Origin of the sequence: Rhodococcus sp. IEGM 1307 (genome assembly GCF_030056915.1) — a bacterium.
Lineage (GTDB): Bacteria > Actinomycetota > Actinomycetes > Mycobacteriales > Mycobacteriaceae > Rhodococcus_F > Rhodococcus_F opacus_D.
In genome coordinates, this window is sequence record NZ_JASHKW010000037.1 from 1 (window position 1) to 47,816 (window position 47,816).

Annotated in this window: 46 protein-coding genes; 26 read left to right on the forward strand and 20 right to left on the reverse strand. The window is 67.1% G+C overall.

Going from position 1 to position 47,816, the window contains the following annotated elements:
• The first annotated feature begins 176 nt into the window (after nt 1–176).
• The 10 genes from QM841_RS40820 to QM841_RS40865 all read left to right on the forward strand — a co-directional run bounded on the left by QM841_RS40820 (nt 177) and on the right by QM841_RS40865 (nt 10,199).
• Nucleotides 177–1,121, forward strand: coding sequence for an alpha/beta hydrolase (locus QM841_RS40820; RefSeq protein ID WP_283336475.1), 945 nt, complete (start codon nt 177–179; stop codon nt 1,119–1,121).
• Nucleotides 1,118–2,188 carry a quercetin 2,3-dioxygenase gene (locus tag QM841_RS40825; RefSeq protein WP_283336476.1) on the forward strand — a complete coding sequence of 357 codons (1,071 nt, stop codon included), beginning with the start codon at nt 1,118–1,120 and terminating at the stop codon, nt 2,186–2,188. Before QM841_RS40820 ends, QM841_RS40825 begins: the two co-directional genes overlap by 4 nt.
• Nucleotides 2,189–2,239: 51 nt before the next feature.
• Complete coding sequence (locus QM841_RS40830) at nt 2,240–2,917, forward strand: FadR/GntR family transcriptional regulator (RefSeq protein ID WP_005237792.1); 678 nt, start codon at nt 2,240–2,242, stop codon at nt 2,915–2,917.
• A gap of 136 nt (nt 2,918–3,053) precedes the next feature.
• Entirely contained in the window at nt 3,054–4,331 is a 1,278-nt protein-coding gene (locus QM841_RS40835; protein ID WP_283336477.1) for an MFS transporter, read from the forward strand.
• Between the two features lie 41 nt (nt 4,332–4,372).
• Nucleotides 4,373–5,218, forward strand: coding sequence for a fumarylacetoacetate hydrolase family protein (locus tag QM841_RS40840; RefSeq protein WP_283336478.1), 846 nt, complete (start codon nt 4,373–4,375; stop codon nt 5,216–5,218).
• A complete protein-coding gene (locus QM841_RS40845) occupies nt 5,215–6,849 on the forward strand; it encodes an FAD-dependent oxidoreductase (RefSeq protein ID WP_283336479.1) in 1,635 nt (544 codons plus the stop codon). The genes QM841_RS40840 and QM841_RS40845 overlap by 4 nt, the downstream gene beginning before the upstream one ends.
• A 54-nt stretch (nt 6,850–6,903) precedes the next feature.
• Nucleotides 6,904–8,037: a DUF3500 domain-containing protein gene (locus tag QM841_RS40850; protein ID WP_283336480.1), complete on the forward strand. Its 1,134-nt coding sequence runs from the start codon at nt 6,904–6,906 to the stop codon at nt 8,035–8,037.
• Nucleotides 8,038–8,196: 159 nt separating this feature from the next.
• Nucleotides 8,197–8,769, forward strand: coding sequence for an Rv1733c family protein (locus QM841_RS40855; RefSeq protein WP_283336508.1), 573 nt, complete (start codon nt 8,197–8,199; stop codon nt 8,767–8,769).
• 148 nt (nt 8,770–8,917) lie between these two features.
• Nucleotides 8,918–9,118 carry a hypothetical protein gene (locus QM841_RS40860; RefSeq protein ID WP_105423212.1) on the forward strand — a complete coding sequence of 67 codons (201 nt, stop codon included), beginning with the start codon at nt 8,918–8,920 and terminating at the stop codon, nt 9,116–9,118.
• A 142-nt stretch (nt 9,119–9,260) separates the two neighbouring features.
• On the forward strand, nt 9,261–10,199 hold the full coding sequence (locus QM841_RS40865; protein ID WP_283336481.1) for a dioxygenase family protein: 939 nt from the start codon (nt 9,261–9,263) through the stop codon (nt 10,197–10,199).
• A 26-nt stretch (nt 10,200–10,225) separates the two neighbouring features.
• On the opposite strand, the gene QM841_RS40870 is transcribed toward QM841_RS40865, so the two are convergent.
• Both QM841_RS40870 and QM841_RS40875 read right to left on the reverse strand, forming a co-directional pair.
• Nucleotides 10,226–10,831, reverse strand: a complete 606-nt coding sequence (locus QM841_RS40870; RefSeq protein WP_283336482.1) for an Rv1733c family protein — start codon at nt 10,829–10,831, stop codon at nt 10,226–10,228.
• Nucleotides 10,832–10,969: 138 nt separating this feature from the next.
• Nucleotides 10,970–11,872 carry a LysR family transcriptional regulator gene (locus tag QM841_RS40875; protein WP_105423218.1) on the reverse strand — a complete coding sequence of 301 codons (903 nt, stop codon included), beginning with the start codon at nt 11,870–11,872 and terminating at the stop codon, nt 10,970–10,972.
• 74 nt (nt 11,873–11,946) lie between these two features.
• Here QM841_RS40875 and QM841_RS40880 point away from each other — a divergent pair, with 74 nt between their 5' ends.
• Nucleotides 11,947–12,903: a DMT family transporter gene (locus tag QM841_RS40880; RefSeq protein WP_283336483.1), complete on the forward strand. Its 957-nt coding sequence runs from the start codon at nt 11,947–11,949 to the stop codon at nt 12,901–12,903.
• A gap of 28 nt (nt 12,904–12,931) precedes the next feature.
• Here QM841_RS40880 and QM841_RS40885 read toward each other — a convergent pair whose 3' ends face one another.
• The 3 genes from QM841_RS40885 to QM841_RS40895 all read right to left on the reverse strand — a co-directional run bounded on the left by QM841_RS40885 (nt 12,932) and on the right by QM841_RS40895 (nt 16,458).
• Nucleotides 12,932–13,978 (reverse strand): GGDEF domain-containing protein, encoded by a 1,047-nt coding sequence (locus QM841_RS40885; RefSeq protein WP_283336484.1) that lies wholly within the window; start codon nt 13,976–13,978, stop codon nt 12,932–12,934.
• 70 nt (nt 13,979–14,048) lie between these two features.
• Nucleotides 14,049–14,948, reverse strand: a complete 900-nt coding sequence (locus QM841_RS40890; protein ID WP_283336485.1) for a carbon-nitrogen hydrolase family protein — start codon at nt 14,946–14,948, stop codon at nt 14,049–14,051.
• Nucleotides 14,949–14,952: 4 nt separating this feature from the next.
• Nucleotides 14,953–16,458 carry an APC family permease gene (locus QM841_RS40895; protein ID WP_283336486.1) on the reverse strand — a complete coding sequence of 502 codons (1,506 nt, stop codon included), beginning with the start codon at nt 16,456–16,458 and terminating at the stop codon, nt 14,953–14,955.
• A 126-nt stretch (nt 16,459–16,584) separates the two neighbouring features.
• On the opposite strand from QM841_RS40895, the gene QM841_RS40900 reads away from it, so the two are divergent.
• Nucleotides 16,585–17,181: a TetR/AcrR family transcriptional regulator gene (locus QM841_RS40900; RefSeq protein ID WP_280784803.1), complete on the forward strand. Its 597-nt coding sequence runs from the start codon at nt 16,585–16,587 to the stop codon at nt 17,179–17,181.
• Between the two features lie 259 nt (nt 17,182–17,440).
• Nucleotides 17,441–20,698, forward strand: coding sequence for a protein kinase domain-containing protein (locus QM841_RS40905; protein WP_283336488.1), 3,258 nt, complete (start codon nt 17,441–17,443; stop codon nt 20,696–20,698).
• A 156-nt stretch (nt 20,699–20,854) separates the two neighbouring features.
• On the opposite strand, the gene QM841_RS40910 is transcribed toward QM841_RS40905, so the two are convergent.
• On the reverse strand, nt 20,855–21,709 hold the full coding sequence (locus QM841_RS40910) for a TauD/TfdA dioxygenase family protein (protein WP_280784801.1): 855 nt from the start codon (nt 21,707–21,709) through the stop codon (nt 20,855–20,857).
• 203 nt (nt 21,710–21,912) lie between these two features.
• Nucleotides 21,913–23,268, reverse strand: coding sequence for an MFS transporter (locus QM841_RS40915; protein WP_283336489.1), 1,356 nt, complete (start codon nt 23,266–23,268; stop codon nt 21,913–21,915).
• 447 nt (nt 23,269–23,715) lie between these two features.
• Here QM841_RS40915 and QM841_RS40920 point away from each other — a divergent pair, with 447 nt between their 5' ends.
• From QM841_RS40920 to QM841_RS43695, 3 genes are all read left to right on the forward strand, one after another.
• Complete coding sequence (locus QM841_RS40920) at nt 23,716–24,246, forward strand: transposase (RefSeq protein ID WP_283336491.1); 531 nt, start codon at nt 23,716–23,718, stop codon at nt 24,244–24,246.
• Nucleotides 24,247–24,387: 141 nt separating this feature from the next.
• Nucleotides 24,388–25,401: an Lrp/AsnC family transcriptional regulator gene (locus tag QM841_RS40925; RefSeq protein WP_280784798.1), complete on the forward strand. Its 1,014-nt coding sequence runs from the start codon at nt 24,388–24,390 to the stop codon at nt 25,399–25,401.
• Between the two features lie 477 nt (nt 25,402–25,878).
• Entirely contained in the window at nt 25,879–26,238 is a 360-nt protein-coding gene (locus QM841_RS43695; RefSeq protein ID WP_477953805.1) for a transposase, read from the forward strand.
• Here the strand turns inward: QM841_RS43695 and QM841_RS40930 are convergent.
• From QM841_RS40930 to QM841_RS40950, 5 genes are all read right to left on the reverse strand, one after another.
• Nucleotides 26,194–28,593 (reverse strand): xanthine dehydrogenase family protein molybdopterin-binding subunit, encoded by a 2,400-nt coding sequence (locus tag QM841_RS40930; RefSeq protein WP_009477005.1) that lies wholly within the window; start codon nt 28,591–28,593, stop codon nt 26,194–26,196. The two genes, QM841_RS43695 and QM841_RS40930, sit on opposite strands and share 45 nt — an antisense overlap.
• Nucleotides 28,590–29,135, reverse strand: coding sequence for a (2Fe-2S)-binding protein (locus QM841_RS40935; protein WP_280784797.1), 546 nt, complete (start codon nt 29,133–29,135; stop codon nt 28,590–28,592). Before QM841_RS40935 ends, QM841_RS40930 begins: the two co-directional genes overlap by 4 nt.
• Nucleotides 29,132–30,001, reverse strand: a complete 870-nt coding sequence (locus tag QM841_RS40940; protein WP_009477007.1) for an FAD binding domain-containing protein — start codon at nt 29,999–30,001, stop codon at nt 29,132–29,134. Before QM841_RS40940 ends, QM841_RS40935 begins: the two co-directional genes overlap by 4 nt.
• Complete coding sequence (locus QM841_RS40945; protein WP_283336494.1) at nt 30,001–30,387, reverse strand: hypothetical protein; 387 nt, start codon at nt 30,385–30,387, stop codon at nt 30,001–30,003. The genes QM841_RS40940 and QM841_RS40945 overlap by 1 nt, the downstream gene beginning before the upstream one ends.
• A gap of 311 nt (nt 30,388–30,698) precedes the next feature.
• Nucleotides 30,699–31,247 (reverse strand): MarR family winged helix-turn-helix transcriptional regulator, encoded by a 549-nt coding sequence (locus tag QM841_RS40950; RefSeq protein WP_283336495.1) that lies wholly within the window; start codon nt 31,245–31,247, stop codon nt 30,699–30,701.
• Nucleotides 31,248–31,430: 183 nt separating this feature from the next.
• On the opposite strand from QM841_RS40950, the gene QM841_RS40955 reads away from it, so the two are divergent.
• Nucleotides 31,431–32,408, forward strand: coding sequence for an XdhC family protein (locus QM841_RS40955; RefSeq protein ID WP_283336496.1), 978 nt, complete (start codon nt 31,431–31,433; stop codon nt 32,406–32,408).
• Between the two features lie 180 nt (nt 32,409–32,588).
• Nucleotides 32,589–32,966 (forward strand): hypothetical protein, encoded by a 378-nt coding sequence (locus QM841_RS40960; protein WP_280784793.1) that lies wholly within the window; start codon nt 32,589–32,591, stop codon nt 32,964–32,966.
• 28 nt (nt 32,967–32,994) lie between these two features.
• Here the strand turns inward: QM841_RS40960 and QM841_RS40965 are convergent, their stop codons facing one another.
• The 5 genes from QM841_RS40965 to QM841_RS40985 form a co-directional block, all read right to left on the reverse strand.
• A complete protein-coding gene (locus QM841_RS40965; protein WP_280784792.1) occupies nt 32,995–33,384 on the reverse strand; it encodes a hypothetical protein in 390 nt (129 codons plus the stop codon).
• Nucleotides 33,385–33,772: 388 nt separating this feature from the next.
• Nucleotides 33,773–34,846, reverse strand: coding sequence for an alkene reductase (locus QM841_RS40970; protein ID WP_283336498.1), 1,074 nt, complete (start codon nt 34,844–34,846; stop codon nt 33,773–33,775).
• 161 nt (nt 34,847–35,007) lie between these two features.
• Nucleotides 35,008–35,463 (reverse strand): hypothetical protein, encoded by a 456-nt coding sequence (locus QM841_RS40975; RefSeq protein WP_283336499.1) that lies wholly within the window; start codon nt 35,461–35,463, stop codon nt 35,008–35,010.
• A 73-nt stretch (nt 35,464–35,536) separates the two neighbouring features.
• The gene (locus QM841_RS40980) at nt 35,537–35,932 is read right to left on the reverse strand and encodes a universal stress protein (RefSeq protein WP_283336500.1); all 396 of its coding nucleotides are present in this window, start codon (nt 35,930–35,932) and stop codon (nt 35,537–35,539) included.
• Nucleotides 35,929–36,933 carry a 2-hydroxyacid dehydrogenase gene (locus QM841_RS40985; RefSeq protein WP_283336501.1) on the reverse strand — a complete coding sequence of 335 codons (1,005 nt, stop codon included), beginning with the start codon at nt 36,931–36,933 and terminating at the stop codon, nt 35,929–35,931. The genes QM841_RS40980 and QM841_RS40985 overlap by 4 nt, the downstream gene beginning before the upstream one ends.
• Nucleotides 36,934–37,285: 352 nt before the next feature.
• On the opposite strand from QM841_RS40985, the gene QM841_RS40990 reads away from it, so the two are divergent.
• From QM841_RS40990 to QM841_RS41025, 8 genes are all read left to right on the forward strand, one after another.
• Entirely contained in the window at nt 37,286–38,869 is a 1,584-nt protein-coding gene (locus QM841_RS40990) for an ABC transporter substrate-binding protein (protein ID WP_283336502.1), read from the forward strand.
• A gap of 67 nt (nt 38,870–38,936) precedes the next feature.
• Nucleotides 38,937–39,863, forward strand: a complete 927-nt coding sequence (locus tag QM841_RS40995) for an ABC transporter permease (protein ID WP_005256530.1) — start codon at nt 38,937–38,939, stop codon at nt 39,861–39,863.
• A 12-nt stretch (nt 39,864–39,875) separates the two neighbouring features.
• Nucleotides 39,876–40,904, forward strand: a complete 1,029-nt coding sequence (locus QM841_RS41000; protein WP_054246765.1) for an ABC transporter permease — start codon at nt 39,876–39,878, stop codon at nt 40,902–40,904.
• Nucleotides 40,901–41,929 (forward strand): ABC transporter ATP-binding protein, encoded by a 1,029-nt coding sequence (locus QM841_RS41005; protein ID WP_283336503.1) that lies wholly within the window; start codon nt 40,901–40,903, stop codon nt 41,927–41,929. The genes QM841_RS41000 and QM841_RS41005 overlap by 4 nt, the downstream gene beginning before the upstream one ends.
• Nucleotides 41,922–42,932 carry an ABC transporter ATP-binding protein gene (locus QM841_RS41010; RefSeq protein WP_283336504.1) on the forward strand — a complete coding sequence of 337 codons (1,011 nt, stop codon included), beginning with the start codon at nt 41,922–41,924 and terminating at the stop codon, nt 42,930–42,932. The genes QM841_RS41005 and QM841_RS41010 overlap by 8 nt, the downstream gene beginning before the upstream one ends.
• Nucleotides 42,929–43,645 (forward strand): sulfite exporter TauE/SafE family protein, encoded by a 717-nt coding sequence (locus tag QM841_RS41015; RefSeq protein ID WP_169695018.1) that lies wholly within the window; start codon nt 42,929–42,931, stop codon nt 43,643–43,645. The genes QM841_RS41010 and QM841_RS41015 overlap by 4 nt, the downstream gene beginning before the upstream one ends.
• A 121-nt stretch (nt 43,646–43,766) precedes the next feature.
• On the forward strand, nt 43,767–45,107 hold the full coding sequence (gudD, locus tag QM841_RS41020) for a glucarate dehydratase (RefSeq protein WP_016884543.1): 1,341 nt from the start codon (nt 43,767–43,769) through the stop codon (nt 45,105–45,107).
• Nucleotides 45,107–46,087, forward strand: coding sequence for a 2-hydroxyacid dehydrogenase (locus QM841_RS41025; protein ID WP_283336505.1), 981 nt, complete (start codon nt 45,107–45,109; stop codon nt 46,085–46,087). Before gudD ends, QM841_RS41025 begins: the two co-directional genes overlap by 1 nt.
• Nucleotides 46,088–46,093: 6 nt before the next feature.
• Here QM841_RS41025 and QM841_RS41030 read toward each other — a convergent pair whose 3' ends face one another.
• The 3 genes from QM841_RS41030 to QM841_RS41040 all read right to left on the reverse strand — a co-directional run bounded on the left by QM841_RS41030 (nt 46,094) and on the right by QM841_RS41040 (nt 47,287).
• Complete coding sequence (locus tag QM841_RS41030) at nt 46,094–46,474, reverse strand: hemophore-related protein (RefSeq protein ID WP_283336506.1); 381 nt, start codon at nt 46,472–46,474, stop codon at nt 46,094–46,096.
• Between the two features lie 133 nt (nt 46,475–46,607).
• Nucleotides 46,608–46,757, reverse strand: a complete 150-nt coding sequence (locus QM841_RS41035) for a hypothetical protein (RefSeq protein WP_283336507.1) — start codon at nt 46,755–46,757, stop codon at nt 46,608–46,610.
• A gap of 281 nt (nt 46,758–47,038) precedes the next feature.
• The gene (locus tag QM841_RS41040; RefSeq protein ID WP_005569242.1) at nt 47,039–47,287 is read right to left on the reverse strand and encodes an alpha/beta fold hydrolase; all 249 of its coding nucleotides are present in this window, start codon (nt 47,285–47,287) and stop codon (nt 47,039–47,041) included.
• Between the last annotated feature and the right edge of the window lie 529 nt (nt 47,288–47,816).

Below are 47,816 nucleotides of genomic sequence, written 5' to 3' on the forward strand. Positions count from 1 at the left end.
TCACGTGAGGCAACGAAGGGGCTTACGCGGGCATTTTGGATGAGTCAACGCGGGGTCTTCCGTTCGGGTCGCCGAAGCTGCTACTGTGCCCGACAGACAGTGACCTAAGGAAGGGCCTTACAACCGCGCAAGCGGCGACCCAGGCCCGGGTCCTGCATCCGAAGGAGTTCAGTCCCTTGGACACGGCTTCGACCGTCGTCCGCCGATCCACCGTCGAGTACGCGCCCGATCTGCTACTCGATCTCGTCCGTCCCGCCGAAGCAGAGCACCCCTTGCCTGCGATCGTGTGGGTGCACGGAGGTGGTTGGCGGCTTCAAGACCGCACTGCATGCCCAGATCTGGTGCAACACTTCGCACGGCACGGCTATGTCATGGCCAGCATCGACTACCGGCTCGCGCCCGAGACCTGCCACCCCGGCCAGCTCTTCGATGTCAGGCGGGCGGTGCGCTGGCTGCGCGCCAACGCCGCGGACCACGGCATAGACCCCGACCGGATCGGTGTGTGGGGCTCGTCCGCCGGTGGGCACCTCGCGGCATTGACCGGAGTGCATTCGGGCACAACACGATTGCCCGGGGAAGAACCCGCGACCGTCGACAGCTCGGTGCAGGCCGTCGTCGACGGTTACGGGCCCGCCGACCTGCCCGGCCTCGTCGACCTCTCCGCGGAACAGGCGCCGGGGGAGGACGATTCCCCGGAGGCATCGTTGCTCGGCGGCGCGATCCGCGACCGACTGGACGCCGCGAGATCCGCGAGCCCCGCACTGCAGGTGGCGCACGGAGCACCGCCGTTTCTGGTCATGCACGGTCTCGGCGACAACCTGGTGCCGTTCACGCAGAGCGTCGCGTTATACGACGCTCTCGTCGCGCACGGCAACGAGGCCATTCTCTATCTGATCGAGGGATTCGGGCACGGGTTCTTCAACCCGGGCCACGTCCTCGAACTCGGCCCCGACCAGACCCTCGACCAAGGCCATCTCGAACGAGATCCGCAGGCGCCCGCCTCGACTCGCGCGGTGACCGACTTCGGTCGCGCACTGACCGAGAGGTACCCCTCCGCCTCGTTCGCCGCGGTCGAGGCCTTCTTCGCGCACACACTGAAACCAGGAGCACCCACCCCATGACTACTTTCGACATTCCCGTCCTCGACGAGGTCCACGCTGCCGCTCCGCAACTCGACACCCTCCCCGGCCGCTGCGTGCCCTACGCCATGGCCGCCGGTGAAGGCGAGCGCCACGAACTCGGCGGGCAACTGATCACCGTCATCGCCCGGCCGGAGGACACCGGCGGGCAATTCGGTGCCGCATATGTCTACGGCAGCAAGGGAACCGAGACGCCGTTCCTCGCCCACGATCGCGAGCACCGCTTCCTGTACGTCACCGACGGGCGGCTGCAGATCTGGTTGCCGGGCGAATCGCACCTGCTCGTGCCCGGTGACTCGGTCACCGTCCCGGCCGGGACGCCGTACGCCTACCGCATGCTCGCGCACCGGACGCGGTTCCTGAGCTGGCTCACCGTCGGCGACGGGCACCGGTGGTCGCAAGCCACCGGTCAGGCCACCTCATCGCACGTCTTCGACGCCGAGGCGGCGCCGATGTCGGACGCGCGGCAATCCGAACTCGCGGACCGGTTCGGTGTCCGGGTCCACGATCTCGAGAAGACGGACCTGCCTGCGGTGACCGGCACGTCGTTGCCCGCCGCGGAGTCCCCCTACGTGCTGCAGGCGGGCGAAGGCGACCGCTGGGCGAGTCTCGACCAGCTGAACACCTACCTCGCACGACCGCGGAACACCGGCGGAACGTATTTCGCGATGCACACCATGGGCGGCAAGAGTGCGTACATTCCCCGTCACTTCCATCGCGAGCACACAGAGAACTTCTTCTGCATCGAGGGTCGAATTCTCCTGCACGCCAACGGCCGGGAGATCATGCTGACCAAGGGTGATTTTCTCCATGCGCCGGCCGGGACGATCCACAGTTTCGCGTTCGACAGCCATAACACGCAGATGCTCGGCCTGCTGACCACTGGCGTGTTCGAGAAGTTCTTCGAGTACATGAACGTCCCGACGGACGCGCACGTCCACACCGAGGGCGGCGACATGCAGTTCCCGGCCGAAGGGTTCGCGCGGGCGCGTGCGGAGCTGGACCTCGAGGTCGTCGGCCCGCCGCCGGCACGAGGCGACGGTCGCTGAGACCCGTCCGGCGCGCACACGTCCGGAGCGGCCGAGCTCTACACTCGTGCCATGGCGATCCAGAGCACCGTCACCCGGGCAGAGTCCCTGGTCGCCCACATCCAGGACCGGATCGCCGCGGGTGAACTCGCGCCCGGTGATCGGGTGGGTACCCGCAAGGAACTCCAGGCGGAGTCGGGGATGGCCCGCGGAACGGTCATCGAGGCCGTCCGGCTCCTGCAGGATCGGGGAGTCATCACCGTCCGGCCCGGGCCCGGCGGTGGCCTGTTCGTCGCCGAACCGTCCTCGGTGGTCCGGCTCGGCCGCACCCTGCTGACCGTCGAGGGCGACGCGGCGGGAGTCGCCGACGCCATCGCCGTCCGGGAAGAACTGGAACCCCTCGTGACGGAACTGGCCGCCCGTCACCGCACCGATGCCGACGTCGCCGACCTGCGGCAGGTGATGACCGTTCTCGAGGATTCGGCCGGCGACCCCGAGGCGTTCATCCGTGCCGTGTGGGATCTGCATCGCCGGATCGTGGCGATCGGCCCCAACCAGGTGTTGCGCGAAACCTATCTGAGCCTCGAAACCTACGTCGAGCAGCACGCGACGCGCGCGAGCCGCGAACGAAGCGCCACCAACAGCGAGTACTTCGCGCGACGGATCGACGTGCACCGCGCGCTGGTCGATGCCATCGAGTCCGGCGACCCGGCCCGAGCCCGCGCGGCCGCTCAGGCGCACGCTCACTGAGCAATCGCTTCTCGCAGCCCGTTCTCGGTTCCCGTGCTTGACAGTGGGCAGTGGTCTGTGGCTACCATCACACATAACGGTTATAACCGTTTATCGGAGGAGTTGATCCTCCCCCCACTGACCAGGAGTGTTCCGCATGAATTTCTCCACGTCCTCGCCCGGCGGCCGCGGCAGAGTGCTCGTGCCCGTCCTCTGCTGGGCTGCCCTCCTCAGCGACGGATACGACCTGTTCGTCTACGGCGCCACCCTGCCCGCCCTGATCGGCCACGCCCCCTGGTTCATCACCGCCGGGGCGGCAGGCACCGTGGGCAGCGCCGCCCTGGTCGGAGTCCTCATCGGCTCGCTGACCGCCGGCACGCTCACCGACATCCTGGGCCGCCGCCGCCTGTTCCTCGCGTGCCTGACGCTCTTCTCGACGGCAACCCTGGCCACCGCTATCGCCCCCACCTTCGAGATCTTCGCCGCCACCCGGCTGGTCGCCGGCCTGGGAATCGGCGGGTTGATGCCCACCGCCATCGCGATGGCGGCGGAGTTCGCGTCCCCGGCCTACCGGTCCCGGATCCTCGGCATGGTGCTCACCGGACCGGCGTTCGGCGGCGTCCTCGCATCGGCGGCGTCCCTGCTGCTGCTCGAGGAGTTCGGGTTCCGTCCGGTCTACGCACTCGGTGCGGTTCCGCTGATCACGTTGCTGCCGTTGGCGTTCGCGTTTCTGCCGGAGTCGCGGGCGTTCGTCGCCGAACGATCCTCCGAGGACCGGGCGTCGAAGTCGCCGGTCGCCAAACTCTTCGGTGACGGGATGGGGCGGGCCACGGTCGGTATCTGGTTCGTCGCGATCTGCAGCATGCTCACCATGTTCGGGGTGACCACCTGGCTGCCGCAGATCATGCGCAATGCCGGTTACCCGATCGGTTCGGCGGTGACGTTCCTGCTCGTCTACAGCGCCGGCGCCATCGTCGGAACGCTGCTCGCCTCCGTGCTGGCCGAACGGTTCGGTCCGAAGCCGCTGGTCCTGGCCGGGTTCTCCACGGCCGCAGTCTCTCTCGCGCTGCTGGGCACGCACCCGCCGACCGCCGTCCTGATGCTGCTGGTGGCGTTGGCCGGATTCGGCGGCCTCGGCACCCAGAACATGCTCAACGATCACATCGCGACGTTCTACCCGGCCCGGTTCAGGGCAACCGGGCTCGGATGGGCGCTCGGAATCGGCCGGGCGGGCGCGATCGCGGGCCCCACGTACGGCGCGTTCTTCGTCGCCGGTGGCGGTGCCGTCATCGTCAGCTCACTGGCATTCGCCGTGCCCGCGCTGATCGGCGGCGTCGTGATGGCCACCCTCCCTCGACGCCCCCGCGCCACCCCCGCCGCCGCGGACAACCACCTCGAAGCGGCCACCGCGCGCAGCACCGAAGTTTCCCGCTAGGACTCGCCACCGAACGGTGGCGGACGAAAAGGATGAAATAGATGAAGATTGTCGGCTACCGCAAGAAGGATCAGGACGCCGTGACCGTGGGTGTCCTCCGTGACGGCTTCGTTCGACCGCTCGCCTCACTCGAGGAATTCTGGAGCGACGCCGCCGGCTGGGTGGCACGAGCGGAACACCTCGAATCGCCCGAGATCGACGTCACGCTCGTCAGCGTGGTGCCGCCGGTGCCCGACTCCGCCCGCGTCATCTGCGTCGGCCTCAACTACAAGGCCCACGCCGCCGAGGGCGGCTTCACCCCGCCGCCCTACCCGACGTTGTTCGGGCGGTGGACCCCGTCGCTGAGCGTCGACGGAGCCCCGACGCCGGTGCCGGCCAACGAGGCGGGCCTGGACTGGGAGGGTGAGGTTGCCGCGTTCATCGGCACCCGGCTCGAAAGCGTCGACGCGGCCACCGGCCAGGCCGGGGTGCTCGGCTACGCCTGCTTCAACGACCTCACCGCCCGCAAGGCGCAGAAGCTGACCGCGCAATGGACGCTCGGCAAGAACGGCGACCGGTCCGGCCCCCTCGGCCCGCTGGTTCCCGCCGGTGAGGTCGGGGATCTGTCCGACGGTCTGCGGGTGCAGACCCGCGTCAACGGAACGGTCGTGCAGGACGGCAACACCCGGGACCTGATCTTCTCGGTCGGCGAGATCATCGCCCTCATCAGCGAGACGTTCACCCTGCACCCCGGCGACATCATCGCCACCGGCACCCCGGAGGGCGTCGGCTACGTGCGCAACCCACCGTGGCTGCTCGGGCCCGGCGATATCGTCGAGGTGGAGATCGACAAGCTCGGCGTCCTGCGGACCCCGATCGTCGATGCCAGCGGAAGGAAGGGCGCATGACCGACGTCGCGTCCGGTGTCGACCGGACACCGGTACTGATCGCCGGCGGCGGGCCGTCCGGGCTCGCGGCCGCGCTCGAACTGGCCCACCACGGGGTGGCAAGCCTGGTCGTCGAACCGAGGGTCGACGTCGACGCCGAACGCCCGCGCGCCAAGACCACCAACGCCCGCACCATGACGCACCTGCGGCGGTGGGGACTGGCCGACGAGGTGCGTGCCGCGTCGCCCCTTCCCGTCGAGTGGGCGCAGGACATCGTGTTCTGCTCGACTCTGCTAGGCCACGAGATCACCCGGTTCGAGAACGGCTTCCAGCTCGACGTCGCCACCCCGACGCTGGCGCCCGAACGCGGCCAGCAGGCACCACAACCTGTTGTGGAGACCGTGCTTCGGGAGGCGGTGCAGCGCAGCGAATTCGCCACCCTGCAGCTCGGGGCGCGGGTCACGTCGCTCGAGGAACTCCCCGACGGCACCGTCCGTGCCACGGTGGAGGGTCCGGGGCAGACCCGAACGGTCGTGGCGGACTACGTCCTCGGGTGCGACGGCGGCGCGAGCATCGTGCGCGAGTCCATCGGCGCCCGGTTCGAGGGCACGTCCGGCGAGCGCCCCAATCTCAGCATCCTGTTCCGTGCGCCGGGCCTGGCCGAGCGGGTGCCGTTCGACGGTGCCGTCCACCACTGGGTGATGGCGCCCGGGGCAGCGGGCATCGTGGGCCGGCTCGACCTGTCGGACACCTGGTGGGCGATCGTGCAGGGCGTCGACGTCCGGGACGAGGAGGTCGACGCCACCGCGCTCGTGCACCGCCTCATCGGCGAGCCGGTCCCGGTCGAGATCATCGCCACCGACCCGTGGGTGGCACGAATGTTGCTGTCCGACAGCTACCGCAAGGGCCGGGTGTTCCTCGTCGGCGACGCCGCGCATCTCAATCCGCCGTGGGGCGGGCACGGGTACAACACGTGCATCGGTGACGCCGTCAACGTCGCCTGGAAGATCGCGGCGACGCTGCGCGGCTGGGCCGGGCCGCAACTGCTCGACAGTTACGAAGCCGAACGCCGGCCCGTCGCCGCCCGCACCATCGCCGAAGCCGGAGCGCAGGAAAAGGCTCTCGCGCATCATTTCTCCACCGTCGAGATCGGTCAGGACGGTCCGGCAGCGGAGGAGGCGCGCCGCCGCACGGCAGAGGCGCTCGCCGTGAAGAAGAGCGAATTCCATTCACTCGGACTCGTTCTCGGCTACGCCTACACCGACTCGCCCGTCATCGTGCCCGATGGATCGGCGCCGCCGGCGGAAGATCCCGTCGAGTACGTGCCCACCGCGTGCCCCGGAGCGCTACTGCCGCACGCGTGGTTGGGAGACGGCCGTTCGCTCTACGACGTTCTCGGCCCGGAGTACACCCTCGTCGTGCTGGACGACGTGGGATCCTCGCGGCACACCGCCGAACTCGAACCGCTGACGGCGAAGGCCGAGGAACTCGGTGTCCCTGTGACGGTGCTGCGATTGTCCGACACCGGGGGATCTCTGGGCAGTCTCCTCGGCGCCCCCTTCGTCCTCGTCCGACCCGACCAGCACGTGGCGTGGCGGGGCGGCGACCTCGCGAGCGCCGAGAAGGCGATCGACATCGCGGCGGGATGGTGAGAACACCTCCCCTCGCCGGACGCTCCACCTCCACACTCGAGAAGGAAGATTCACGTGTCTGCTCTCCATGAGGCGCCTCAGACGGCGACCAAGCTGCTCGTGACCGCCATGGGTTTGATCGATACGTTCGACCCCCGGCAACGGGCGACCGCGATCATCGACGATTTCGACGACCCGCGGCGGTTGAACTGGGACATCATCCCCAAACCGGACCGCACCGGCATCCCGCTGCACCAGTTGGACCGTCACCAGAAGGTGCTGGTGTGGGATCTGATCCGGTTGGCCGTGCCGCTGCGCACCTTCACGAAGGTGCTCTCGATCCCCCAACTCGAGCACGTCCTCCGGGACTACGAGCAGGATTTCCTCGGACCGGCACTGCAGACCTGGCGCACCTCGGATTCGTACTTCCTGACCTTCTTCGGCCGCCCCGGCTTCGAGGACACCTGGACGCTGCGTTTCCTCGGTCACCACGTCTGCCTCAACCTGACGATCGTCGACGAGCGGTGGATCTCCGCCACCCCGGTCGCGTTGGGCGCGCAGCCCACCGAGTACGACGGGGTGCTCAAACCGCTCGCCGACGACGAGGGCCTGGCCTTCGACCTGCTGGCCTCCCTGGACGACGAGCAGCGCGGCCTCGCCGTCATCCACGACGTCGCACCGGCCGACTTCGTGACCCGGCAGGTGCCGCGGATCGGGGCCTACGAATACCCCGACCACTACGACCTCGGCATGCCCGGCTACACCATCACCGACGCCGACCGGGTCGCCCTGAAGTTCGTGCGCGATCGGCCGTCCGGGATCAGCGGCGCGAAGTTGTCCGGTGACCAGCAGCACACGCTGCTCGGGGTCGTGGACTGCTATCTCGAGCGACTGCCCGAGGAGGCCGGCGACCGCCACCGGCAGGCGCTGCGGGAGGGCGGCATCGACCGGGTGTTCTTCGCGTGGGCCGGTGCGCAGAAGCGCGGCGCACCGCACTACTTCCGCGTCCACACCGACCGGTACCTCATCGAGGCGGTCAACGCCGTCGGCGGTGGAAATCACCTGCACACCGTGCTGCGGGACTTCGACAACGACTTCGGACACGACCTGCTCGCACTCCACGCCGGGACCGACTCGAAGTGGGGCGGCGGGCACCTGAGCAGCCGGACGGTGTCCAGCGAACAGTCCGATCCGCACCTCGAAACCTGAGTGCCGCTCGGCCCCGCACAGCGCTGAGCGGGGCCGACTCCGGTCTGCCCGCGGAGTGTGAGACTCGTCAAGTTTGTCCATTTCGGTTTCCCTGTTGCCTGATCAGTGGCGACACTGGTGAAGCTGACATTTAACGTGGACGAAACAATGAGGTGGATTGTGTTGGGGCGCTCGAAGGCAACCGTGGTGTACTCGGTGTCGGGTCGACCGTCCAACCCGTTCGCGCGACCGGTCGATCGGTTCGCGGCCACCCTGAAATCCGTCATCGTCACCCTCGCGGGTGTCGCGATCGTGATCGGCACCTGGGAGTACCACCAGGAGAGTGCGCGGGCCGCGCAACAACGCGCCACCACGACCCTCGTCGAGGCCGTCACCAGCGCCGACGCCCCCATCACCCTGTCGCCGCGCGGCTCGGTCCGGACCACCCCGATGGTGAAGGCGACGTGGGCCTGGGGCTCCGAGTCTCGCACCGACAGCATCGAGGTCCCCTCGGGGACTCCGGCGGGCACCTCGAAGACCATCGCCGTCGGCGACGACGGAAGCTGGGCCGGCCCGCGGATCACGACCTCCGACGTCGTCAGCGCCGCGGTCGCGGCAGTGCTCATCACCCTCGGCGCGAGCGCGCTGCTCCTGGGTGCGGTGTGGGCGATGTTCTCCCGCGCGGTCGAACGCCGGCGCCAGCAGTACTGGGACGAGAGCATCCGCAGGCTGTTCGCGACCTACAGTCGCTGATCCTCCCGCAGGCCGGTTCGACAGGCCTCGTACCTCACCTCGGACGGATCCGAATCCACTTCGGACGACACCCGGTCGCGCTGTCCCGTGTCGGTTTCGGTGGCCTCACTCCGGGCTATTCAGGTGATGCCGAGGAAAGGTGGGAGCCATGTCCGACCGGGATGCTTCTATATTCGAAAGCGAACGCGAGCTCGACGAAGAGTCCGTCCGTAAGGCGCAGCGGACCGTCGCCCACCACTCGATCGATGCCGACGACTGCCGGATGCTGCTCGCTGCCCTCGGCATCCCCCTCGTGCGTGACCTCGAGAACGAATCATTCTCCGGCACGGCCGGCGCCGAATCTCTCTGACCGACGCGTCTCGCGAGACGGCCCCAGGCGACCGCTGCTGGGCGACAGGCGTTCACAGCGACTCCACAGCGAAGCTCGAGGGTGCCCGCACCGGCGACCGCTTGTATGGGATGTAACCGGAACAGCCCATGGAGAGGTCCTCATGACGAAGAGCCCGCGTCACCACGCCGACGAAGTGCACGAGCACGATCGCGGCCTCAGCCACGACCTGAAATCGATGTTGTCGCGTCGCCGCGCACTGTTCGTGTTCGGCGCGGCGGGTGCGACCGCGCTCGCGGCGTGCTCGTCGGCGGGATCGACGGCGACGTCGTCCTCGTCGTCGACAGGGGCCGCCGCGACCACGGCGGAGACGGTGAGCGACGGCACGTGCGTGGCGGCGGCGCCGCAGGAAACGGCCGGCCCGTATCCCGGCGACGGGTCCAACGGCCCGAACGTGCTGGTCGAGTCGGGGATCGTCCGGCAGGACATTCGCAGCAGCTTCGGCGCGTACTCCGGGACGGCGGAGGGTGTCGCGACGACCATCGAACTGAACCTGCAGGATCTGACGAAGGACTGCGCGGCCGGCGCGGGAATGGCCGTCTACCTGTGGCACTGCGACCGGGACGGCGAGTACTCGCTCTACGGTCAGGGCATCACCGAGCAGAACTACCTGCGCGGCGTTCAGGTGGCGGACTCCGCCGGCACGGTGTCGTTCACGTCGATCTTCCCGGCCTGCTACTCGGGACGCTGGCCGCACATTCACTTCGAGGTGTTCGACTCACTGGAATCTGCGGTGGCGGGCGAGGGCGCCCGGTTGACGTCGCAGATCGCAGTGCCGCAGGACGCGTGCACCACCGTCTTCGCCTACGACAGCGGGTACGCGAACAGTGTCGGCAACCTGTCGAAGGTCTCCCTGGACTCGGACAACGTGTTCGGGGACGGCTGGGATGCCGAGTTGGCCACCGTGTCGGGACAACCCGCCACCGGTATGACGATCTCGATCACGATCGGTGTCGCCGAGAAGTCGGCGAACACGCAGTCCGCGCCGAGCGGTCCCGGTGAGGGTGGCGGGCAGCCGCCGAACGGGGCACCCGGCCGGTAGCCGTCGCGGCTCGGTTCCGTCGTCCGTCAGCTGACGTGCCACCCGGGTGGTCGGTCGAGTTCGTTCCATTCGCGGGTCAGCTGAGCCTGCTGGCGGCGGGACGCGACCCAGTGGACGACGAGGAAGAGGAGGCAGTACCCGCCGGTCGCGGTCACCCAGATCCCGCACGCGACGCTCACCGCCGTGGCGGCGTTCTGCGAACCGGTCTCCGGCGCCGGGACGAGATCGCCGTTCGGGTCGAGCCAGACGCTGACGGTCTGGCCGGCCTTCGCGCCCGATTCGGTGGGAACGTCGGCGGTGTGAGTCTGCCCGTTCGCCGACCACTGCACCCGTGCGTGGGCTTGATACTGGGGTGCGGCCGGCAGGGGTTCTCCCGTGGTCCCGGTGCGGGAATCCTCGACGAGCCTGGCGGGTGTCGGGTGCTGGGTGGCGAGTTCGGCCTGCGTCTGCTGGTCGAGCCGTGAGTACGTCTCGGTTCCGTAGGCCGCGGCCAGTGGAATCATCATGAGCACGAAGAACACCCCGATGAGGACCATCGCGGAGCGGAGCCGGTCGCACCCCCGCATGAGCGGGTTGCGGCTCCATGGACCCAGACGCCACAGCCGTGTCGGCGCTGCACACGTTTCGCTCATCGCGCACCTCCGGGTGGTTGCCCACCACCATTGTGCAACCGAAACGCCTGCACGTGTAGGGCCTTCTGGCAGGTGTTCGTGCGCGGCCGGTGTGGCCGCGTCAGACCTGTCGCGAAAGGTCGGGCGACGGGGGAGCTGTCACGCGCCGATTCCGGCGAAGGCTTCGGTCAGTGCCTCGATCCCGGCCCTGACCGTGGGGCGGTCGTTGTCGGCGCGGCGGAGTGCGTAGATCTCGCGTTCGAGTGTGGGACGCACGGGGACGATCGCCACGTTGTCCGGCACCCAGACGCGGGCCAGACGCGGCACGAGTGCGGCGGCGAGACCGTGCGCGACGAATTCGAGTTGAGCCGCGAATTCGGGCACTTCGTACCTGATATCCGGTTCGACGCCGCGGTTGCGCAACGTCTGCACCAGCCAGGTGTGGTACACCGCGCCCTTCTTCCACGTCGTCCACGGCATGTCCGCGATCTCGTCGAGATCGACGTGATCGCGGGACGCCAGCGGATGGTCCCGGGACAGTGCGACGTCGGCGGAGTCGCGGTGCACCAGGGTGTGCACTGCGTCCTCGGGCAGGTGCAGTGGCATCGTGACCCAGCTGTCGACGACGGCGAGGTCGAGTTCCCGGCGCACGATCGCGGGTATGAGGTCCTCGGTCTCGCCGGCGAAGAAGCTGACCGCGAGCTGCGGGTGACGCCTGCGCAGCGTCGCCACGGCAGTCGGCACGACGACTCTGCCTGCGGAGGAGAAGGACCCGATTCGCAGTTCTCCCACCACGTCGCGGTCGAGGGAGACGACTTCGGATTCGGCCTGCGCCAGAAGCGATATCACTTCCTGCCCGCGACGGGCCAGGAGCCGGCCGGCATCGGTGAGCTGGACGCCGCGGCCCGCGGGCACCAGGAGCCGGACGCCGACCTCCCGTTCGAACTTGCCGAGTTGCTGCGACACCCCGGATGGCGTCACGTGCAGGGCGCGGGCTGCGGCGCCGATCGATCCGTGTTCGGCGACAGCGCACAGCGCGCGGAGGCGATCGACGCTCAACATAGTAGTGATGCTACTGCTTTCATGACACGACTATTCACTTGTTGTAATGGTTGGGGCCTCGGAGAATTCTCGGTGTGACTACCGCTCTCCGTTTGCGTCCCCGTGCCCTCGTCAGCCCCTCCTTCAGCGTCGCGTCCGTGGATCCGCGACTGCTGGTGCTGGCGGGTGCGGTGGCGACTTCGCTGACCGGCAGTCTCATCAAGCTGTCCGGGGTGGAGCCGGCCACGTCGACGTTCTTCCGGTGTGTGCTGGCGCTGCCCATCCTCGGTCTTTTTGCGCTGCAAGAGTTTCGGCGGTACGGCGGGATTCCGCGTCGGGTGATCGGCGCCCAGGTGCTCGGCGGCATGATGCTCGGCGTCGACTTCGCGCTGTGGGCGCGATCGATCCACCTGATCGGCGCCGGAATCTCCACCGTCGTCGTCAACGTGCAAGTCGTCGTCGTGCCACTGCTCGCGTGGGTCTTCTTCCGTGCGCGGGTGCCGGTCCGGTTCGTCGTGGCGGTTCCCTTCCTGTTCGCCGGTGTGGCTCTCGCCGGCGGAATCCTCGGCGGCAGCGGCGACGGCGATCAGCTGTTCCTCGGAACTCTGCTGTCGCTGGCGGCGGGCGTGGCCTACGGGATCTACATCTTCGTCATCGGCCGCGCCGGATCCGCACACCGGGCGTCGTCGCAGGTGTTCGTGTCGACGATCGCCGCGGGCATCGTCGGGACCGCCGTGGGATCGCTGTGGGGAACGGTGGACCTCACACCGGGATGGCCCGCGCTGGGATGGCTGGCGGCGCTGTCGCTCAGCAGCCAGGTGCTCGGCTGGGTCCTCATCGGATTCGCCCTGCCGCGGCTCGCCGCCGAGGTGGGCGCCACGTTGCTGCTGCTCCAGCCGGTGCTGGCGATGCTGTTCTCCATCGCGATCGTGCACGAGCGTCCCAGCATCGGGCAGTTCGCCGGCTGCGCACTCGTCGTCGCAGCGGTGTGGGTGGTCACCCACGTGAAGGCGGCGGACCGGCGTCCGGTGACCGCGCGAATCGCCGAATGACGCAGGGTGCGGCGTCTGCCCAGGTGTTTCACCCCGTCCGCAGTGTGGGTTCGTCGGCGGGCGGTTCGGGTGGGTGCTGTCGCTGCTTCGCCGAGTACAGCTCGCGGTCGGCGGTTCGATAGAGCGCGGTGAGTGGGTCGGCCTCGCCGGTGCACGACGCGCAGCCGAAGCTGAACGGGGTCGGGCTCTGCCGGGCGAGTTGCGCCATCACGCCGGGCAGCTCGGCGTGATGCTCGCCGACCACGCAGGTGACGAACTCGTCGCCGCCCACCCGGGCGAGAAGGGCGCCGCGGGGCATGTGCTCGGCGAGGTAGTTCGCGAGGTCGACGAGAACAGCGTCGCCCGCGGCGTGGCCGTAGTGATCGTTGGTCGACTTGAACTGGTCGACGTCGATGAGGACCAACGTCACGGAGACCTGTCCGGTGCCCGCGCCTTCGAGGGCGTGCCGGAACGCGAGCTCGAAACCGGCGCGGTTGAGCAGGGCCGTCAGTCCGTCGGTGCTGGCCGATTCGATCAGGGTCCGGGTGAGGGACCCGAACATCTCGGCCGCACCGAGTACGCAGGTGACGGCCACGACGAGAACGGCGGCCTTCACCGTTACCGTGTCCACCTCGACCGGCACCAGCGTCAACGCGGTGGGTGCGACGACGACTCCGACCACCATCAACCCGGTGAGGCATCCGACGAGGAGCCGCGACTGCCGCTTCGGGTAGAACACGACGAAATACATCGCCAGGAACATCGCCGCGATCGCGCAGAGGAGTTGGGCCACGGCGAGAACGAGACCGGACATCACGATCGGAGTGGCGAGCAGTGCCGCCGTGGTGCAGACCTGGTAGGCCCGTCGGCTCGGCCTGCGCCCGCCCCGGTGCAGCACGACGAGTGCGAACACTCCGAGAAGAACGCCGGCCGTGCGAGCGGCGACGGTCTCCGGCCGGATCGACAACCCGACCATGGGAGGGAGGACGAACCCCGCCAGATGCAGCGCAGTCGTGATCCACAGGTAGCGGCGCAGGATGCGCGGCTGATAGTCCTGCAGGACCGTGTCGACGGACGAAGCAGCGAGGGGCCTCACCCTCGCAATTATCCAGGACCGGTCCCGGATGGGGCGGGTCTCTCGTGACCGCCCCTTCCGGGAGGGCGGGTCAGCTGGGTGTGGACGCGGGGACCGGCACGGCGTCGTCGTGCCACGGCGGTGTCTGGATGCCCCCGCCGCCGTACATCGGGAGCCGGATCCCGTCGCCGTGCCGGGCGATCTGGTCCCAGGGGCGGTTGAGGCCGAACGTGCCGTACGTGCGGACCCGGGTCACGGCGTCGAGGTCGAGGGTGTCGACGAGCACTTCTTCGCCCGACCCGGCCTGCTGGCGGACGATGCCCTCGGGGTCGACGACGACGCTGGCGCCGACCCCGGCCGGGTCGGCGCCGTTCACGTTGACGACGTAGACCTGGTTGGTCCACGCGTTGGCGCGGGAGCAGACGAGTTCCATCTCGCGGTCACGGGTGGTGGTGAGGGTGGGTTGGATGATCACTTCCGCCCCGAGCCAGGCCAGTTGGCGTGCAGTCTCCGGGAAGGAGCCGTCGTAGCAGATCGCCAGGCCGATCCGGCCGGTGCCGGGGATGTCGAAGACGACGAACTCGCTTCCGGGTGCGGTCTGCTCGTACGGCTGCCAGGGGAAGACCTTGCGGTAGCGGGCCACCACCTCGCCGAGCGGCGACACGGCGATGGCGGTGTTGTAGATCCTGTCGTCGTCGCCGCGCTCGTAGAGGCTTCCGGGCACCAGCCACAGGCCGGTTTCCTCGGCGAGTGCGCAGATCCGGTCGATGTGGGGGCCGGCGAGTGGCAGCGCCACCTGGTCCATCCAGTCGGCGCGGGCCTGCAGGAGAGGCGCCTCCGCGGCCAGCACGAGTTCGGGGACCACGACGAGTTCGACGTGCGGGAAGGTGTCGCGCACGGCGCGGACCTGGTCGGCGAACCGCTGCCAGGTGGCCTCCACGTCGAACGGGACCGGGGCGGTCTGGATGGCGGCGATGGTCAGTGTGCGCATGGGTTCAGTCCTCTGTGACGGTCAGTTCGGTGACGGCGGTGCGGCCGTCTCGGAAGAAGCGGCGGAAACGGGTGCGGACGAGCAGCATCACCACGGCGCCGACGGCGATCGAGCCCACACCGAGCAGGAACACCCCGCCGATGCCGTGGAACGAGGTCGCCCCGTAGCCCGGGTCGAGCATGTCGTGGGCGCTGCGCGCGAAGGCGGCGAGCATGATCGTCCCGCCCAGTGCGGGCAGGATTCCCCGGAGGAACAGGTCGCGCGGCGAGTCGGTCAGGCGGTGGCGGAAGTACCAGACACAGGCGAGACCGGTGACGCCGTAGTAGAACGCGATGAGCAGTCCGATCGAAAGGATCGCGTCGCCGAGGAAGTTGCCGGAGACGAGCGTGAGGACGGTCAGCAGGACCGCGGCGGTCGCACCGAAGAACACGGTGGCGAACGCGGGCGTGCGGTAGGTGGGGTGGATTCGGGTGAAGGCGCGGGGCAGTGCGCCGTGGGCGCCCATGGAGAGGGTGGCGCGTGAGCTGCCGATGACACACGTGAGCAGCGCCGAGATCGCCGACACGCAGATGGCGAGTTCGACCACCTTCGACAGGCCCGCGCCGAGTACCGGCGGCCCGAGCGTGGCGAGTACGTCCCCCGCGTTGTCGGGATTGCCCAGGCCCAGCCCGTCGGTGCCGATGCCGGCGAAGCTGATCGCGGCGAATCCGGTGAAGAGGTACGTGCCGAGCAGGACGAGGGTGGAGATCACGGCGGCCTGACCGGGGATGCGGTCGCTGTCACGGGTTTCCTCGTTGACGGTGATCAGCGCGTCCCATCCCCAGTAGATGAACAGGCACAGCAGCACCGCCTCCGCGAAGGGGCCGAAGCCGCCGAACGCGAACGGGTTCAGCCAGGACAGGCTCGGTGCGGAGGCGCCGGTGCGGGCGAACGCGGCCGCTCCGAACCCGAACAGGGCGACCAGTTGCAGCCCCAGCAGCACGTACTGCACGGACGCGGCCAGTTGCAGCCCGCGGTAGGCGATGGTGGTGACCGCGGCGACGATCAGGACCGCGGTGACGATCACGGCGACGTTGTCGGACGCCAGCGAATCCAGGCCGAGCAGGGTCAGGAGGTACCCGGCTCCGACTCGGGCGAGTGCCGTCATCGCGATGAGGGTCGCGATCTGCACCACCCAGCCGCCGGAGAGCCATCCCGTGTGCGGACCGAACGCGCGGGTGGTCCAGACGAACGTGGTGCCGCAGTCCGGCATCTCCCGGTTCAGCTCGCGAAAAGCGAACGCGGTCAGAAGGATCGGCACGAAACCGAGGAGCAGGGCGGCGGGGGCGAGGTTTCCGACGACCATCGTCACGAAACCGAGCGTGACCGCGATGCTGTACGCCGGCGCGACCGAGGACAGGCCGAGCGCGACTGCGGCGAGCAGACCCACGGAGCCGCCCCGCAGTCCCTTTCCGGTGGGTGCTGGTGGTGGGTCGAGACTCGTCTCGGCGTCGGTGGGATTGGTCGACACGGTGACTCCTGAGATCGGGTTGGATTCTTTAAATAGAAATTTAAGAACAGTGTGATCTACCTGTCAATAACTGGGCAGGTATTGTCTAAATCTCCATATAGAAACCGGTAAGGATGGAGCGAGGGCGTGGCACGGAAGAAGGATCAGGGGGCCCGCCGGGCCGAACTCGGTGAGGCCGTCCAGCGGGCGGTGCTCGCGCGCGGACTGGAGGGGGTGCGTCTGCGTGACATCGCGGAGCAGGCCGGGGTCACCCCTGCGGCGGTGCTCTACTACGGCGACCTGGACGCGTTGATCTACGAGACGTATCAGCGGGCCATCGAGCGGTTCAGTCAGGAGCGCGAGCGCGTCGCCGACCAGTTCCCCGACGCGCGCGACCGCCTCCGGGCCTGCATCGACCACGGCGTCGCGAGCGGACCGGACGACGAACTGGTCCGACTGCTGTTCGAATGCTGGCCGAGATCGCTGCGCGACGCCAAGGCGGCGGCCCTGGACAGTTCGCTGACCGAGCGCCAAATCGCCGTCTACTACGGCATTCTCGTCATCGGTCAGACTCAGGGTCACTTCACGCTCACCGACCCGCCGCGCCTGCTCGCAGCGAACTTCGTGGCCATGGAGGACGGCTACCAGATGGAGGTGCTGGCCGGACGTCGCAGCCGTGGCGAGGTGATCGCCAGCCTCCACTCCTACGCGCGCGCGGCCACCGGCCACGATCTGAGCGGCTAGGCCGAGTGTGGGGAACTGTGAGTAACGGATAGGTTGGGTGCGCGTCGCCAGGCCCGGCCGCCGAGCACCGACAAGGAGCCTCCCATCAAGATCCTGCAGAACGTCTCTTCTCCGGCCTAACGACTGCCAGTGGATTTCGGAGAGGGCGGTGGCGTCCCGGCTCGAGCGTTGCAGCGATATCCTGGTAGGACGTTTTCGTGAGGTGAGCGCCGTGCTGCATCGTCAAGGGTGTCTCGTATCGGGTGAATCGGCGTAGCCGATGGTTGATGCCGATCCGTACCGGACACAGCGCGCGGTGGATGCTTCAGTCACAGCGGAGCTAGCAGCCGCCGGGCTCGAAGACGCCCAGGAAATCGGCCGCGGTGGCTTCGGCGTTGTCTACCGGTGTGTCCAGACTGAGCTGGACCGAACGGTCGCGGTGAAGGTCCTCACCGCCGACATGGAAGCGGAGAACCGGGCACGATTCTTCCGGGAACAGCAGGCGATGGGCAGGTTGACCGGCCACCCGAACATCGTCCCTGTCCTGCAAGCCGGTGCCACCGCCACCGGCCGCCCCTACATCGTCATGCCCTATCACCCGCAGGACTCCTTGCAGGTGCGGATCCGAGACCACGGTCCCCTGCCATTGGGCGACGCGCTGCGGCTCGGAGTAAAGCTGGCTGGCGCGGTGGAGACGGCGCACCGGCTCGGCATCCTGCACCGCGACGTGAAACCGGCGAACATCCTGCTCACCGACTACGGCGAACCCGCGCTGACCGACTTCGGTATCGCGCACATCTCCGGAGGATTCGAGACGACCACCGGCACCGTGACCGGCTCGCCGGCATTCACCGCGCCCGAAGTGATCGCGGGCGATCCGCCGACCTCCAGTTCGGATATCTACGGTCTCGGGGCGACGCTGTTCTGCGCGCTCACCGGCCACGCCGCGTTTGAACGGCGCAGCGGTGAACAGCTGGTTGCCCAGTTCCTGAGGATCACAACACATCCGGTGCCGAATTTACGTGAGCAGGGAATCTCCGCCGACGTGGCGGAAGTGATCGAGCGGGCGATGTCGACGAATCCGGACGACCGCCCGTCCGCCGTCCAGCTCGGCGACGAACTCCGCGAGATCCAGCTCCACCGGGGATTTGCGGTCGACGGAATGGCCGTGCAGGGCGTTACGGGGTCCTCGCCGCGGAAACTGCCGAACTCTGTCGTGCAGCGCCTGACGATGGCGCGCACCGTCGGGGACGTCAAGACGAATATTTGCCTGGAACTCACCAGTTTCGTCGGCCGACGGAACGAGGTGACAGAACTCAAGAACCTGTTGTCGGATTCTCGTTTGGTGTCGCTCACCGGGATCGGTGGTGTGGGGAAGACGCGTCTGGCGTTGCGGGTCGCGACCATCACGCACCGCGATTACGCCGACGGAGTGTGGCTCGTGGAGCTGGGCGAGCTGCGTGACGAGTCGTTGCTCGTCGACATGGTCGCCGCATCTCTCGGATTGGGTGATCACTCGGCCAGGCCGTTGATCGACGTGCTGGTGGAGTTTCTGGTGCCGCGCGAGCTGTTGCTGGTCTTCGACAACTGCGAGCACGTCCTCGGCGGGGCCGCGGGGTTGGCCGAGACGCTGCTGCGGACGTGTCCGGGATTGCGAATCCTCGCCACCAGCCGCGAGCCACTCGGTATCGGCGGGGAATCACTGCTCCGGGTGCCCCCGCTCACTGTCCCCGACCCCGACGGACGGCCCTCCCTGCAGGGGCTGCCCAGCTACGATGCGGTGACCTTGTTCGCCGATCGCGCAGCCGCAGCTGTGCCCGGATTCGAGCTCACCGAGGACAACGGTGTCGCGGTCGCCGGGATCTGCCATCGCCTGGACGGATTGCCGCTGCCGATCGAACTGGCGGCGACACGGTTGCGGGCGATGTCGCCCGAGCAGATCCTTGCGCGGCTGACCGACCGTTACACGCTGCTGACCCGCGGCAGCCGAGGCGCACCCTCTCGTCAGCAGACCCTTCGGCTGTGTATCGATTGGAGCTACGATCTGTGCACCCCGCAGGAGCAACAGTTGTGGTCTCGGTTGTCCGTGTTCGCCGGTAGCTTCGAACTCGATGCGGTGGAACAGGTCTGCGGGAATGGCCTGGCATCGTCGGATCCGCTTGACGCCGTGACCTCCCTGGTGGACAAATCGATCGTGATCCGGGTGGAATCCGGCTCGGCCGTGTGCTTTCGGCTGCTCGAGACCCTGCGAGAGTACGGGCATGAGAAGCTCCAGGCCACCGAGGAGTATGTCGAACTGCGTCGACGGCACCGCGACTGGTATGAGCAACTGACCGCCGAGGCTGAAGCCGAGTGGATCAGCTCCCGGCAACTGGACTGGATCGCACGATTCGAGCGAGAACAAGCGAATCTGCGGGAGGCGATGGAGTTCTGCGTGTCCGACAGCCCCAACATCGGACTTCGCATCGCCGCGAGCTTGCTCCCCTTCTGGCTCTCCCGGAGCTTGCTCAGCGAGGGGCGATTCTGGCTGGGCCGCGTCCTTGCACACTTTCCAGCGGAGCCGACCCTGGAGCGAATCAAAGCGGTGTACGCCGGCAGCGTCCTGGCCGAATTGCAGGGCGACCTCTCCGCGGGGGCCGCACTGGTGGAGGAGGGCCGCAGGCTGGCCGAACAGACAACCGACGCGGTGAGCCACGCATACATCGAGTACGCGGACGGCCTTCTCGCCCTTTTCAGGGGTGATCCCACACGCGCCTGCGCGCGACTGGAAAGCGCCGGCACCGTTTTCGGCACACAGGAGGACGTTTCACACGTCGGGGTGCTGCACCGGCTGGGGATGGCCTACGAACAACTCGGCGAATCCCAGCGGGCGAGTGACTGTTACGAACAGATCGTCGCGATCACACAGGCGCACGGTGAATCGATGTACCAGTCGTTCGCGCTCTGGGCCATGGGTGACGCGGTGTGGCGCCACGGTGATACCGATCGGGCAGTTCGGCTACTCGAACAGTCATTGCAGTTGACCAGGCGGGTGAATACCCCGCGCACCGCCATCGCGTGCCTCGAGACACTGGGCTCGATCGCCGCCGAAGCGCATGACGCGCGACGCGCGGTCATCCTGATGGCGGCCGCCGACGAACTCGGACGCACCGTGGGCAGCCCCACGGTGGGGTTCCCCCAATTACTCGTCTCCCGCGAGGAGTCCGAACAGAATGCCTATGGAGCGCTCGGCAAGAGCTCCATGGAGGCGGCGCGCCGAGAGGGTCGGCGCTTGGGCTTTGACGCCGCCATCGCCTATGCCCTCGGCGAACGGCTCCCGGACGCCACGTCGGATACCTCAGTGAAACTGACCAAACGTGAACGGCAGGTCGCCGAACTGATCGCCGCCGAAGGCCTGACCAACAGGGCGATCGCCGCCCGACTGGTGATATCACCCCGCACTGCGCAAGGTCACGTGGAGCACCTACTCACCAAACTCGGTTTCACCTCCCGCGCGCAGATCGCAGCGTGGGTCGTCGAGCAGGACCGGCAACCATGACACACGAAATGAATGAAGACGGAGACGGGGATTTCCTCGATCCCCTGCCCCGGTAGATATTCTGCAGTTGCGGATCTATCTATCCGCGCCAAAGCGAGGAAGGGATGAGTGCTGCTGGGCGACCGGTAATCTGGTCGCCCAGCAGGCCACCGGGTGTCAGGCCGGGCGGTCGCCTCTGAGGGTGACGCGGTGCATGCGCCTGTAGTGCGGGTGATAGTCGCCGACCGCGTAGTGTTGCGTCGACCGGTTGTCCCAGATCACGAGGGAGTTCGGTTCCCAACGGAATCGGACCTGATATTCCGGGGTCTTGGCGAGGCCCGTGAGCATGTTTCGTAGCGAGTCACTCAGCTGCGGAGGAACCCCCGAGATGCGTGAGGTGAACAACTCGTTGACGTAGACAAGTCTGCGACCGGTTTCTGGATGCTTGCGCACGACGGGATGGGTCATCGGAGGATACTTTCGGCGTGTTTCCTCGTACCGTGCTTCCCCGTCATCTCCTTGGCGGACGACGCCGGTCAGTTCCTTTTCCCAATCGTGCACGGCCTCGAGCCCGTCGATGAGGTTCTTCATCGTCTCCGGTAGCGCGTCATACGCGGCAGTCATGCTCGACCACAGTGTGTCACCACCGCAGGGCGGGATGTCCTGGGCGTGGAGGCAGGTCGCGGAATTTGGAGTCGCCTGCCAGGTCAGATCGGAGTGCCAGACGTCGGTTCCGGCTGCGCGACCGCGAGATTCGAGCACCTCGATGAACGGGTTTCCCGGAAGGGAGGGAAAGAATGCACTTACTTCCTGGGGGTCTCCGAACACCTTCGCGAATCGGAGCTGATCTTCTGGCTCGAGGTGCTGATCGCGAAGAAACAGGACTTCGTGTTCCAGGAAGGCTGTGCGCAGTTCGGTCTGGCACTGCGGTGTGATCTCGTCACGAAGATCCAGGCCGTGGATGAACGCCCCGATGGTTGGTGTTGCGCGTTCCAGGGTGAATGTTTCGTATCGTGATTCATTGCTGCTCATAGGGTTTCCTTCCGTCAGCGTGTTATCTGTTACTAGATGGGGGCGAATTCTGTGCCGCGGCGGGCGGAGCCTGAACCCCTAGAGCACAGGACGGTGAGCACCCCTTCTCCGAGAGGTTGTCCTTTCAGGAGTTGTGGGACCGATCAGAGTTCGCTGTCATTGTGAGTGCTTCCGTGCCCGAGAGGCGACGTCCATGAGGGGCATCACTCCGAGTAGGTGGGAGTGCGGAGCCCGCTCACGTTATCGGTGCCGATTCCGCTGTCGGCTTGCGTATCTTTTTTCCGGTTCGTCCGTCCGAGCACCAGTACGCAGACGAACGACAGTGCTGCGGTGACGAAGACATACAGGGAAATGGAGATGGACGCATGGGTTGCGCTGAGTAGTGTTCCGGCGATGAGCGGCGCGATGGCGCTGCCCAAGAGGTTGCCGAGGGTGGTGGCCAGCGACAGCCCGCTGTAGCGGACTCGTGCGTCGAACGCCTCGGAGAAGTATGCCGGCTGCAGCGCCCACGGGATGTATACGGCGATGGTCGCGGCGACGTAGCAGACAGCGATGAAGCCGTACGAGCCCGAGTCGAGCGCCCAGTAGAGGGGGAAGGCGAGAGAACCGATGAGGGCAAGGCCGAGCAGGAAGAGCCGTTGCCGGCCGAATCTGTCGGAGAGCGCACCTGCGATCGGGGTGACCACGAATCCGACCGCGGAGGTGACGATCACCAGAATCAGCATGGAACTTTGGCTCAGGCCGCCTGCCTCTTGCGTGTAGACGAAGTTGTACACGGTCAGGAGGTAGAAGAAGATGCCCGGCGACAGGCTGGCGCCGGCGACCAGGAGCACCTGCTTCGGATGTGTGCGAAGAACTTCGATGATCGGCAGGCGCACGACGGCGTGCACATCCTTGACCCGGTCGAACTCCGGACTCTCGGCGACCTGTACCCGGATGATCAGTCCGGTGATCACCAGTACCGCACTGAGGAGGAACGGAACACGCCACCCCCAGGCCATGAAGTGATCATCGGCCATTGCATCGAGGGGTAGGTACACGGTCATCGCCAGGATCAGTCCGACCGCCACCCCCGCCTGCGGCCAGCTGCCGAAGAAACCACGTCGGCTATCGGGGGAATGCTCCGTCGCCATGAGCGCAGCGCCACCCCATTCGCCGCCGAGCGCGAAGCCTTGCGTCAGTCGCAGCAGCACCAGCAGCACCGGAGCGAAGGCGCCGATGGTGGCATATGTCGGCAACAGGCCGATCAGTACGGTGGCGACGCCCATGATCAAGATGGTGACGACCATCATCGATTTTCGGCCCACCCTGTCCCCGAAGTGACCGAAGACGATGGCTCCGATCGGACGGGCGACGAAGCCGGCGGCGAAGGTCGAGAAGGCCAGCAGGGTTCCGATGGCCGGGTCGAAGCTGGGGAAGAAGTGATGGTTGAACACGAGCACGGCTGCGGTGCTGTAGATGAAGAAGTCGTACCACTCGATGGTTGTGCCGATCAGGCTCGCCAGTGCGACCTTCTTCGGCGAGCCTGCGCCCGCTGGTCGTGCGATTGCACCACCCATATTGTGCCTCCCGGCTATTTGACGAACATGGGTCACGCGGCGCGTGAACCCGTGGCGAATCAGAGCGTTTTAGGGCGCCTCTGTTTCTGAATAACGTGCACAGATCGAAACCACCAAATTACTTAAGTGGTCAATATCTTAATGCTGAGGCTAGTTGTGCGCAAGCTCTCATTTCTTAAAGTTTGAGCCCTCAACCTGCTGTTATGCCTAACCGCGAGACCGCAAGATTCAGACACTGAGTGACGAATGAAATAGAGCGGAAAATGGATTCCCCGGCCCGAAACGCCGCTACGCACCTCGGTGGAATCAGCCACGCATGGCCGGCACGAAGAAATAGACCGTGTGCACAGTTAACGATTTCCACTCGTGGGCGGAAAGCAAGAGAAATCCACGTCGGATTAATGTGCGAAACATGGTCAGCGGCAAGCTGGCACACCACGAACAGAAATGTCCGCAGAGATGCGGATCCTGGCGGGGTTGCCGGCACTCACCCGAGCCGCGCGGGGTGCGACCGTGTGGGACGTCAGCGTGGATTCGACCATCGCGCAGGCTCACCAGCATGCGGCGGGCGTGCGCTGGGCTCCCGAGGCGCAGTCCGTGCCGCCCGGCGAGGTCGAGATCGAGCCCGCCGACCACGCGTTGCGGCGCTCCCGAGATGGGTGGACCACCAGGACGCATCTGGCCTACCTGGCCTACCTGGCCGCAGCGGTCCCTGATCACCTCGGCCGCGGCGTCAGCGTAGTCGTCCAGGTCGAACCGACGTCCGGGATCCCCGCTGCGCCCGGATCCCGGGGCGTCCCACGCGAGCAGCCTCAGGGAACTGTTGAGCTCACCGAATTGTGGTGCGAAACTGTCGGCGCTACCACCGATTCCGCGCAGCAGGAGCACGGGACCGGTGCCAGCCCCGACTACGTGCGCCACGACGCCCGCCCGCTGTCTACCCGCCCGTTGGACGGCACCTTCCTCACCCCTGACTGATTGTGTCCACATGCATCGACCTCGACTTCGTGGGCCGGGAGTCCCGGTTGCGCAACTCGCGCTCAACCACTCTGAGTGGCGCACCTCACGAGAACTCGGTTTTGGCCGATTTCCATAATTTTTACGGCCATAATGTCCAATATGACCTCTCAGGCTGCAGCAGAACTGGACCTTGCAATTATCGGCGCGCTGCAGCTCAACCCCCGCGCTGACTGGGCGGACTTGGCGGAGGCACTTCAGTACTCGCCGAAGACACTCGCCCGAAGATGGAAGCTGTTGTCCGAGAGCGGCTCGGCATGGATCGCGGTGGCTCCGGGCCCGACCTTCCTGCAATTCGGATGTGCCGCATGGCTTGCGATCACCTGCAGACCCCAGAGCAAGCATGACGTTGCAGAAGCCCTGATTGCCGAACCAGCAGTCGACACGGTATCGAGCACATCCGGGACGTCGGACTTCCATGTGATCGTGTTCGTCTCCAGCATTGCCGACCTCACCCGTCTGCTCACCGACCGCATCGAGGTGATCGAAGGAATCAGGTCGGTGGCAACGACGGTCGTGCTCACCAACTACACAGAAGGCGCGCGGTGGCGCGTCCAGGCGTTAGACCTGGAACAGGCCAATCTTCTCCAATTGCCCCAGGCAGCGCCCACACGCAGGAAAACGATTCCATTCCTGGACGATCTCGATCGTTCTCTGCTCGGAGCTCTGGCGAAAGATGGGCGTCAAGCATGGACCACACTCGGCGAGCAATGCGATGTGACCGGACCGACCGCGCGACGCCGCGTCGAAAGGCTGATCGACGGGGGCCACGTGGCCCTGCGCTGCGAGGGAGCGAACACACTTGTCGGACCAGTCGTCGAGACGACTTTCATGATCACGACCGCACCGAGCGAGTTGAACACGGTCGGCAACCTATTGAGCCGGATTCCAAAATGCCGAATTGCAAACGCCACTACCGGAACCTCGACAATCGTCGCCACGATGTGGTTTCAGACGATCAGCGAGATCGCGCCATTCGCGGCTGCACTCACGCGAGAACTTCCGTCCATCACCATTTCGGACCGGTTCATCAGCCTCCACACATTCAAGAGGGCAGGACACGTCCTTGATCAGGATGGACGAACCACCGGATTGATCCCACGGGCCATCTTCTAGCGGGAACCGAACAACCCGTAACCAGCCGACACCCGGATCTCTTGGGGGTGACCGGTCATCGATCCGCTTCCGGAAGTTGAGTTGGGCGGCGCCGGCGGTGTTGGTTGTGGTGTTCGGGTTGGTGACGGTTCCGTGGCGTGCTGCCCGCCAATTCGCCGTTCCGTTTGTGCTGGCGTTGCGCCGATCGCCGCGCCGGCGGCGTGGTTCGTCATCGGGGTGGACCTGTTTTTCACCCCGGATTGAGCTCGCCGGTGCCACTCGGGCGGCGCGTGAGTTGCTGCTGGGGCTGTTCGACGGTCCGCCCGTCGGGACCTATGTCGAGGGCCGCGACGATCGGCCTTGGCTGTACCCCGAGGTTTAGGTCGTGTTTCAAAGGTGGTTCGGCTGTGAGTTTTCGATCAAGTGGGTGTGTCGGTGCCGCCCAGCGTCGCGGTGCCGGGGCGGGCGGACGTTACCGACGTGCAATGGGCGCGGTTGGTGCCGCTGCTGCCTCTGGGTAGGAGGGCGGGCCGTTCGCCGAAGTGCACGAAACGGCAGCTCATCGACGGGATCCGGTGGCGGATTCGGGCGGGTACGACATGGCGGGATGTGCCGGCCCGGTACGAGCCGTGGCACGGTGTACTTGTTCCGGTGTTGGCGGCGGGCGGGGGTGTGGGTGCGGCGCCGAAGTGTCGCTGCGACGCAGGAACAGCGACGTTGCGCGTGAGGATGCCGCCGTCGGGTCCTGCTCCTGTCGACGTTCCGGTCGTCGGCGTCTGTGCCGACGACCGGTGGTCTGAGGTCCGGTTGAATTCAGGCGTGCGACAACGGCGGGAGACCGGGTACGCCGCCGGTTGAGAGTGCACGAAAGACGCGTTCTGGTGTCATCGGCAACTCGGTAAGCTGGGCACCGACCGCGTCGGCGATGGCCTGGGCAATTGCCGGGGCGATGGGGAGCATGCCGCCCTCCCCCATGCCTTTGGCGCCGAAGGGGCCGGCGCCGTGTCCCTGCTCCTGGGTGATCGAGACGAACCGCTCGGGGAGGTCCTCCGCGAGTGGGACGCGGTACAGCAGGGCCTCGGCGTTGAGAAGTTCACCGTTCTCGTAGCGCATTTCCTCGAACAGGGCCTGCGCGAGTCCAAGTATGGCGGCGCCTTCATCCTGACCGCGGCAGCCGATCTTGTTGATCACCTTGCCCGCGTCTCCACTGACCGCGAGCTGAAGGACCGTAACCCTACCGGTCTCCGGGTCGACTTCGACCTCGGCTGCCGCCCACCCGATCTCGTAGAAGACACACCGGGCGGCCAATGGCGCATCGGCATCATTGCGCACCTTGTAATAGCCGTCGGCCGAGAACTCGAACCCGGTGTGGCCGAAGAACTCCATGATCCGCTCGAAAAGCGGATATACCTCGCCTGTGGGGGTGCGCACCGTCCAGTCGTCGAGCACTGAGGTGGCCGGGTCGATGGCGAACTGTTCACCGGCCCACTCGAGCACTTGTCTACGCAGGTTCTCCGCCGCGTTCCGGACGGCCTGTCCCATCACCACCACGCCGGACGAGGCGTTGGTGCCCTGATCGAAGGGGGTGTGGTCGGTGTCGATGCGCGTGTACACGACGCGGTCGCGGCTGGTGCGCAGGACGTCGGCGACGATCTGGGACATCGCGGAGTGCCCGCCCTGGCCCATTTCGGTGAGCGCGCAATTGAGGAAGACGTCGCCGTTGGCGGTCACCTTGACCCGCGCCATCGCGGGCTTGTTGCCGCCGCCACTGTCCTTGAGCCCGACGCATACCCCCATGCCGCGGTTTCCGCTGCGATCCCTGGAGTGGTAGCCGATAGCGTCCGCGACCAGACGCATTCCTTCGGCGAGGTCGGAGTCGATCCCCGCATCCCCGGGGACGAATTCTTCGCCGAGCTTTTTGAGGTTTTTCAGCCGCAGTGCGTAGGGATCGATGCCGAGTCGCTGCGCGATGAGGTCGATCTGACGTTCGCCGGCCCACGTGGTCTGGGTGGCCCCGAAGCCGCGCATGGCGCCGGCGGGCACAGTGTTCGTGGTAACCGCCTTGCAGACGGTGTCGATGTGCTGCCAGCGGTACGCGCCCGGCATCCGGTAGCCGGCCTTCTCCGCCACCGCCGGACTGTGTTCGGCGTAGGCCCCGCTGTCGAGGAGCACCGTCGATTTGCGGGCGACAAAGGTGCCGTCCGCCTTGACGCCGGCCTTGACGATCAGCTTCGCCGCGTGCTGCGACACGGTGAGGAAGCCCTCTTCCGTGCTCATGCAGAACCGCACCGGCCGGCCGCCGCTGAGCTGGGACAGGCGGATGGCGACCGGGTCGGCCTTCGGGCCGTTCTTCGCGCCGAACGCGCCGCCGAGCAGGGCGACGTGCACCCGGATCCGGTTTTCGGGGAGGTTGAATACGTGCCCGAGTTCCTGGCGGAGGTTGAACGGGCTCTGCGTCGCCGTCCAGACCTCGATCTGTTCGTCGGTTGCCTCCGCGACCGTGACGAACGGTTCGAGATGCATGTGGTTCATCCGGGAGAAAAGGAAGGTGTCCTCGAAGATGTGGTCGCACTCCTCCCACACGTCCGGTGATCCAGTGCTGTAACGGAATTCGTAGCTGACATTGTGGTCGCTGCGCAGCGACGCCGACGCGCCGTTCCGGTACGGGGGCAACCCGCCGCGCGGCTCGAGCGGATGGATTGTCGGCGACGACGGATCGAGGGCCTCGTCGACGTCGAATACCGCCGGCAGGATCTCGTATTCGACCTGAATGAGGTCCAGTGCAGCCAGGGCCGTGCGCTCATCTACCGCAGCGACGGCGGCGACGATGTCGCCGACATAGCGGACGGTGTCGGTCGCGACGACCGGCTGGTCCTTGACCATGGTGCCGTAACACGCCAGGCCGTCGGTTTCGTTGCGCGTCAGTACCGCGGTGACGCCGTTCAGTGCCTCGGCGGCGCTCGCGTCGATGGACACGATACGAGCGTGCGCGTGCGGACTACGCAGCACCTTCGCGTGCAACATGCCCGGTCGCACGATGTCGGTGTTGTAGACCGCTTTGCCGGTCACCTTGACCGCGGCGTCCGCGCGCGGCAGATCGCGCCCGGTGACCCGCTTGTCCGGAGAGGCGGTCGGCAGCGAATACACGGTGTATCCGGTGCTCGCGGCGTCGGGGTGGACGTCGTGAGTGAAGGACTCGGCTGTCGTCGTCACGCGGATTCCCCGTTCGTCTCACCGGTCAGTTCGGCAGCGCGCTCGACCGATTCGAGGATCATCTCGTATCCGGTACAGCGACAGGTGTTGGAACTGATCCATTCGCGGATGGTGCCGCGATCGGGTTGTGGGTCCTGACGCAGCAGCCCGGTGGTGAGCATCAACATCCCGGACGTGCAGAAGCCGCACTGGAAACCCCCGCACTCGGAGAATGCACGTTGCTGCGGGGACAGCGCGCCGTCGGGCGCGGCCAACCCTTCCACTGTCTCGACCGAGGCGCCGTCGATGCTGAACGCGAAGGTCGAACAGGAGGCGACGGGCAGATCGTCCACGAGCACGGTGCACGCTCCACAGACCCCGCGCTCGCAGGAACCGCGAACGCCGTTGCAGCCGTGGTTGTTGCGCAGGACGTCGAGCAGGATGGCGTTGGCGGCGACGCGCACGGTCTGCTTGACGCCGTTCAGGGCGAACTCGATGCAGGTGTCGAGTTCACCGTCGGGGGCAGCGGATCGGTCGGTCTCGTGATCGGGGTACTCGGTCATCTCGTTGTCGTTCCCTTCAGCTGCGCACACGCCGCGGTGAGCAGGCGGCGCGTCAGCACACGCACCAGGTGCCGGCGGTACTCCGCCGAGCCGGTGTAATCGGCACAATCGTCCGGTAGCTGCTGGGCAAGCTGCGCGCTCACCTCGAGCGGATCGAGTTCGCGGGCGCCGGTGTCGGCCGTCAGAGCGAATCCGTGGCGGTATTCGGAGCCCGATTGCGCGCGCACCTGCAGGGTGCCGTCGGGGTTGCGGCGCACCGCGAGGGCCACTGTCGCCGTCGGACGCATCGAACGCTCATATCCGAACCAGACGAGGTCGTCCGTTCGTACGGTGATGTCGGTCAACAGACCTCGCTGATCGGTTCCGCTGTCCGCCCACAACGACGCGACCGGGCGGGAGAGCGCGCCGGCGTCGAAGACCAGGTCCGCGCCGAGCGCCCCGAGAAGCAGCGGCATCTCGTAGCGGTACCGCCGCGCCATCAGGTTTCCGCCGACGGTCGCGGTGTAGCGGATCCGAACCGTGGCGATCGACGCCCATGCCGCCGCGAGGTCCGGGATCGCGGTGCCGACGGTCTCGTCCGTCGCACCCATGTGGTGGGTCACCATCGGGCCGATATGAAGTACGCCGGCCTCGTGACTGATGGCGCGGAGCGCATCGACCTTCTGCAGCGACACCAACGTGTTTGGGGCGCACCCCTCACGGATCTGGGCGACCAGATCCGAGCAGCCCGCGGCGATGACGGCATCCGGATGTTCGGACACGATCGCGAGGGCGTCCTCGATGGTGGTGGGGCGATGGAGCCGGAAAGGGGCCATCGCGAATTGGGTCTGCGCCACCAACCCGGCGCCGAGGGCCTGGATGCGCATCAGCGGGCTCCCCGCACGAGTGTGCGGCGCGGTATGCCATAGCCGGTATGCATGTGGTGATTCACCCCTTGTAGGGCGCGCCTTTCCACGGCCGCGGAGACGACGTCGAGTGCGGCGCGGACGGCTACCGAACAGAATCCGGTGTAGACGAACCTACGCCGATTCCGGCCCTGAAGATGCTCGCGAACGACGATCGGATCTTCGTCACCAACACAGTCGCAGGAGTCGGCCGGGTCGGTGTGGCACAGCACGGTGTCCAAGGTGCCGCGCGAGGCGTTCCTGCCGTCAGCTGGATTCTGCTCGGGGGTCGCATCGCCGCGCAAGGGCAGGGCAGTCACTGTGCCGCCGCCCTCCGCAGCCACCGTGGCAAGGCCGCTCTTGTTCATGTGCCTCGTTCCATTCGAAAGGACAACGGATGACGGTCCAAGAAGACTCAGCGCAAAGTATCTTTGCTATAAGATAGTTCTACGTTCCTGGCTCCCCGAGGTCAATAGCGCGGCCAAAGTTGTCCGGCCCGGTCATTTCGAGGATTGCGGCACCTGGAGCACACCCCTCCCCGAAGAGTTGCAGGTCACAGTCCTGGTTAGCCCCTGAAGCGCCTTCACCGCTCAGGGTTGCAATAACGTCGGGAACGCACGGGGGATCACGGCAGATCTTCGGCGAGCACACCCCGGAGCGCTCATGTGGTTTCGACCCCCTACGCAGGCGCTGCACCGGCCGACTTTGCGGTGTTCTCCGATGCAGCAGCCTGTAAAGACCCCTCCAGAACGGACAGAAGATCGGCGAGCTGCTCGCGCTGACCACCCCCGAGTCCCCCCTGCATCCGGGCCAGTTCCGCGAAGTGTGCATCCGAAACAGCGTCGACAAGTTTGCGGCCCGCCCCGGTGAGCGTCACATACACCACGCGGGAGTCGATGTCATCGCGCTCACGTAGCACCAGGCCGGCCTCCTCGAGCCGGTTCACCCGCATTGTCAGGCCACCCGTTGTCACCAAGGTCTGTTTCGCCAGCTCCCCGGCAGTGCGCCGGAACGTTGGTTCCGCACGCCGAAGGCAGGCGAGAACGTCGAACCCCGCCTCGTTCGTCCCGAACCGTTCGAACAGCTCATTGATCTGAGCCCGGTACAGCAGAAAACTCCGATGCAGCCGTCCGAAAATCTCCAAAGCCGACACGTCCAGCTCGGGACGCGTCCGAGCCCACTGCCGGATGATCTCACCGACCCCATCCGCCCGATCCGATTCGGCCACTTCACACTCCAGATTCGATACGGGCACGGTGCCGCGAATCAGTCTCGCCTACCGGCGACCGACTCACCGACAATTTCAGGACTTATCTTTGCGCAAAACTATTGTACGATCCTCGCCACCACCGCGACGGCTCCCCAGCCCCGGTCGCCGGAACCGTGACGCGAACAGAATTGCGAGGCACTCGTGAACACCGTCCTTCGCGACATCCACACTGAATGGGAAGCACACCGCGCTATCGCGGTCGCCACCGTCATAGCCACCCACGGGTCATCCCCACGAGACCCCGGCGCGATGCTCGCAGTCCACCAGGACGGAACCGTGGTCGGCAGCATCTCGGGCGGCTGCGTCGAAGGCGCCCTCTACGAAACCGCCCTCGACGTCCTCGCCACCGGGCACCCCCGAATCGAGCACTACGGCCCCACCGGCGACATCCTCGAACCCGGACTGACCTGCGGCGGATCACTGATCGTGCTCGTGGAACGAGTAGACCGCGAGACCATGCCGCAACTCGCCGACCTCATGGAACGGACGCTGCGCGACGAAACCGTCATCCTCGAGACGATCCTCACCGGACCGGAAGCAGGTACCCACCGCATCGCAAACGAACTCGACGCCCCCACCGGCCTGACCTCCTCCGGAACGCTGATACGCCGCTTCCCGTCCCGGCCCCGGATGGTGATCGTGGGTTCGACCGACTTCGCAATGGAGACCGGGCTAGTCGGTACCCGAATGGGCTACCGGGTCACCATCTGCGATGCCCGCCCCGTGTTCACGACACCGCAGCGATTTCCCGATGTCGAAGAGGTCGTGTGCGAGTGGCCGTCGGACTGGATCACAAGTGAGCGCAACAAAGGCCGATTCGATTCCCGCACAGTCATTGTCGTTCTCACCCACGACCCCAAGATCGACATTCCCGTCCTCCTCGAATGCCTCGACGAGGCCAAATGGACACAGCCCCTCGCCTACGTCGGGGCCATGGGGTCACTCACCGCCGACACCAACCGACGGCGGGACCTGGCCGCGGCCGGCCTCCGCCCAGAAAGTCTTGCCACGCTATCCAGCCCGATCGGCCTCGACATCGGCAACCGGGGGCCAGCCGAGACCGCCATCTCCATCGCCGCCGAAATCATCGCCAGCCGGTCCGCGCCAGTGTGCTCATAGAAAGATGACCCCCATCCCGGTAACCCGCGAATCTCCAGCGCCGACCAGGACCAAAACCACCAGATCGATGCGCTGCGCCGCGCCGAGGTGATCGCCAGTCTCCACTCCTACGCGCGCGCGGCCACCGGCCACGATCTGAACGGCCAGGCCGAGTATGGGGAACTGTGAGTAACAGATAGGTTGGGTGCGCGTCGCCAGGCCCGGCCGCCGAGCACCGACAAGGAGCCTCCCATCAACATCCTGCAGAACGTCTCGAGCGAGATCCGCGAGTGGGAACGCGCCGTCACGACGGTGATGCTCCGCATACGCCAGATCGGGGTGCTGATCGACCGTCTGGGGCCCGCACTCGACGACCTGTCCGAACTGCTCGACGCCGCCAAGCAGATCGCGGAGACCGCGGAGGGGCTCGCCGTGAGCGCGAAGGGCATCGACCAGAGCGCCGAGATCATTGCCCGCGACGCGGAGAAGATCGCGCAGGCGCTGCCCGCGGTCGAGCGGCTGGGAAGACTCGCAGACCGCCTACCCGGTGGGGGTAGACGGTCTGCTGCCGGGCGGTGACGGGCGGATGGAGCCCCGTCACACGGTGTCAGTGAGCGAGGTCGTGGACCTCCGTGCCGGCGAGGCGCAGCTCGGCGGGTTGTGCGTCCGGGTCGTCGGCGATCCCCGAAATCGGCATCATGGCGAGGGCCTGGTCGAACGCGTCGACGAGCCATTCCCCGGTCACCGTCACGAGCCGAGTGTCCTCGGCGGCCGGCTGCTTCTGAAAGAAAGTCACCACCCACGGGTTCTGCGCGTCCGGATCGGAACTGAGATCCCCCGGTGCGTTGGTGGCGAGCAGGTAAATGCCGCGCTCGAAATCGACCCGGACGGCGTATCCGCTGCCGGTGTTGACGACGGTGGCCGGGCGGTGGGCGGCCAGGGCCAGCGTCATGAGGGCATCGGCGTAACGAGTGGTGTGCTCCACGGTGAGTGGCATGAACGATCACCTTTCAACTTCTGTGAGCGTCGCCGCGGCAGAGCAGGCCCGGAGTTCAGTGGTCCGAAAATGCAGTTCCTCCGACAGGTCACGAGAAGATAGAAGTCAAGCTGTTCGTCGGGAGCTTCGGCTGCGAGAGCGTCGTGCGGAATGGTGCTCTCACTGTCGGCCACCTTCGAGGTGGGCGTCCTGGCACAGCGTGCACAGTTGGTACGCCCGATTGGAGCACGGACGCGCCGGGCGGTCCGTGAACTCGGTAGCTGTGTACTCAACTACGACTAACCGTACGGTGCCGGGCCCGGATACGCGACACGGGGGCGTCCGTCGGATAGCGCTGTGGCCCATGACCTGGCGTCATGGGCCACAATGTGTCGGCCTGCGGGTCGGCTCAGTGCTGCAACACCGGGTAGTCGGTGTAGCCCCTCGCGCCCTCCGAGTAGAAGGTCTCGGGGTCCGGGGTGTTGAGCGGCAGGTCTTCCTGCCAGCGCCGCACGAGATCCGGGTTGGCGATCGCGGGACGCCCGACGACGACGGCATCGGCGTGGCCGTCGTCGAGGATGGCCAGCGCTTCGTCGCGGGTGGTGACCGCCCCGAAACCACTGTTGATCAGCACCGGGCCGCCGAAGCGCGTCCGCAGGTCCTGGGCAAGGGGCCCGGACGGGTCCTTGTGCAGAATGCTCAGGTAGGCGGGCTTCAACGGAGCAATGGCGTCGACCAGCGCGCCGTAGGTGGCCCGAACGTCGTCGGCGTCCAGTTCCAGGGCGTCCTGGATGTTGTGTTCGGGTGAGATGCGGATACCCACCCGCCCGGCGCCGATGGCGTCTGCGACGGCCTCGACCACCTCGACGACGAAGCGTGCCCGGTTCGCGGGGGAGCCGCCGTACGCGTCCTCACGCAGGTTGGATGCCGGGGAGAGGAATTCGTGCAGCAGGTAGCCGTTGGCGGCGTGGATTTCGACGCCGTCCATCCCGGCTGCCACCGCGTTCCGCGACGCCTGGACGAAATCCTCGATCACGGCGGGGAGTTCCTCGGTACGCAGCGCGCGGGGCACCGGGTACGGAGCCTTCCCCTCATAGGTGCGGGTCTCACCGTCGATGGCGACGGCGCTCGGGCCGACCACCTCGTGACCGCCGGTTGTTCCCTCGTGCGTGACGCGGCCGGCGTGCATGACCTGGGCGACGATCCGTCCACCGGCCGCATGCACGGCGTCGGCGACGTTCTTCCAGCCCGCAACCTGCTCGGGTGTCACCAGCCCGGGCTGGCCGGGGAAGCCCTGGCCGGCGTGGCTGGGGTACGTGCCTTCGCCGACGATCAGACCGAGAGAGGCCCGCTGACGGTAGTGCTCGACCACCAGCGGTCCGGGCACACCGTCACGCCCGGAGCGGACGCGGGTCAGGGGTGCCATCACGACCCGATTGGGCAGTTCGAGTTCGCCGAGTGTCAAGGGGGAGAAGAGATTCACAGATATCGGTCTTTCCGTAGGCGTGTTCGGCAGCGCCGTTCTCGGTGCCGCCGCGCAGGATCGGGATCCACTGGGGGAACGGGCCTACGGGCCGGGCTATTCCGACTAGAGACGGCCGTCACTGTGAGGGCACCGTCCCCGAGTCAGGGAATTGTGCTCGCCTACAGGCTGTGGTCGCATTCGAGCAGGGCGTCGAGCCACAGCAAGGCTTCGACGAGGGCCTGCATGCGAATGAGTGCGGTGTCGGCAGGCACGGGCGGCGGGGGATCGGATCCCTCCCGATGCCTGCTCTGCAGGTGTCTCACGACGGCGGTGAACAGCCACTCGGCGGGCGCGGGCAATTCCTCGTTCAGCTCGGCGGTGTCGTGCACGACGGGTACGACGCTGATGAAGCTGTCGACGGCGTCGGTGACGCTCGAGGCCGGATCCGCGATGAGGTCGGCGATGGTCGTGACGATCCACGCCACGACCGCCGTGAACGCCGACCGGTCGCTGCCGTGGTCGCACGCGATCTGGGAGATCTCGGGTGCGAGCGCCTGGAAGTCGCGGTCGCCGACCAAGGTCAGGAGGCGACCGCCCAGTTCCGCGCCGTCGGCGCGCTGAGGCCCATCGATCATGGCTGTCCCACGGCTGGTATTCGGCGCCGTGAGCGTTATGGATGGGCCGGGGAATCAACCTCGTCCGTGCCGCTCAGACCTCTGCTGCGACGGGCGGCTTGACTCCGGCGACGGGGCACTGCGCTTCGAGGAGCACACGCTGGGCGACGCTGCCCATGAGGAGTTTGCCGACGGGGGAGCGTCGCCGCATGCCGAGGACGAGGAGTTCGGCGGCGGAGTCGTAGGACGCGTCGATGAGGTTGTCGGCGTGGGAGCGGTCGGGTTCGTTCCGCGCGATGCGGTAGTCGACGCCGGCTGCGTCCGCTTCCTCCCTCGCGGAGTGCAGTTCGGCCCCGAAGCCGGGATTCGAGGCGCTGTCGCCGTCCGCGATCACGACGAGATCGGTTGCGCGCATGCGGGCTTCGGTGAATCCGAAGGCCAGGGCGCCTCGACCTTCGATTGTCGGAACGTAGCTGAGAATGACGCTCATCGTGACCTCGGCTCGAGTACGGGGGTGGTCAGGGTGCCCTGGGCGAGGTATTCGTCGAGGTTCTGCAGGGTGAGAGCCTCCATCGCGGCCCGGGTCTCGGTCGTGCCGCTCGCGACGTGGGGGAGGAGGACGACGGTGTCGAGCGCGAGGAGCGCTTCGGGAACGTGCGGTTCGCGGGCGAATACGTCCAGTCCGGCACCGGCGAGTTTGCGTTCGGTGAGCAGTTCGACGAGCGCGTCCTCGTCGACGACGCTTCCGCGTGCCACGTTGATCAGGTAGCCGTCGGGTCCGAGGGCCTCGAGAACCTGTCGGTCCACGAGCTTTTCGGTGCCCTTTCCGCCCGCTGCGGCGACGATCAGCACATCCACCCGGGCGGCGAGTGCGGCGGCCGAGCCGACGTAGGCGAACGGGGAGCCGGGAACCTCGCGCCGATTGTGGTACGAGATCGTGCAACCGAAGCCGGTGAGGCGGGTGGCGATGGCGGAGCCGATACGTCCCAGCCCGACGATGCCGACCCGCGTGCCGCTCACCTGCCGGGTGAGGGGGAAGTTGCCCTCGGCGGGCCAGCGGCCGTCACGCACGAAGCGGTCGGCGGCGGAGAAGCCGCGGAGCGTGTCGATCAGCAATCCGACGGCGGTGTCGGCGACGCAGTCGGTGAGGACGTCGGGGGTGTTGCTCACACCGATTCCGAGTTCCTCGGCGAGCACGACATCGGTTGTGTCGTAACCGACTCCGAAGTGCACGATCGCGCCGAGGTTCGGCAGTTCCGTCATCAGTGCGGCGTCGACTCCGGTGCGGCCGGACGTCACGACCGCGGTGACGGACTCGCCGTGTTCGGCGAGGAAGCTGGTGCGGTCGTCGCCCAGCGGGAGGTCGAGTGCGTCGTACTTCTCGGCGAGCGTCGCGGTGAGGGACGGCTTCAGCGGCCCGACCTTCAGGACGCGTCCTCCCGAAACAGTTTGTACAGCAGCTTCTTTCACGGACGACTCAGCGGTCACCATCGTGCCTCCTGACGAGTGGTGACGCGACTCTCCGCGTCACCGGTTACCCGTACGTTAAGCGGCGCCCGGAATACCTGTCCAACACGTAAATAACATGGATCGATACTCAAACGGCATTGGTTGGCGGCGCGTTGACGTGCGCAGATGCCGTAACCCCCTGTATGCGCCGGTCAGGGGCCTGCCGGGGTGATCGCAGTCTCCATCAATTGTGCGTGTGACCGCCCTCACGAGCCGTTTTGGGCCGTTTTCCCCTGTTGACGCTCCTCCGGGCCGCTCATAGCGTGTGTCTACCGTCACAGGCGGGCCCTCTTCACTCGCGTCGAGTACGCGACACATCCCTACGGAGGACACCATGAGCCCTGCACGTTCGCTGCAGCAGGGAACCCGTTACCGCGCCGTCGTCGCGGCCACCGCCGCACTGACGGTGCCGGCTCTGGTCACAGGTTGCTCGGTGGCCAATTCGAGCCACAGCGACGCCGCCAGCCCCGACACGTTGCGGATCGTGCTCCCGCAGGAGCCGCCCACGCTCGAACCCTGCGACGCGTCACTCACCTCAACCGGAGTCGTCGTCCGCTCCAACATCACCGAGCCGCTGGTGGAACGCAACGCCGATACCGGCGATCTCGAACCGAAGCTCGCCGACTCATGGGAGCAGACGTCGGACACGGTCTGGACGTTCCGGATCCGTCCGGGCGTCACGTTCAGCGACGGCAGCGTCTTCGACGCCGAGGACGCCGCCTTCTCGATTGATCGCACCGTCAACTCCACCATCGGCTGCGACGTCGACGGGTACGTCTTCGGCGACGACGAACTCGTGGTGAACGCGATCGACCCGTCGACCGTGACGGTGCAGACTCCCGTCGCCGACCCGATCCTTCCGCTGCGGATCTCGTTCGTGGAGATGGTGCCCTCCACCACCGACGCCCAGGACAAGGTGCGCGATCCCATCGGCACCGGCCCCTACAAGATCGACTACTGGGATCACGGGCAGCGACTCGCGCTGGTCCGCAACGACACGTACTGGGGCATGGCGCCCGAGTACACGCGGGCGATCTACCAGTGGCGGACCGAGGGCAGCGTCCGCGCCGCGATGGTCACCAACGACGAGGCCGAACTCGCCACGTACCTCGGTCCGGAGGACGGCGCGGGCGACCTCGGTGTCGCCTACCCCAACAACGAGACGACGGCGCTACGCATGATGGCCACCGAACCTCCGCTCGACGATTACCGCGTCCGCGAGGCCATCGACCTCTCCGTCAACCGGGAGGGGATCGTCAAGGCACTGTTCCAGGGCCTCGGCGAGCCGGCCGGGCAACTCGTCGGCAGCAGCATCGTCGGGTTCGACCCCGACCTGCAGCCGACCCCCTACGACTCCGATCGCGCCGCGCAACTGGTGGCGGAGGCGAAGGCCGACGGCGTTCCCGTCGACAACCAGATCCGCCTGATCGGGCGCACGGGCCAGTTCCCGAAGATCAACGAGACCATCGAGGTCATCCAGAACTCGCTGAGCAAGGCGGGCCTGAACGTGAAGATCGAGATGATGGACACGGCCGGGCAGATGCAGTACCAGATCCGGCCGTTCCCGCAGGGCACCGGACCGATTCTGCTGATGATCCAGCACGGCAACCAGGCGGGTGACGCGCAGTTCACCGTCGACCAGTACATGCGCAGCGACGGATACCAGAGCTACTTCGGCTCGCCCGGATACGACGCGCAGATCGACGCCGCCGAGCAACTCGTCGGCGACGCCCGGCAGGACGCGTTCGCCTCGGTACTGGCCAACGAGCCGAAGGAGATCCGGCAGTTCGCGTACATCGCCCACATGAACGCGGTGCTCGCCAAGTCCCCGACCGTGCAGTACGCGCCCAACTCCGCGACCGGCGACGAGATGCGCCTGAGCGAGATGACCCACGCGGACACATCCGCGAACGGCTAACCCCTCTTCCCAGCCCCCCGGAGGAACTGAGATGTCCCAACCGAACCCGATCCGAAGGCGGTGAGTCATGTTCGCCTTCCTGCGCCGACGCGTCTACACCAGCCTCGTACCCCTCCTCGTCGTCCTCTTCGGTGTGTTCCTGCTCGCCCGCCTCACCGGCGACCCGACCAACCTCTACCTCCCGGTCTCCGCGACACCGGATCAGCGCGCCGAGTTCGCGGCCGAGAACGGCCTCGACAAGCCGGTCCTGAGCCAGATGGTCGACTACCTGTCCGGGGTTGCCCACCTCGACTTCGGCGAATCGCTGCGCACCGGTGAATCCGCCGCGACCATGGCGTTGCGGGCGTTCCCGGCCACGCTGCAGCTGGCGTTCTTCACGATGCTGCTCGCGATCATCGGCGCCATCGTGATCGGCTGCTGGGCGGCGTACCGGCCGAATTCGCTCGCCGACCGGATCTCGAGCCTGCTGTCGATGACCGCGGCCAGCATCCCCGATTTCTGGTTCGCCATCACCGGCGTGTGGATCTTCGCGGTGGTGCTGGGGGTGCTGCCCACGTCGGGTACCGGAAGCGCGCTGTCGTGGATCCTGCCGATCGCGACTCTGCTCATCCGGCCCCTCGGCGTGCTCACCCAGGTGGTCCGCGGCGCGATGGTGTCGGCGCTGTCCGCACCATACGTACGTCTTGCTCGGAGTAAGGGCGCAGGCGACCTGCGCGTCGTCACCCATCACGCGCTCCGGAACGCCGCGGCTCCGGCGCTGACGGTGGCCGGCGACCTCACCGTCGGCCTGGTCAACGGCGCCGTCGTCGTCGAGGCGATCTTCGGATGGCCCGGCATCGGCAAGCTGATGATCGACGCGATCCTGCAGCGCGATTTCGCAGTACTGCAGGCGGCGGTGCTGCTGACCGCGGTCAGCATCTTCGTCCTCAACATCCTGATCGACGCGGGCTACGCACTTCTCGACGCGCGTGTCCGTGAGAAGTCCAAGGTCTAGGAGGCCGCCGAGATGTCCATAGACAACGCACCCCGCCTGGACGGCGCCGGCGACCTCTACCCGGGCCCCGACGAGACGCCTGCCGTCGCTGCCCCCGTCGGAGAAACCGTTCCGGCACCGAAACCGTCCCGGAGCAAGGCGCCGTTGTGGCGACTGCTCCTGCGGGACCGGATGGCCACGGTCGCGGCGGCGATCCTGGTGTTCGTGTTCCTCGTCGCCGTCTTCGGCCCGTGGCTCGTCGGCGACGCCGCGACGGATCAGAACCTCGACCAGTCCAACCTCGCACCGTTCCACGTGGCGAACGGGTGGATGAACATCCTCGGCACCGACCCGCTCGGACGCAGCATGCTGGCCCGGCTGATCGTCGCGTGCCGCACCACCCTCCTGGTGGCGCTGCCCGCGGTCGCGCTGTCCTGCATCATCGGGTCCCTCGTCGGCATGTGGGCGGGCTACCACCGCGGCTGGCGGGAGACGACGGCGATGCGCGTTGCCGACGTCATCATGAGCTTCCCCTCGCTGCTGATGGCCGTCGTCGTCCTCTACGTGTTCTCGCCCAGCGCCGCGAACATCGTCCTGGTCCTGGCCATCACCCGCATCCCGATCTACCTCCGCACCGCCCGCGCGGAGTCGGCGGAACTGCAGAGCCGGTTGTTCGTGGACGCCGCCCGCACGTTCGGCGCCCGCAGCGGAGCCGTCATCCGCAGGCACGTGTTCCCCATCCTGCTGCCGACGCTGCTCACCGTCGCCACCCTCGACTTCTGCTACGTGATGCTGGCCGAGTCGTCGCTGAGCTTCCTGGGCATCGGCATCCAGCCGCCGGACATCAGCTGGGGCCTGATGGTGTCCCAGGGCCGGACGTACCTGCAGACGGCGTGGTGGCTGTCGTTCTTCCCCGGCCTCGCCATCGTGATCACCACCGTGTCGGCGACCGTGCTCGCGGCATGGGCGCGGATCGCCACCGACCCCGCCCAGCGCTGGCGTCTGACCGTCCCGCGGTCGCGTCGCTCCCGGCTGTTCCCCACCCGAAAGGTCGTCTCATGAGTGCACCCGCACCGGCTGTCGAATCGCCCGACGTCGCAGACACCGACCGCGTCGCCCTCGAGGTCGCGGATCTGACCGTCGACCTGCGCACCCCCTCGGGCACGGTCCGGGCCGTCGACCACGTGTCGTTCACCGCGCGGCGCGGGGAAACCCTCGCGCTGCTCGGTGAGTCGGGGTGCGGCAAGTCGATGACCGCGCAGGCGCTCGTCGGCCTGCTCGAACCGATCGCCGACATCACCGACGGTTCGGTCCGTCTCGGCGACGTCGACCTGGTGACGGCGAAGGCCAGGACCCGCCGCACCCTCGCCGCCACCGAACTCGCCATCGTGTTCCAGGACGCGCTGACCGCGCTCAACCCGGTGTACACGGTCGGTAAGCAGTTGGCCGAACCGTTCCGCATCCATCGCGGGCTGTCCTCGAAAGAGGCGCGACGGGAAGCGGTCTCGCTGATGGAGAGGGTAGGGATTCCCGAGCCCGAATCGCGCGTCGACTCCTACCCGCACCAGTTCTCCGGCGGCATGCGGCAGCGCCTGCTGATCGCGATGGCCGTCGCACTGAGCCCGACGGTCCTGCTCGCCGACGAACCGACGACGGCACTCGACGTCACGGTGCAGGCACAGATCATGTCGCTGCTGCGGGATCTGCGCACCGAGCACGACATGGCCGTCATCCTGATCACCCACGATCTCGCGCTCGTCGCCGAGGAGGCCGACCGCGTCGCGATCATGTACGCGGGCAACGTCGTCGAGACGGGCCCGGTCGCCGAGGTGTTCTCGTCGCCGCAGCACCCGTACACCAAGGGGCTGCTCGATTCGGTTCCCGTGCACGCGGTCCGCGGCGAAGACCTGAAATCCATCGGCGGCACCCCGCCCGACCTGCACTCCATTCCGTCCGGCTGCGTCTACCAGGCGCGCTGCCCGCTGGCCCGCGACCTGTGCCGCACCACCCGCCCACCGCTCGCCGACGTCGCCACACACGGCCGCCGCTCGGCGTGCCACTTCCCCGAGGAGATCTCGCATGTCTGAGTCGATTCTGAAGGTGCGGGGCCTCACCAAGACGTTCAAGGTGCCTGCCAACGCGGCGGGCAAGAATCAGTTGCGCGCGCTCGACGGCATCGACCTCGACCTCGCCCGCGGCGAAACGCTCGGGCTCGTCGGCGAATCGGGTTGTGGAAAGTCCACTCTCGCCCGCACGCTGATGATGCTCGAGCGCCCCGACTCCGGTTCGGTGACCTGGGACGGCGTCGACCCGTTCTCGCTGAAGGGCAAGGACCTGCTGGCGCTGCGCCGCCGGGTGCAGATGGTGTTCCAGGACCCGTACGCGTCGCTGAACTCCCGGATGTCGGCGGCCGACATCATCGCCGAGCCGTGGCGCACCCACAAGACGATGTACAAGACGAGCCGCGACCGGGCGGCACGGGTGCGGGAACTGCTGCACCTCGTGGGTCTGCGGCCGAGCGACGAGCACCGGTACCCGCAGGAGTTCTCCGGCGGTCAGCGGCAGCGACTCGGGATCGCCCGTGCCCTGGCGTTGAACCCGAGCGTCGTCATCTGCGACGAACCCGTGTCGGCTCTCGACCTGTCGGTGCAGGCGCAGGTGCTCAACCTGCTGAACGACCTGCAGAAGCAGCTCGGCATCTCGTACGTGTTCATCTCGCACGACCTGTCGGTGGTCCGGCACGTCGCCGACCGCGTCGCCGTGATGTACCTCGGGCGGATCGTGGAGACGGGTGTGACGGACGCCGTCTTCGACCGTCCCGCCCATCCGTACACCGAGGCCCTGATGTCGGCGGCACCGAAGCTGGACGCCGAATCCCGGGGCAAGCGGATCATCCTCGACGGTGAAGTGCCGTCGCCGCTGAACCCGCCGTCGGGCTGCCGGTTCCGCACCCGCTGCGCCCACGCCACCGACATCTGCGCGAGCACCGTGCCGCCCGCCGCCGTCGACGAGCGGGAGAGCGGCCACGTCGCCGAATGCCACCACCCCCGGCGTCCGATCGAACTCGGCGTTCCCGTCGCGGTCGGGTGAGCGGGGCAGGGTTCGCGATCATCGCGTTCGCCGTCTTCCTCGCCTCGTGCATGCAGGCCTCGATCGGATTCGGGATGGGGATGCTCGCCGCACCCGTCGTCGCGCTCGTCGACCCGGGCCTGCTGCCCGGGACCCTGATCATGACGGCGACGGTCGTCACGGTGATGGTGGTGTGGCGGGAACGCGACGCCCTCGATCTGTCGGGCACCGGGTGGGCGCTGGCCGGCCGGGTGCCGGGCACGATCGCGGGCGCGTTGCTGCTGGTGGTGCTGCCGGAACGGGGGCTGTCGCTGCTACTCGCCGCCGTGGTGCTGGCCGGGGTCGTCTTCGCGACGCTGGGCTGGGCACCGCCGCCGCGACGCCGGAACCTCGCCGTCGCAGGCGCCGCGTCGGGTCTGCTCGGCACGGCCACGTCGATCGGCGGGCCGCCGATGGCACTGGTGATGCAGGGGTCGAAGGGGGCGCAGCTGCGCGGCAACATGAGCGCGTTCTTCCTGGTGGGCTCCACGCTGTCGGTGGCCGTTCTCGCCGCGACGGGGTCGGTGCATCGCGAGTCGGCGGTGATGTTCCTGCTGCTGATCCCGGCGACGGTGCTCGGCTACGTGGCGTCGCGGTTCGTGAATCGCCACCTGGACGCTGCACGCCTGCGCCGGGCGTCGATCACGGTGTCCTGTGTGGGTGCGTTGATGCTGATCGGACAGCAGCTTCTCTGATGCAGTGTCTGCATCGTTCGATGCTCAACAAGTCTTGGACATGTATCGATCGGGCCACTTAGAGTTTTGGTTGTGAGGCGCCTCACGGGCGGCGCTGCGCTGTGAAGGAAGGTTTTCGGAGATGAGTACAACGAGCACCACCCCGGTCGTCACCGACATGCGAGTGGTCCCGATCGCGGGACACGACAGCATGCTCCTGAACCTGTCCGGCGCGCATGCCCCGTACTTCACCCGGAACCTGGTGATCCTCACCGATTCCGACGGCAACACCGGTGTCGGCGAGGTGCCCGGCGGTGAACCGATCCGCCGTACCCTCGAAGACGCCCGCGCGATCGTGACCGGGCGCAGCATCGGCGAGTACAACGGCGTTCTCGCCGATCTGCGACGCACGTTCGCCGACCGGGACGCGGCGGGCCGCGGCAACCAGACGTTCGACCTCCGAGTTGCGATCCACGCCGTCACCGCCGTCGAGTCGGCACTCCTCGACGTGCTCGGGCAGCACCTCGGTGTTCCCGTCGCGGCCCTGCTCGGCGAGGGGCAGCAGCGCGAGAAGGTGCAGGCGCTCGGCTACCTCTTCTTCGTCGGCGACCGCAACAAGACCGACCTCGAGTACCAGTCGGGTGCGGCGGAGTCCGACGACTGGCTGCGCCTGCGGCACGAGGAGGCGCTGACACCGGACGCGGTCGTGCGGCTGGCCGAGGCGGCTCAGGCGCGATACGGCTTCGCCGACTTCAAGCTCAAGGGCGGCGTCCTGGCACCCCGCGAGGAGGCGGCGGCCGTGACGGCGCTGGCCGAGCGATTCCCCGACGCCCGGATCACCCTCGACCCCAACGGCGGTTGGCTGCTGTCGGAGGCGATCGAGACGTGCCGCGGGCTGAAAGACGTTCTCGCGTATGCCGAGGACCCGGTCGGCCCCGAGGGCAGCTTCTCCGGTCGAGAGGTGATGAGCGAATTCAAGCGCGCCACCGGACTGCCGACCGCCACCAACATGATCGCCACCGACTGGCGCGAGATGGGGCACACCATCCGCTCCGGCGCCGTCGACATCCCGCTCGCCGACCCGCACTTCTGGACCATGAACGGATCCGTCCGCGTCGCCCAGCTCTGCGACGCGTGGGGTCTCACGTGGGGTTCGCATTCCAACAACCACTTCGACGTGTCGCTCGCGATGTTCACCCACGTCGCGGCCGCGGCTCCGGGCGACATCACCGCCATCGATACGCACTGGATCTGGCAGGACGGTCAGCGGATCACGAAGGACCCGTTCGAGATCGAAGACGGCTACCTCACCGTGCCGTCGACCCCCGGCCTCGGTGTCGAACTCGACATGGACCGCGTCGAGGCCGCCCACGAGCTGTACCGGCAGAAGGGGCTCGGCGCGCGCGACGACTCGATCGGCATGCAGTTCCTGGTGCCCGGCTGGACGTTCGACAGCAAGCGCCCGGCGTTGGTGCGCGCCTGATGAAGGTCGTCGTCGGCGATCGGAACCTGCTGCCGCATCGCGAACTGTTCGAGTCGGGGCTGCCGTCCGGTGCGACGGTGTCGTGGCATCGGACGTTCGACGAGTCGGCCATCGTCGCCGACCTCGCCGACGCCGACGTCTATGTGGGCGGCCGGTTCACCGCCGCGATGGCGGCCGCTGCGCCGAAGTTGCGCCTGCTGCACGTCGCCGGCGCGGGCACCGACAACGTGGCGTTCGCCGCGCTCCCCGCGGACACCCTGGTGGCCAACACCTTCCACCACGAGGACTCGATCGCCGAGTACATCGTGTCGGCGGCGCTGATGCTGCGCCGCGGATTCCTCCGGCACGATCGCGCCCTCCGCGGCGACGTGTGGGCCACCTCGGTGTACGACGACGCGATCGCGCAGTCCCGGTCGATGCGGGGCGCGCGGGTCGGATTCGTCGGCTTCGGTCACATCGGCCGGCGGTCGTGGAACGTGCTGCGCGCGTTCGGGTCCGAGGGCTGCGCCGTGACCGGGCGGGGAAATCTCGACGCCGCCGAGGAAGGCCTCGCCTGGGCAGGGGGCAACACGTCGCTGCTCCGGCTCCTGACGGAGTCCGACGTCGTGGTGGTGTCCGCGCCCCTGAACGATCACACCCGCGACATGATCGGCGGCGCGGAACTCGACGCGCTCGGCCCCGATGGCATCTTGATCAACGTCGGGCGCGGCCTCCTCGTCCAGGAACAGCCGCTGTACGACGCGCTGGCGTCGCGCCGGATCGCGGCCGCGGCGATCGACGTCTGGTACTCCTACCCCGACGCCGGCGGTCACGGCGCCCCGAGCGCGCTGCCGTTCCGCGATCTGCCGAACGTCCTGATGACCCCGCACTCGTCCGGCGTCACCGACCACACGTTCGTCGGCCGGGTCGGCGACATCACCGACAACATCCGCAGGCTGGACACGGGGCAGACGGTCCTGCGCACCGTCCGCCCCGGCTAGCGTGCGTCAGTAGTTACCGCAGGTCTCGGCGATCGCCAGCGCCTTCGCGCGCCACTCGACGGCCGGTCCCTCGGTAGGCACGGTGTCCAGTCGGCTCTTCAGCTGCGGGTGGGCGTCGAGGACGGCCTGGCGGTCGGCCGGGGACTTCGAGAAGAAGTCCGCCAGCTGAGCCTTGCGCTCGGGTGCCTGGTCGAGGCGCGCGGCGAGCTGCGGAGTCACGTCGTGCATCGCCGCATCGATCTGCGCGAAGCTGCACGTGGAGTTCACGAGGCGGGCGGAGTCAGAGTCGACTGGATCGGCGGAGGCGATGCCCGGGATCACGAGGGCGGCGGAGATCGCGCCGACGGCGGCGATACCGAATTGCAGACGTGCTCGTGAAACGTTCATGACGAGTCCTCCCATGTCGGTTGGTTTGCCGGGGAAACGATAGGGGCCCGAATTGTGACTTTCCTGAGGACCGTCTGAGAATTGGTGCGGCGAACTGGACTCCGAAGATGGTGCGCAACGCGAAGGCCGCACGTCAGCAGCCCACCGATCGGCGTTCGGCGTTCGGCAGGTTCGTGGAGCAGATCGAACTCCGGGTCAGCCAGGCGCCCGTCCAGCTGTGTGGGGTCATCCACAGCCCGTGGACGAGGTCGAGGGTGTCGGGTGCTGCGGTGTGACCTTTCATGACTGTGATCCTTTCGTCTCGGGTGAGGGGATGCCACGAGGTGTAGGTAGACCGCGAGCACGGCGCCGTCGATCCGCGCGGATGACTTTCTTGCCGCCGACATCGAACGGCACTGTCTGGTCGTCGTCACGTGAATGACGAGGGTGGGGACGTCGACCTTGTCGAGGTCAGCTCGGAAGTCCGTCGCCGAGAACGCGGCGATGCCTTCGTAGGCGTTGTGGTGACCCCCCTGATTTGCCTGCGACCAGAACGAGTCGCGTACACCCTGGGACGGGTGACTGTCAGGTCGGTTGCGCCGAAGAATCGAAGGCTTCGACCGGGATGCCGTCGGGGTTGTCGGCGGTCTGCAGCATGAATGGCGGCACCGCCGAGGCGAGCACGATCTGGGCGACCCGGCCGGTCCCGTGCCGTCCGGCGTATCTACTCACCTCACCACCGCCGGTCGAGAGACCGACCAGCGTGGTGTCGTGAAGGTCGAGGTGCTCGAGTAGCGCCGCGAGGTCGGTCCTGCGCTTCCCAGCTGTCCGCATTGAGCGGCCACCCGTGGCTCAGGACTACGGGCGGCCGGCACCCCGGTCCTTGTAGGGGATCTCGGTGCCGCCGAGAGTGGTGACTGCCGGTATGCCGTACTTCTCGATGAGGACTCCCCGATGAAGAGCGAGTGGCAATGGGAGCGACGGTCCCACCGTCGAGCTTTCGGACCTGCTAAACCGGCTCAGCGTGCACGCTTCTGGTCTGACGGTGCACGCCGGCACGAATGGCAGATCCGGCGGAGTTCAGCGTGCGAATCCCCGCGACCAGGCGATTTGGAATATCGCGTGCGGTTCGCGTAACTTATTCCAAGTCAGAGCGACACGGACACCGACATTCACCACCTGGTGATGCAACGAGGTTGTACGAAGTGCCTGACCAATCCGAAGTTCACCATCGTGTATGGTTGTGCTTCAACCCCGGAATGTCTTCAGCGGGTGCCGGTTTGCGCCGGTCAGTCCGATGAGATAAGCTGGAAAAGTTGCCCCGGAGCGGCTGGCGAGTGTGCCAGAAGTGATGGTGTGTGCG

Excerpts from the sequence above, each read along its gene's own strand:
- QM841_RS40825 (WP_283336476.1), top strand. The coding sequence starts at position 1,118 with ATGACTACTTTCGACATTCCCGTCCTCGACGAGGTCCACGCTGCCGCT.
- QM841_RS40830 (WP_005237792.1), top strand. The coding sequence starts at position 2,240 with ATGGCGATCCAGAGCACCGTCACCCGGGCAGAGTCCCTGGTCGCCCAC.
- QM841_RS40835 (WP_283336477.1), top strand. The coding sequence starts at position 3,054 with ATGAATTTCTCCACGTCCTCGCCCGGCGGCCGCGGCAGAGTGCTCGTG.
- QM841_RS40840 (WP_283336478.1), top strand. The coding sequence starts at position 4,373 with ATGAAGATTGTCGGCTACCGCAAGAAGGATCAGGACGCCGTGACCGTG.
- QM841_RS40845 (WP_283336479.1), top strand. The coding sequence starts at position 5,215 with ATGACCGACGTCGCGTCCGGTGTCGACCGGACACCGGTACTGATCGCC.
- QM841_RS40860 (WP_105423212.1), top strand. The coding sequence starts at position 8,918 with ATGTCCGACCGGGATGCTTCTATATTCGAAAGCGAACGCGAGCTCGAC.
- QM841_RS40865 (WP_283336481.1), top strand. The coding sequence starts at position 9,261 with ATGACGAAGAGCCCGCGTCACCACGCCGACGAAGTGCACGAGCACGAT.
- QM841_RS40870 (WP_283336482.1), bottom strand. The coding sequence starts at position 10,831 with ATGAGCGAAACGTGTGCAGCGCCGACACGGCTGTGGCGTCTGGGTCCA.
- QM841_RS40875 (WP_105423218.1), bottom strand. The coding sequence starts at position 11,872 with ATGTTGAGCGTCGATCGCCTCCGCGCGCTGTGCGCTGTCGCCGAACAC.
- QM841_RS40890 (WP_283336485.1), bottom strand. The coding sequence starts at position 14,948 with ATGCGCACACTGACCATCGCCGCCATCCAGACCGCCCCGGTCCCGTTC.
- QM841_RS40905 (WP_283336488.1), top strand. The coding sequence starts at position 17,441 with ATGGTTGATGCCGATCCGTACCGGACACAGCGCGCGGTGGATGCTTCA.
- QM841_RS40910 (WP_280784801.1), bottom strand. The coding sequence starts at position 21,709 with ATGAGCAGCAATGAATCACGATACGAAACATTCACCCTGGAACGCGCA.
- QM841_RS40915 (WP_283336489.1), bottom strand. The coding sequence starts at position 23,268 with ATGGGTGGTGCAATCGCACGACCAGCGGGCGCAGGCTCGCCGAAGAAG.
- QM841_RS40920 (WP_283336491.1), top strand. The coding sequence starts at position 23,716 with ATGTCCGCAGAGATGCGGATCCTGGCGGGGTTGCCGGCACTCACCCGA.
- QM841_RS40925 (WP_280784798.1), top strand. The coding sequence starts at position 24,388 with ATGACCTCTCAGGCTGCAGCAGAACTGGACCTTGCAATTATCGGCGCG.
- QM841_RS40935 (WP_280784797.1), bottom strand. The coding sequence starts at position 29,135 with ATGACCGAGTACCCCGATCACGAGACCGACCGATCCGCTGCCCCCGAC.
- QM841_RS40940 (WP_009477007.1), bottom strand. The coding sequence starts at position 30,001 with ATGCGCATCCAGGCCCTCGGCGCCGGGTTGGTGGCGCAGACCCAATTC.
- QM841_RS40945 (WP_283336494.1), bottom strand. The coding sequence starts at position 30,387 with ATGAACAAGAGCGGCCTTGCCACGGTGGCTGCGGAGGGCGGCGGCACA.
- QM841_RS40965 (WP_280784792.1), bottom strand. The coding sequence starts at position 33,384 with ATGCCACTCACCGTGGAGCACACCACTCGTTACGCCGATGCCCTCATG.
- QM841_RS40975 (WP_283336499.1), bottom strand. The coding sequence starts at position 35,463 with ATGATCGATGGGCCTCAGCGCGCCGACGGCGCGGAACTGGGCGGTCGC.
- QM841_RS40980 (WP_283336500.1), bottom strand. The coding sequence starts at position 35,932 with ATGAGCGTCATTCTCAGCTACGTTCCGACAATCGAAGGTCGAGGCGCC.
- QM841_RS40985 (WP_283336501.1), bottom strand. The coding sequence starts at position 36,933 with ATGGTGACCGCTGAGTCGTCCGTGAAAGAAGCTGCTGTACAAACTGTT.
- QM841_RS40990 (WP_283336502.1), top strand. The coding sequence starts at position 37,286 with ATGAGCCCTGCACGTTCGCTGCAGCAGGGAACCCGTTACCGCGCCGTC.
- QM841_RS40995 (WP_005256530.1), top strand. The coding sequence starts at position 38,937 with ATGTTCGCCTTCCTGCGCCGACGCGTCTACACCAGCCTCGTACCCCTC.
- QM841_RS41000 (WP_054246765.1), top strand. The coding sequence starts at position 39,876 with ATGTCCATAGACAACGCACCCCGCCTGGACGGCGCCGGCGACCTCTAC.
- QM841_RS41005 (WP_283336503.1), top strand. The coding sequence starts at position 40,901 with ATGAGTGCACCCGCACCGGCTGTCGAATCGCCCGACGTCGCAGACACC.
- QM841_RS41010 (WP_283336504.1), top strand. The coding sequence starts at position 41,922 with ATGTCTGAGTCGATTCTGAAGGTGCGGGGCCTCACCAAGACGTTCAAG.
- gudD (WP_016884543.1), top strand. The coding sequence starts at position 43,767 with ATGAGTACAACGAGCACCACCCCGGTCGTCACCGACATGCGAGTGGTC.
- QM841_RS41025 (WP_283336505.1), top strand. The coding sequence starts at position 45,107 with ATGAAGGTCGTCGTCGGCGATCGGAACCTGCTGCCGCATCGCGAACTG.
- QM841_RS41030 (WP_283336506.1), bottom strand. The coding sequence starts at position 46,474 with ATGAACGTTTCACGAGCACGTCTGCAATTCGGTATCGCCGCCGTCGGC.
- QM841_RS41035 (WP_283336507.1), bottom strand. The coding sequence starts at position 46,757 with ATGAAAGGTCACACCGCAGCACCCGACACCCTCGACCTCGTCCACGGG.
- QM841_RS41040 (WP_005569242.1), bottom strand. The coding sequence starts at position 47,287 with ATGCGGACAGCTGGGAAGCGCAGGACCGACCTCGCGGCGCTACTCGAG.